General features: G+C 68.9%; 52 protein-coding genes and 1 pseudogene (1 of these 53 running past the window's edge). 36 read left to right on the top strand and 17 right to left on the bottom strand.

What is annotated here, in order from left to right; all coding sequences use genetic code 11:
* Positions 1-2,353 carry the 5' portion of an EAL domain-containing protein gene (locus ASF20_RS19635; RefSeq protein ID WP_056277151.1) on the bottom strand. The gene continues 536 nt to the left of window position 1, outside the view, so only the first 2,353 of its 2,889 coding nucleotides appear in the window; it begins with the start codon at positions 2,351-2,353; the stop codon falls past the left edge of the window.
* A gap of 213 nt (positions 2,354-2,566) precedes the next feature.
* Here ASF20_RS19635 and ASF20_RS19630 point away from each other — a divergent pair, with 213 nt between their 5' ends.
* Complete coding sequence (locus ASF20_RS19630) at positions 2,567-2,914, top strand: cupredoxin domain-containing protein (protein WP_082487528.1); 348 nt, start codon at positions 2,567-2,569, stop codon at positions 2,912-2,914.
* Between the two features lie 77 nt (positions 2,915-2,991).
* Here the strand turns inward: ASF20_RS19630 and ASF20_RS19625 are convergent, their stop codons facing one another.
* On the bottom strand, positions 2,992-3,993 hold the full coding sequence (locus ASF20_RS19625; RefSeq protein WP_056277148.1) for a hypothetical protein: 1,002 nt from the start codon (positions 3,991-3,993) through the stop codon (positions 2,992-2,994).
* Between the two features lie 319 nt (positions 3,994-4,312).
* On the opposite strand from ASF20_RS19625, the gene ASF20_RS24695 reads away from it, so the two are divergent.
* Complete coding sequence (locus tag ASF20_RS24695) at positions 4,313-4,474, top strand: hypothetical protein (RefSeq protein ID WP_200927249.1); 162 nt, start codon at positions 4,313-4,315, stop codon at positions 4,472-4,474.
* Positions 4,475-4,510: 36 nt separating this feature from the next.
* On the opposite strand, the gene ASF20_RS19620 is transcribed toward ASF20_RS24695, so the two are convergent.
* Positions 4,511-5,602, bottom strand: a complete 1,092-nt coding sequence (locus tag ASF20_RS19620; RefSeq protein ID WP_056277147.1) for a cytochrome c peroxidase — start codon at positions 5,600-5,602, stop codon at positions 4,511-4,513.
* 197 nt (positions 5,603-5,799) lie between these two features.
* On the opposite strand from ASF20_RS19620, the gene ASF20_RS19615 reads away from it, so the two are divergent.
* Positions 5,800-6,840 carry a glutamine synthetase beta-grasp domain-containing protein gene (locus tag ASF20_RS19615; RefSeq protein WP_056216051.1) on the top strand — a complete coding sequence of 347 codons (1,041 nt, stop codon included), beginning with the start codon at positions 5,800-5,802 and terminating at the stop codon, positions 6,838-6,840.
* 126 nt (positions 6,841-6,966) lie between these two features.
* Here ASF20_RS19615 and ASF20_RS19610 read toward each other — a convergent pair whose 3' ends face one another.
* Positions 6,967-7,908: a glutaminase gene (locus tag ASF20_RS19610; RefSeq protein WP_200927248.1), complete on the bottom strand. Its 942-nt coding sequence runs from the start codon at positions 7,906-7,908 to the stop codon at positions 6,967-6,969.
* Between the two features lie 368 nt (positions 7,909-8,276).
* Here ASF20_RS19610 and ASF20_RS19605 point away from each other — a divergent pair, with 368 nt between their 5' ends.
* Together ASF20_RS19605 and ASF20_RS19600 are read left to right on the top strand one after the other, a co-directional pair.
* Positions 8,277-8,624, top strand: coding sequence for a NepR family anti-sigma factor (locus tag ASF20_RS19605; protein WP_056216049.1), 348 nt, complete (start codon positions 8,277-8,279; stop codon positions 8,622-8,624).
* A complete protein-coding gene (locus ASF20_RS19600) occupies positions 8,624-9,208 on the top strand; it encodes a sigma-70 family RNA polymerase sigma factor (protein ID WP_056216046.1) in 585 nt (194 codons plus the stop codon). The genes ASF20_RS19605 and ASF20_RS19600 overlap by 1 nt, the downstream gene beginning before the upstream one ends.
* 60 nt (positions 9,209-9,268) lie before the next feature.
* On the opposite strand, the gene ASF20_RS19595 is transcribed toward ASF20_RS19600, so the two are convergent.
* A complete protein-coding gene (locus ASF20_RS19595; RefSeq protein WP_056216044.1) occupies positions 9,269-9,535 on the bottom strand; it encodes a hypothetical protein in 267 nt (88 codons plus the stop codon).
* Positions 9,536-9,967: 432 nt separating this feature from the next.
* Between ASF20_RS19595 and ASF20_RS19590 the strand changes: the two are divergent.
* Together ASF20_RS19590 and ASF20_RS19585 are read left to right on the top strand one after the other, a co-directional pair.
* A pseudogene (locus tag ASF20_RS19590) lies at positions 9,968-10,507 on the top strand (DUF892 family protein).
* 93 nt (positions 10,508-10,600) lie between these two features.
* Positions 10,601-12,745 (top strand): helicase-related protein, encoded by a 2,145-nt coding sequence (locus ASF20_RS19585; RefSeq protein WP_056277144.1) that lies wholly within the window; start codon positions 10,601-10,603, stop codon positions 12,743-12,745.
* Positions 12,746-12,839: 94 nt separating this feature from the next.
* On the opposite strand, the gene ASF20_RS19580 is transcribed toward ASF20_RS19585, so the two are convergent.
* Positions 12,840-13,205, bottom strand: a complete 366-nt coding sequence (locus tag ASF20_RS19580) for an SWIB/MDM2 domain-containing protein (RefSeq protein ID WP_055947098.1) — start codon at positions 13,203-13,205, stop codon at positions 12,840-12,842.
* Between the two features lie 595 nt (positions 13,206-13,800).
* Here ASF20_RS19580 and ASF20_RS25315 point away from each other — a divergent pair.
* From ASF20_RS25315 to ASF20_RS19570, 3 genes are all read left to right on the top strand, one after another.
* Positions 13,801-13,926 carry a hypothetical protein gene (locus tag ASF20_RS25315; RefSeq protein WP_277996211.1) on the top strand — a complete coding sequence of 42 codons (126 nt, stop codon included), beginning with the start codon at positions 13,801-13,803 and terminating at the stop codon, positions 13,924-13,926.
* Between the two features lie 72 nt (positions 13,927-13,998).
* The gene (locus ASF20_RS19575) at positions 13,999-14,502 is read left to right on the top strand and encodes a DUF2721 domain-containing protein (protein ID WP_056277141.1); all 504 of its coding nucleotides are present in this window, start codon (positions 13,999-14,001) and stop codon (positions 14,500-14,502) included.
* Between the two features lie 92 nt (positions 14,503-14,594).
* Positions 14,595-15,032: a PRC-barrel domain-containing protein gene (locus ASF20_RS19570; protein ID WP_056277137.1), complete on the top strand. Its 438-nt coding sequence runs from the start codon at positions 14,595-14,597 to the stop codon at positions 15,030-15,032.
* Between the two features lie 33 nt (positions 15,033-15,065).
* Here the strand turns inward: ASF20_RS19570 and ASF20_RS19565 are convergent, their stop codons facing one another.
* Positions 15,066-15,725: a response regulator transcription factor gene (locus ASF20_RS19565; RefSeq protein WP_082487530.1), complete on the bottom strand. Its 660-nt coding sequence runs from the start codon at positions 15,723-15,725 to the stop codon at positions 15,066-15,068.
* A 143-nt stretch (positions 15,726-15,868) separates the two neighbouring features.
* Here ASF20_RS19565 and ASF20_RS19560 point away from each other — a divergent pair, with 143 nt between their 5' ends.
* The 6 genes from ASF20_RS19560 to ASF20_RS19535 all read left to right on the top strand — a co-directional run bounded on the left by ASF20_RS19560 (position 15,869) and on the right by ASF20_RS19535 (position 23,659).
* On the top strand, positions 15,869-17,056 hold the full coding sequence (locus ASF20_RS19560) for an FIST N-terminal domain-containing protein (RefSeq protein WP_056216030.1): 1,188 nt from the start codon (positions 15,869-15,871) through the stop codon (positions 17,054-17,056).
* Positions 17,053-18,408, top strand: a complete 1,356-nt coding sequence (locus ASF20_RS19555) for an ATP-binding protein (protein ID WP_056216028.1) — start codon at positions 17,053-17,055, stop codon at positions 18,406-18,408. The genes ASF20_RS19560 and ASF20_RS19555 overlap by 4 nt, the downstream gene beginning before the upstream one ends.
* Before the next feature lie 323 nt (positions 18,409-18,731).
* Positions 18,732-20,705, top strand: coding sequence for a CoA-transferase (locus tag ASF20_RS19550; protein ID WP_056216025.1), 1,974 nt, complete (start codon positions 18,732-18,734; stop codon positions 20,703-20,705).
* Positions 20,706-20,802: 97 nt separating this feature from the next.
* Entirely contained in the window at positions 20,803-21,711 is a 909-nt protein-coding gene (locus tag ASF20_RS19545) for a LysR family transcriptional regulator (RefSeq protein WP_056277168.1), read from the top strand.
* A 191-nt stretch (positions 21,712-21,902) separates the two neighbouring features.
* Positions 21,903-22,658: a glucose 1-dehydrogenase gene (locus ASF20_RS19540; RefSeq protein ID WP_056216023.1), complete on the top strand. Its 756-nt coding sequence runs from the start codon at positions 21,903-21,905 to the stop codon at positions 22,656-22,658.
* Between the two features lie 80 nt (positions 22,659-22,738).
* A complete protein-coding gene (locus ASF20_RS19535) occupies positions 22,739-23,659 on the top strand; it encodes a bestrophin family protein (protein WP_056277134.1) in 921 nt (306 codons plus the stop codon).
* Between the two features lie 121 nt (positions 23,660-23,780).
* On the opposite strand, the gene ASF20_RS19530 is transcribed toward ASF20_RS19535, so the two are convergent.
* Positions 23,781-24,662 carry an AraC family transcriptional regulator gene (locus ASF20_RS19530; RefSeq protein ID WP_056277165.1) on the bottom strand — a complete coding sequence of 294 codons (882 nt, stop codon included), beginning with the start codon at positions 24,660-24,662 and terminating at the stop codon, positions 23,781-23,783.
* Positions 24,663-24,849: 187 nt separating this feature from the next.
* On the bottom strand, positions 24,850-25,962 hold the full coding sequence (locus ASF20_RS19525; RefSeq protein WP_156648140.1) for an asparaginase: 1,113 nt from the start codon (positions 25,960-25,962) through the stop codon (positions 24,850-24,852).
* 253 nt (positions 25,963-26,215) lie between these two features.
* On the opposite strand from ASF20_RS19525, the gene ASF20_RS19520 reads away from it, so the two are divergent.
* The 3 genes from ASF20_RS19520 (at position 26,216) to ASF20_RS19510 (ending at position 30,194) form a co-directional block, all read left to right on the top strand.
* Positions 26,216-27,148, top strand: a complete 933-nt coding sequence (locus ASF20_RS19520; protein WP_056277131.1) for a LysR family transcriptional regulator — start codon at positions 26,216-26,218, stop codon at positions 27,146-27,148.
* Between the two features lie 190 nt (positions 27,149-27,338).
* On the top strand, positions 27,339-27,638 hold the full coding sequence (locus ASF20_RS19515) for a hypothetical protein (protein ID WP_056216013.1): 300 nt from the start codon (positions 27,339-27,341) through the stop codon (positions 27,636-27,638).
* A 477-nt stretch (positions 27,639-28,115) separates the two neighbouring features.
* The gene (locus ASF20_RS19510; protein ID WP_200927247.1) at positions 28,116-30,194 is read left to right on the top strand and encodes a TonB-dependent siderophore receptor; all 2,079 of its coding nucleotides are present in this window, start codon (positions 28,116-28,118) and stop codon (positions 30,192-30,194) included.
* 43 nt (positions 30,195-30,237) lie between these two features.
* Here ASF20_RS19510 and panB read toward each other — a convergent pair whose 3' ends face one another.
* The 4 genes from panB to ASF20_RS19490 form a co-directional block, all read right to left on the bottom strand.
* Complete coding sequence (gene panB / locus ASF20_RS19505; protein ID WP_056277125.1) at positions 30,238-31,062, bottom strand: 3-methyl-2-oxobutanoate hydroxymethyltransferase; 825 nt, start codon at positions 31,060-31,062, stop codon at positions 30,238-30,240.
* A 530-nt stretch (positions 31,063-31,592) separates the two neighbouring features.
* Positions 31,593-32,180 (bottom strand): rhodanese-like domain-containing protein, encoded by a 588-nt coding sequence (locus ASF20_RS19500; protein ID WP_056216072.1) that lies wholly within the window; start codon positions 32,178-32,180, stop codon positions 31,593-31,595.
* A gap of 16 nt (positions 32,181-32,196) precedes the next feature.
* On the bottom strand, positions 32,197-33,054 hold the full coding sequence (locus ASF20_RS19495; protein WP_056216007.1) for a quinoprotein dehydrogenase-associated SoxYZ-like carrier: 858 nt from the start codon (positions 33,052-33,054) through the stop codon (positions 32,197-32,199).
* Between the two features lie 138 nt (positions 33,055-33,192).
* The gene (locus ASF20_RS19490; protein ID WP_056277122.1) at positions 33,193-34,146 is read right to left on the bottom strand and encodes a quinoprotein relay system zinc metallohydrolase 2; all 954 of its coding nucleotides are present in this window, start codon (positions 34,144-34,146) and stop codon (positions 33,193-33,195) included.
* Positions 34,147-34,299: 153 nt separating this feature from the next.
* Here ASF20_RS19490 and ASF20_RS19485 point away from each other — a divergent pair, with 153 nt between their 5' ends.
* Together ASF20_RS19485 and ASF20_RS19480 are read left to right on the top strand one after the other, a co-directional pair.
* Positions 34,300-34,902 (top strand): TetR/AcrR family transcriptional regulator, encoded by a 603-nt coding sequence (locus tag ASF20_RS19485; protein WP_056277119.1) that lies wholly within the window; start codon positions 34,300-34,302, stop codon positions 34,900-34,902.
* 53 nt (positions 34,903-34,955) lie between these two features.
* Positions 34,956-35,942, top strand: a complete 987-nt coding sequence (locus tag ASF20_RS19480; RefSeq protein WP_056277115.1) for a GTP-binding protein — start codon at positions 34,956-34,958, stop codon at positions 35,940-35,942.
* A 39-nt stretch (positions 35,943-35,981) separates the two neighbouring features.
* Here the strand turns inward: ASF20_RS19480 and ASF20_RS19475 are convergent, their stop codons facing one another.
* Complete coding sequence (locus ASF20_RS19475) at positions 35,982-37,673, bottom strand: HAMP domain-containing methyl-accepting chemotaxis protein (RefSeq protein WP_056277112.1); 1,692 nt, start codon at positions 37,671-37,673, stop codon at positions 35,982-35,984.
* 528 nt (positions 37,674-38,201) lie between these two features.
* Here ASF20_RS19475 and ASF20_RS19470 point away from each other — a divergent pair.
* The 3 genes from ASF20_RS19470 to murC all read left to right on the top strand — a co-directional run bounded on the left by ASF20_RS19470 (position 38,202) and on the right by murC (position 41,962).
* Positions 38,202-39,368 (top strand): putative peptidoglycan glycosyltransferase FtsW, encoded by a 1,167-nt coding sequence (locus ASF20_RS19470; RefSeq protein WP_056215997.1) that lies wholly within the window; start codon positions 38,202-38,204, stop codon positions 39,366-39,368.
* Positions 39,365-40,474, top strand: coding sequence for an undecaprenyldiphospho-muramoylpentapeptide beta-N-acetylglucosaminyltransferase (murG, locus tag ASF20_RS19465; protein ID WP_056277110.1), 1,110 nt, complete (start codon positions 39,365-39,367; stop codon positions 40,472-40,474). The genes ASF20_RS19470 and murG overlap by 4 nt, the downstream gene beginning before the upstream one ends.
* A 72-nt stretch (positions 40,475-40,546) precedes the next feature.
* Entirely contained in the window at positions 40,547-41,962 is a 1,416-nt protein-coding gene (gene murC / locus ASF20_RS19460) for a UDP-N-acetylmuramate--L-alanine ligase (protein WP_056215994.1), read from the top strand.
* Here murC and ASF20_RS19455 read toward each other — a convergent pair.
* The gene (locus tag ASF20_RS19455; RefSeq protein ID WP_244476503.1) at positions 41,914-42,357 is read right to left on the bottom strand and encodes a helix-turn-helix transcriptional regulator; all 444 of its coding nucleotides are present in this window, start codon (positions 42,355-42,357) and stop codon (positions 41,914-41,916) included. The genes murC and ASF20_RS19455 overlap by 49 nt on opposite strands.
* A 325-nt stretch (positions 42,358-42,682) precedes the next feature.
* Between ASF20_RS19455 and murB the strand changes: the two genes are divergently transcribed.
* From murB to ASF20_RS19395, 11 genes are all read left to right on the top strand, one after another.
* Positions 42,683-43,615 (top strand): UDP-N-acetylmuramate dehydrogenase, encoded by a 933-nt coding sequence (gene murB, locus ASF20_RS19445; protein WP_056277106.1) that lies wholly within the window; start codon positions 42,683-42,685, stop codon positions 43,613-43,615.
* Positions 43,616-43,652: 37 nt separating this feature from the next.
* Positions 43,653-43,886 (top strand): AbrB/MazE/SpoVT family DNA-binding domain-containing protein, encoded by a 234-nt coding sequence (locus ASF20_RS19440; protein ID WP_056277103.1) that lies wholly within the window; start codon positions 43,653-43,655, stop codon positions 43,884-43,886.
* Positions 43,887-43,902: 16 nt separating this feature from the next.
* Positions 43,903-44,247 carry a type II toxin-antitoxin system PemK/MazF family toxin gene (locus ASF20_RS19435; RefSeq protein WP_244476502.1) on the top strand — a complete coding sequence of 115 codons (345 nt, stop codon included), beginning with the start codon at positions 43,903-43,905 and terminating at the stop codon, positions 44,245-44,247.
* Positions 44,248-44,285: 38 nt separating this feature from the next.
* Positions 44,286-45,209 carry a D-alanine--D-alanine ligase gene (locus ASF20_RS19430; RefSeq protein WP_056277096.1) on the top strand — a complete coding sequence of 308 codons (924 nt, stop codon included), beginning with the start codon at positions 44,286-44,288 and terminating at the stop codon, positions 45,207-45,209.
* Between the two features lie 68 nt (positions 45,210-45,277).
* Positions 45,278-46,162 carry a cell division protein FtsQ/DivIB gene (locus ASF20_RS19425; protein ID WP_244472705.1) on the top strand — a complete coding sequence of 295 codons (885 nt, stop codon included), beginning with the start codon at positions 45,278-45,280 and terminating at the stop codon, positions 46,160-46,162.
* 66 nt (positions 46,163-46,228) lie between these two features.
* Positions 46,229-47,551: a cell division protein FtsA gene (gene ftsA / locus ASF20_RS19420; protein ID WP_056215981.1), complete on the top strand. Its 1,323-nt coding sequence runs from the start codon at positions 46,229-46,231 to the stop codon at positions 47,549-47,551.
* Positions 47,552-47,674: 123 nt separating this feature from the next.
* On the top strand, positions 47,675-49,471 hold the full coding sequence (gene ftsZ / locus ASF20_RS19415; protein ID WP_056215978.1) for a cell division protein FtsZ: 1,797 nt from the start codon (positions 47,675-47,677) through the stop codon (positions 49,469-49,471).
* Positions 49,472-49,800: 329 nt separating this feature from the next.
* Positions 49,801-50,748, top strand: a complete 948-nt coding sequence (gene lpxC / locus ASF20_RS19410; RefSeq protein WP_056215976.1) for a UDP-3-O-acyl-N-acetylglucosamine deacetylase — start codon at positions 49,801-49,803, stop codon at positions 50,746-50,748.
* A gap of 221 nt (positions 50,749-50,969) precedes the next feature.
* Complete coding sequence (locus ASF20_RS19405) at positions 50,970-51,848, top strand: outer membrane protein assembly factor BamD (RefSeq protein ID WP_056215974.1); 879 nt, start codon at positions 50,970-50,972, stop codon at positions 51,846-51,848.
* A 142-nt stretch (positions 51,849-51,990) separates the two neighbouring features.
* Entirely contained in the window at positions 51,991-53,664 is a 1,674-nt protein-coding gene (gene recN / locus ASF20_RS19400) for a DNA repair protein RecN (protein ID WP_056277094.1), read from the top strand.
* Positions 53,665-53,778: 114 nt separating this feature from the next.
* Positions 53,779-53,988: a hypothetical protein gene (locus ASF20_RS19395; RefSeq protein WP_156389702.1), complete on the top strand. Its 210-nt coding sequence runs from the start codon at positions 53,779-53,781 to the stop codon at positions 53,986-53,988.
* Positions 53,989-53,995: 7 nt separating this feature from the next.
* Here ASF20_RS19395 and ASF20_RS19390 read toward each other — a convergent pair whose 3' ends face one another.
* The gene (locus ASF20_RS19390) at positions 53,996-54,238 is read right to left on the bottom strand and encodes a hypothetical protein (protein ID WP_056277091.1); all 243 of its coding nucleotides are present in this window, start codon (positions 54,236-54,238) and stop codon (positions 53,996-53,998) included.
* A gap of 89 nt (positions 54,239-54,327) precedes the next feature.
* Positions 54,328-54,849: a GcrA family cell cycle regulator gene (locus ASF20_RS19385; protein WP_056277088.1), complete on the bottom strand. Its 522-nt coding sequence runs from the start codon at positions 54,847-54,849 to the stop codon at positions 54,328-54,330.
* Between the two features lie 310 nt (positions 54,850-55,159).
* Between ASF20_RS19385 and gph the strand changes: the two genes are divergently transcribed.
* Positions 55,160-55,840, top strand: coding sequence for a phosphoglycolate phosphatase (gene gph, locus ASF20_RS19380; protein WP_056215962.1), 681 nt, complete (start codon positions 55,160-55,162; stop codon positions 55,838-55,840).
* Positions 55,841-55,955 lie beyond the last annotated feature (115 nt).

The following is a 55,955-nucleotide window of genomic DNA, read 5'->3' as shown; positions in this document are numbered from 1 at the left end:
CGTCGGGCCAGCGCATCGCCTCGGTGCAGGCGGTGGTGAGGCACCAGGCGCCCAGCGGCACGATGAGGCCGATCTCCTCGGCGACCGAGATGAAATCACCCGGCGGAACGAGGCCGCGCACCGGGTGGCGCCAGCGCACCAGGGCCTCGAAGCCGCCGATGCGCCGGGCGCGGAAGTCGTAGATCGGCTGGTAGTGCAGCTCGAACTCCTCGCGCGCCAGGGCCTCGCGCAGGTCCAGTTCGAGGGCCCGGCGGGCCTGGAGGCTGACATCCATCTCCGCCTCGAAGAAGCGCCAGGTCCCGCGCCCATCCGCCTTGGCGCGGTAGAGCGCGACGTCGGCATTCTTGAGGAGCTTGTCGCAGGTGGTGCCGTCGCCGGGCGCGAAGCAGATGCCGATGCTGACGCCGACGCTCGCACGGTGGCCGTCGAGGTCGTAGGGCGCGCTGACCACCTCGACGATCCGACGGGCGAGCACGGCGGCGTCCCGGGGCTGCTCGGCCTGTGACAGGATGATCGCGAACTCGTCGCCCCCGAGGCGGGCCACGGTGTCGACCTCGCGCACGCAGGCACGCAGGCGGTCGGCGACCGCCCGCAGCAAGGCATCGCCCACCGGGTGGCCAAGCGTGTCGTTGACCTCCTTGAAGCGGTCGAGGTCGAGGCAGAGCACCGCGAACGGGCTGCCGCGTCCGAGGTGGGCGACCGCTTCCTCGATCCGCTCGCCGAACATCGCCCGGTTCGGCAGGCCCGTGAGCACGTCGTGCCGGGCCATGAAGGCGATGCGCGCATCCGCTTCGCGGCGCTCGGTGACGTCCTCGTAGGTCGCCACGAGGCCGCCCCCGCGCACCGCCTTGTGCGAGACCGCGACCACGCGCCCGTCGCCGAGGTGGAGGAAATCGGAATCGACTGCGCCGCCGCTGGCGGTCTCGGCCTGGGCCAGGGCGAAGGCATCGGGCTCGGGCTGCGGGTAGTCCCCGCGCGCGGCGCTGAGCCCCGCGACGTCGCGATAGGGCAGACCGAGGGGAAGCTGCCCGGGCTCGAGGCTGAAGATCTCGCAGTAGCGCCGGTTCACGACGGTGAGGCGGCCGTCGGCGTCGAAGAGGCAGAGGCCCTGGGACATGTTGTCGAGGGCGGTGTCAAGGCGCAGGTTGGTGGCCTGGAGGATGGCTTCCTGCTCCTTCAGGAGCGTGATGTCGCTGCAGACCGCGATGAAGCCGCCCGTGCGCGTGGCGCTCCGGCTGATCCGAAGCCAACGGCCATCGCCGAGGCGCAGCTCGCTGCGCTCGTCGGTCGTGGCAAGGAGCGCCTGGGCGAGGCTGCCCGGACCGGCTTCACCCGCCGCGAGCGCGGCGATCGTGCGGCCCGCGGGCCGGGTCCCGGCGGCGAAGCCGAGGTAGTCCTCCGCCTGGCTGTTGGTGAGGCTGATCCGCCCGGCCTCGTCGACGACCACGATCCCCTCCCGGGAGGTCTCCAGGGCATCGGCGAGGCGGTCCTCGGCGGAAATCCGCTGTGCGACCTCCTTCTCCATCGCACGGCGGATGTTGTCGCGCATGGTGCCCATGGCCGACAGAAGCGTGCCGACCTCATCGGCCCCTCCGGCCGGCATCGTGCCGCTGAGGTCGCCGCCCGCGATGCGGGTGGCGACCTGCGAAGCATCGGCGAGCGGCCCCATGATGCGGCGCGCCAGGCAGAAGGCGACGGTCCCGGAAAGCAGCACGGCGATCAGGGTGCCCAGGAGGTTGAGCCGGGTCTCACGGGCCACGATGGCGCGGGCCTGCTGCCGATAGATGAAGCCGTCGCCGGCCGTATAGTTGATGAACAGGTCGAAGTTTTCCTCCGCCACCGCCGCGTGGCGGTCGAGCTCCGCATAGGCAGCCTCGCTCCGGCCGAAATCGGTGATCCTGGCGCGGGCCTCCGTCCACGCGGACACCGCGCGCTCGGCCGCCTGCGCCGCGCGGGTCGCACGCTCGGATTGGGCGCGCTCCACGGCGATCTCGAGGTCCTCGGCGAGGAGGCGCTGCAGGCTGGCGAAGCGCTCATCGAGGCGGGTGCGGGCCGCCGGATCGGTGACCATCCAGCGCCGGGCCTCGGCCGTGCGCATCCCGGCGAAGTCGGTGGCGGCGGCCCGGGCATAATTGATGGACATCAGAGACCGGTCGAAGGTCTGGCTGACCAGTTCGTCGGCGCGGCGGATGCTCGACGCCGCCGACAACCCGAGCGCCCCCGTGATGGCGCTCATCACGAGGAACGCGATCACGATCCGTCCCCGGATCGTGCCGAGCATCGCGGCGACGGCCTCCGCGAGCCGCCGGCCGGGACGCGCCCGCGATGTCATCGGGTCTGCGGGCGATGTCATCCAGCCTTGTCCCGTCCCATCATCGCAGCAGGATGACCGAAAGACGTTAAGGCGACCTTGAGATCGGGCCGGCAGTTTATCCCCTTAACCGGACTTTCACTCAGGCGTTTTATGGTTGTGGAGGTCGAAAGGCTCTTGAGCATCGAGACTGCTCGTCGTGGTTCGGTCGCGGCTCGTTTCGATGCTGATCGTCGTTGAACGAACGGAAAACCGATGCGGCCCTCGACAATTGCTTGCCTGGCCTTCGGGCTTCTTGGTGCGATGAGTGGCGGGCTTGCGTGGGCCACCGTCGGTGCGCCCAGCCTGCACGTGTCCCAGAAGGGGCGCGCCTTTCAACCCAATGCCCTTACGGTTCCACGCGGTGCCAACGTGGAGATCGTCAACGACGACGGCGACCTGCTTCACCACGTCTACATCGATGCGCCGGACTTCACGTTCGATTCGGGAGACCTGAGGCCCGGGAGCCGGACCCAAGTCGTCTTCAACGTGGCTGGGACCTTCGCCGTCCTGTGCGGGATCCATCCGAAGATGAAGTTGACCGTACGGGTCGACGGCCGCTGACATCCGGGGCGATCGACCGTCTCCGAATCGAGCGCCGCCGGGGCTCCCGTCGCGCCTGCACGGCGCGCGAACGACCCTCAGAGCAGGGTCGACCCCTGCAGCACGGCGTGGGCGCCGTAGTAGAGGCCGAGAAAGGCCGCCAGCGCCGCCCCATAGCCCACGGGCGTGAGGGCAAGGTTACGCAGGCGATAGGGCGATGCGGCGTTGTCGGCCGCGAGGGCCACCATCGCGACGATGATCGGCGCGTGGCCGATGGCGTCGACCTTGCCGAACTCGAAGATCGCCGAGATGAAGGTGGCGGCCAGCAGGATCGCGGCGACCCGGCGGACCAGCGGGGTGCAGACCAGCGCGAAGGCCAGGGCGAATTCCACCGCGCCGGCTGCCTTCATGAAGTATTCGCCCGTGAACCCGAGCGTCATCGCCGGATGCTCGATGAAGAGCGGGAACGACCATTGCGGATAGGCCCACTTCTCGACGGAAGCCCACATCAGGGTGATGGCGGCGGTGTAGCGCACGATGTCGAGGGGACGGAGGCCGCCGGGTAGGGAGCGGCCGAGGCCGGTCAGCGCGCAGTAAGCGGCGACTCCGAGGAAGATCGGGTAGTCCGCGAGGTGGAAGGCGCCGTACTGGACCAGGGCGGTCGTGAACAGGACCACGATGCCGAGGGCCGAGAACGGCATGGTCCGCCGCCACAGGAAGCCGGCCGCGATGGCGAGCTGGAACCATGGGAGCGCGCTGCTGGTCGTCTTCAGCTCGGGCGTCAGAATGACGCCGCCGAGGGTCCAGAGCGCGACGAAGAAGCCGCCCAGAACCGCACGGAACAGGAGCTCGGTGTTCTCGCGTGCCCAGGCCGTGGTCCGGTCGAGGGATCGCGTGAGTGCTGCCCCCAGCACCGTACCTTCGAGAAGACCGCCCACCATTAGGGCGAGCACGGAGAGGCCGACCAGCTTCTCGAACTCCGAGCACAGGACCTCGCCGAGGTCACGAGGCGACCCGACCAGGTCGTAGGCGCAGAACCATTTCACGTGTGCCATCGCGGCGTCGGAGCCTGCGACCGTGAGGACAGCCGCCATCATCATGACTGCGGTGCGCGGCAGCCAACGTCTTCCGGGGTACATGGAGGGAAGCCCTATTCACGACACCGGCGCGGGGGCCTGCCGGCGCGATGAAAACTACGCGCCTTCGCCGGTTTGCGGAAGGAACTTGTTAATAGACCTTTCCAAATGGTTAACCTGTTGCTTGGCGGCATCGGCCGTGATCCGCGTCCGACCGGTCGGATGCACGGGGATCCCGTAACGCTTCGATGACGATGCTGTCGGAAAGCCTGCGCCCGGACATGGTCCGCTAACCCTCGCGGGGCTAAGCCGGGGATCGCCCCCCTCGACCCTGAAGAGCCCGATGATCGCGACCTTGAGCCTGTCGAGCCTGATGGTGGGGACCGGCCTGTCCTACGCGGCGACGCGCGCGCCGAGTCGGGCCGACGCTCTCGAACGCTGGTCCGGGCGCCTCCTCCTCGGCGGGCTCGGCCTCCTCGGGGCCGCTCTCCCGCTCTTCCGCTGACGGGACCCGACAGCGCCCCTGACGAAGGGCGATCCCTCAGTTGAGGCGGGGCGGGACCGCGAGGCTGGCCGTGCCGTCGGCGCTCAGGGTCTTCAGGAACGCGATCAGGTCGCGCTTCTCGGCGTCGGTCAGCCCCAGCGGCTTGATCGCGGGCGATCGGCTGGGCCGGTCGATCCCGCCGCGATCGTAGAGATCGATGACGTCGCGCAGGGAGGCCAGCGAACCGTCGTGCATGTAGGGGCCGCGCTCGGTGACGTCGCGCAAGGTGGGGGTCTTGAACGCGTAGCGGAGCTGAACCGAATCCGGAAAGAACGCGGCCCGTCCCACATCCGCCTCGGCGCCGACGCCGATGTCGTGGAAGGATCCGTCCGTGAAGGTCCAGCCCGAATGGCAGCCGGCGCATTGCGCCTTGCCGTTGAAGAGCGCGAACCCGGCCTTCGCACTCGGGCCGATGGCGCGGACGTCGCCCGCGACCCAGCGATCGAACGGCGCCTCGCCGGAGACGATGGAGCGCTGGAAGGTCGCCAGCGCCAGCTCGACGGTCCGCCGACTGATCGCCTCACGCGAGCCGTCCGCTGCGGCGCGTTCGGGGAACGCCGCCGCGAAGGCGCGGACGTAGCCGGGGTCCGCTCTCAGCCGTGCGAGCAAGGTCGCCTCGGGCAGGTTCATCGCGCTGGCGCTGGTGATCGGCGTGAAGGCGACGTTCTCGAGGTCGCGGAATTTGCCGTCCCAACCGAGGATCGGGATCTGGGCCACGTCGAGCAGGGTCGGCGTGCGCACTTTCATTGCCGCGCCGGTCTCGCCGATGCCGCGCGGGCGGCCGTCGCTCCACGATTGAGTCGGGACGTGGCAGCTGGCGCAGCTCATGGTGCGCTCGCCCGACAGGAGCGTATCGAAGAACAGGCGCTGGCCGAGTGCGGCCTTGGCCGGGCTGTAGGGATTGTCGGCCGGGTCGACCGCCTCGTCGACGCGCCGATAAGCCTCGCGCAGCGCCGACAGCTCGGCCTGCGTCATGCTGACATTCGCCTGTTCCGGCTCGCCGGCACCCGAGGTGCGTAATCCGAGCCCCGATGCCGCGAAGGCAATCAGGGCAACGCCGGCAAGCGCGGCGCTTACCCGTCTGCGCATCGCGATCTCCTGATCCTCTCAGCGCTAGTCCGGATCCGTTAACGAAGTCTCACGCCAAGCCTCACCCGCCCAAATGCCGCAGCACCGAACCGGTGCCGGTTGGCGCAAACATTGCTTAAGCCGCCTCAGTCAGCAATGGCTGCGAATCCCGTCAGGTGTCCTGGGATGTCGCATCGCTTCAGGACGAGAGGCTCGGAATGACGAAATACAAACTCGAGTATATATGGCTCGACGGCTACACTCCGGTGCCGAACCTTCGCGGTAAGACCCAGATCAAGGAATTCGACGCGTTCCCGACCCTTGAGCAGCTTCCGCTCTGGGGCTTCGACGGCAGCTCGACGATGCAGGCCGAAGGCGGCAGCTCCGATTGCATGTTGAAGCCCGTGCGCCACTTCCCGGATTCCACGCGCAAGAACGGCGTACTGGTGATGTGCGAAGTCATGATGCCGGATGGCGTCACCCCGCACGCCTCCAACAAGCGCGCCACCATCCTCGACGACGACGGCGCCTGGTTCGGCTTCGAGCAGGAGTACTTCTTCTACAAGGATGGCCGTCCGCTCGGCTTCCCTGCCTCCGGCTATCCGGCTCCGCAGGGGCCGTATTACTGCGGCGTCGGCTACAAGGAAGTCGGCAGCATCGCCCGCAAGATCGTCGAGCAGCACCTGGATCTCTGCCTCGATGCCGGCATCAACCACGAGGGCATCAACGCCGAGGTGGCCAAGGGCCAGTGGGAGTTCCAGATCTTCGGCAAGGGCTCCAAGAAGGCCGCCGACGAGATGTGGGTCGCCCGCTACCTGCTGCAGCGTCTGTGCGAGACCTACGAGATCGACGTCGAGTACCATTGCAAGCCGCTCGGCGCGACGGACTGGAACGGCTCGGGCATGCACGCCAACTTCTCGACCGAGCACATGCGCACGGTGGGCGGCAAGGCGTATTTCGAAGCCCTGATGGCGGCCTTCAAGGAGAACCTCGACGACCACATCGCCGTCTACGGCCCCGACAACCACATGCGCCTGACGGGCAAGCACGAGACGGCGGCGATCGACCAGTTCAGCTACGGCGTCGCCGACCGGGGCGCCTCGATCCGCGTGCCGCACAGCTTCGTGAACAACGAATACAAGGGCTACCTCGAAGATCGCCGTCCCAACAGCCAGGGGGACCCCTACCAGATCGCCTCGCAGATCCTGAAGACGATCTCCTCGGTTCCGACCGCGACGAGTCAGCAGGCGGCTGCCTAGGTTTTAGGCGTCAATTCGTCAATTTTGCTTCGAGCCTAGGCAGGGTCCGCCGCGTTCTGCGCGGCGGGCCCTTCTTTTTGCCTGTTCGGATGGCAAGTCGGTCGGAGCGAGCCGGTCCTGCCGCCTTCAAGCGCCGAAGATCGACCAGCCCAGCCGCCGGGTGAGCATCTCCAGGGCGATCCGTCCAAGATGGGAATTGCCGGAGGCGTCGAGGCCGGGCGACCAGACGGCGATCGAGGCCTTGCCCGGCGCGATCGCCAGGATGCCGCCGCCGACGCCGCTCTTCCCCGGAAGACCCACCCGATAGGCGAACTCCCCCGAGCCGTCGTAATGTCCGCAGGTGAGCATCACCGCGTTGATGCGCCGTGCCCGCTCGGGCGACACCACGGACAACCCCGTCAGGGGGTTGCGCCCCGAATGGGCGAGGAAGCGGCCCGCCTGGGCGAGCTGCCGGCAGGACATGCTGAGGGCGCAGTGGTGGAAGTAGACGCCGAGGGTGAAGTCGACCGGATTGTCGAGCACCCCGAAGGACTTCATGTAGTGGGCGAGCGCCATGTTGCGGAAGCCCGTCCGCAGCTCGGAGGCGGCCACCGCCTCGTCGATGGCGATGCTGGAATCCTGCGCCAGGAACTGCATGAAACGCAGGATCTCGCCGATGGCCTCACGGGGCTGGTGGCCGGACAGGATCAGGTCCGTGACCGCGATCGCCCCGGCATTGATGAACGGATTGCGCGGGATGCCGCGCTCGCGCTCCAGCTGGACGATGGAGTTGAAGGGGCTGCCCGAGGGTTCCCGCCCGACGCGGCGCCAGAGCCGGTCGCCGGCCATGCCGAGGGCGAGGGTCAGGGTGAAGACCTTGGAGATGCTCTGGATCGAGAAGGGTTCGTCGCTGTCGCCGCCGGCCGCGATCCGTCCCTCGGCATCGATCACCACGAGACCGAAGGCCTTGGCATCGACACCCGCCAGTTCGGGGATGTAGGTCGCCACCTCGCCCCGGTCCGGCCGCTCCCGCATCTCGTCAGCGATCTCGCGAACGACACGGTCGAGGTCGGGCACGTCGAGGCTCATGGGCGATTCCGGGGGAGGGCTGGAACGAGGGTTCGGCGACGGGCGCAAACCCCGGGCCATGCCTGTATCCGGCCCGGCCCGGGATGGCACGATGGGCTTGGACGCCCAGGCTCAACACCGTCACCGTATTGTTCAGCTTGGAGACAGGATTGTGGGACTATAGAACCATAACGGCGACGCTTCGGTAATGTATCGCATTTGTTTCTAACTGTTTCTATTTAATGCTCGTGGTCTTTCGCCTGCATTCGGCGGCTTAAGATCAGATGAATGCTTTTTTCAGAGGTCGTTAAATCGCGCAGCCGTAGCACGGCCGCCGAAATGACGGCGCTCCGGACTCTCCGGCCCCGGCCGTCGAGCGACGAGCAGCAATGAGCATTGATTCGAGCGACCCGAACCGCAGCACAGATCCAGGCGATCTCTCCCTCGTCGCGCCGATGGCGGCGTCCCGCGGGGCCGCGGAAACAACGGCCACGATGGCGGTCGCCCGCTCCGAAGCGGGCGCGCCCGAGGCCGCGCGCGCCGGAACTTCCGGCGTCGCGCCGCCTCCATCACCCTGGGCCCGCCAAGGCGAAGCCGGCATGACGGTGGAGGCTCGCCGGCGCATCGGACGCAACCTGCGCCTCCTCTATGCCGAGGTGCTGAATCAGCCGCTCCCCGACCGCTTCGACGCCCTCCTCGCCGATCTGGCCGCCCGCAGCACCACGCGAGGATCCTGATGACCAACGCGATGCCCCAACGGGTCGGCACGCCGCAGGGCGCCGATGCCGAGATGCGTGAACTCCTGCTCGGTGCGATTCCGGCCCTGCGCGCCTTCGCGTTCTCGCTGACCTACGATCTCGACCGCAGCGACGACCTCGTCCAGGACACCCTGGTGCGGGCCTGGACCAAGGCCGACAGTTTCACCCGGGGCACCAACTTGACGGCGTGGCTGTTCACCATCCTGCGCAACCTGTTCTATTCCGAGCAGCGCAAGCGCAAGCGCGAGGTGGAGGACGCCGACGGTGCCCTGGCGGGGCGTCTGACCAGCCTGCCCGAGCAGGAGATCCGGGTGGAGATGCGCGAGTTCCAGGAGGCCTTGAACGCGTTGCCGTTCAGCCAGCGCGAGGCCCTGGTCCTCGTCGGTGCGCAGAGCTTCACCTACGAGGAGGCGGCGGAGATCTGCGGGGTCGCCGTGGGCACCATGAAGAGCCGTGTCAGCCGCGCCCGCGGCCGGCTCATCGAGAGCCTTGGGATGAACGGCACCGACGAGATCGGCGCCGATGCGTTCACGCGGGCGGCCCTGGGGTCGCCTCCCGGGTAAGGGACATCGCCGGTTGAGGGCATCAGCCCGAGCCGGACGCATTTCGCGTCCGGCTCGGGATCAGATCAAGGCTGTCCGCACCGCGCGGGCGATCTCGGCGGGCGGGGTATCGCTCCGGTCGCCGAGGAGGCGCCGGCCCGAAGCGATCACCTGCAAGGCTTCGCGGCTGCTGCCGTCGCGCAGGGCTACCGCTTCGAGGTCGCGCAGATACTCGATCACGCCCTCTCGGGCCTTGCCGTCCCGGGCCAGCACCGGCTCGACCCGCGACGTGACGTCGTTCGCCACCGAGGCCCAGAATGCGGCCGGTCCGGCGGAATTCTCGTGCATCGTATCGCTTCCCTGACGTGTGTGGACGCGCAGGGTCCGACGACCCGCCGAGCGTGCAAGGCGATCCGCCGCCCAAGCGGCCCTTTCGGGGTCGACCCGCGTCCAGATTAGCAAGAGAGAAGCGGGGCCTTAAATAACCTGCATCAAGAACGAAGCAAAAACAAATGGAGGATTTTGTTACAAAAAGGCCCAGACTGTTGTTCGGTTTCCAGCCCTAAGTTGTAGATCGGGCTGGCGCGAAGCTCTGCCTCGCGAGCACGAAGCACAAGCGACGTGTTTTCGAATCATGCGCGTTTCATCGAGGCACCCCGAGACTAGCCTCTCGATGCACGGGCCCTGGCCCTGGTGGCTCGGGGGTACGCCGACCGGCAGGAGGAGCCGAATTTCCCGTCGGCTCCTCGATTCTGCACGACGACACCAGCGGAGGCATCCCTGGGGGGGCACCCGCGACATCAAACCCGCGAAGACCTCATCGTCCCCACGCTCCACGAGATCTACGACGCGGAGCACCGGATCACGAAAGCGCTGCGCAAGATGAATGCGAGGAGGACGCACCCGGAACTGAAGCAGCGCTTCGCGATCCACCTGCGCCAGACCGAGGGCCCGATCCAGCGACTGGCGAAAGTCTTCCAGATGCACGGCCCCAGCCCCAAGGCGGTAACCTGTCCGGCGATCAGCGGCCTCATTGAGAAGGCCGGCGCGGAGGACGGCGAGATCGTCGACACAAGGCTGTGCGGGACGCTGTCCTCGTGGCCTCGGCCCAGGCCGTGGAGCACGACGAGATCGCCCGCTACGGCACTCCTCCCGTCCCGGGCCAAGCGCCCGGGACGGGAGGAGTGTGTCAGCGCGCTTCAGCAGAACCTCAACGCGAAAAAGGCGACCGACCACCTGCTCGCCGCCAGGGCCGAACGTCAGGTCGGTCCGCGCGCGGCCGGAGTCCGACCGGGCGGTGCACGGAGGGCCTTGCGCTGATCGGAGCCGTTGCTTTTTGGGTTGCGTCCCGCGCACCCTGACGCCGCCCGGTCGTCCGTCCGCGGCGGATCGAGACTCCCCAACGAGAGGCCCATGGCCCGCAAGCGTGCGCGACCGACCAACGAGATCCTGCTGGAGGCGGCGGTCCGCCTCGGCCTGCCGCCCCGGAGCGTCGAGGTGGAGGCCCTCCGGCTGCATCTCGGCCTGCCGGACTATGGCGGTCTCGTCGACGACGCGGTGGTCGCCAAGGCCCTTCGGGAGCTGAAGGCGCGGCGCACCTTCGCGGAGGGCGGAGTTGCGGCCGTGAGGAAGGCGATCCCCAGCCTGCGCGTCGCGGTGATGCGGGACGGCAGCATCGCCTGGACCATCCGGACCTTGATCCCCGTCCTCGATGGCGGGCGCCTCGACCTGCGGATCGACGCGAAGCCGGAGACGGGTGTCGCCGGCATCCTCTCCGGCATGGCCCATCGCAACGATCCGAGCTGGCGCCTCGAGGAACTGCGTGCCGCCGTCGCCGAGGCCGGGCTGCGGACTGCGAAGTCCCTGCGGCGCGCCGTGGAGCGCCTGCGCGAGCAGGTCGCCGAGGACCTGCACGAGGTCGGCGCCGATGCCGCCACCTATATCGACCACCTCGACCGTTCGCTGCGTTCGCGCGCCTTCCTCCTCTCGCCGAACCTGAACCAATCGCTCACCGACACCCTGAAGGACGTGCGCGCCCGCGCCCGCGCCGTGGCACGGGAGGATTCCCGCCTGCGCCGCCTGCGCGACCAGGTCGGCTTCGGCGCCTATATCGAGAAGTTCGTTGCGGCCAGGCGCCTCGGCCGGCGCATCATCTTCCACATGGGGCCGACCAATTCCGGCAAGACCTACGCGGCCCTGGAGATGCTGCGGGCGGCTGAGACCGGCACCTACCTCGCGCCCCTGCGTCTCCTCGCGCTGGAGAACTATGAGGCCCTGGCCGAGCGCGGCCTGCGTGCCGGCATGGTAACGGGCGAGGAGACGCTGGGCGACCTCAACCCGACCCACACCGCCCGCACCATCGAGACCGCCGACCTCACGCGGCCCGTCGACGTCGCAGTGATCGACGAGATCCAGATGATCGCCGATCCCGATCGGGGCTGGGCCTGGACCAACGCCCTGTTCGGGGTCGCCGCCCGCACCGTGGTGGTCTGCGGCTCCGACGATGCGCTGGCCGCCGTGCGCCGCGCCGCGGAGGCCGCCAACGAGTCCCTCGAAGTGATCGCCTTCGTGCGCAAGACGCCGCTGGTGCTGCAGGAGACGCCCGTTCCCCTTGAGAAGGTGATGCCGGGCGACGCGGTGGTGGCCTTCTCGCGCCGGGCCGTCCACGAGAACCGCGAGATCCTGGTGGCGGCCAGGCACCGGGTGGCGACGATCTACGGAGCACTCTCGCCCGAGGTGCGGCGCGCGGAGGCCGCGCGCTTCCGGACCGGCGAGGCCGACGTCCTCGTCACCACCGATGCCATCGGCATGGGCCTCAACCTCGGTCCGCTGAAGCGGATCGTCTTCTCGGCGGTGCGCAAGTGGGACGGGGTCGGCGAGCGGGGATTGACCAATTCGGAGATTCGCCAGATCGCCGGCCGCGCGGGCCGGTTCGGGCATCAGGACGAGGGTTACGTCGCCGCCGTTGACGAAACCGGGCTGGAGCCGATCCGGGCGGCGCTGGCCGGGGCCCCCACGGCGCCGGCCGCCGACACGCGCTTCTACGTGCGCCCCGACCTCATCGCGATCAATTCCGTGGCCGAGGAGATGCACACCGACAGCCTGCGCGAGGTACTGGCGCATTTCGCCCGCGCCACCTTCTACGCGGGCTCGCCGTTCCAGCCTTCCGCCCTGGAGGAGATCCTGGAGATCGCCCGCGTGGTGGACAAGGCGCGGTTGCCCATCGCCGATAAGTTCGCGTTCTCGGTCTGCCCGGTGGACCGGCGCGACCCGGTCTCCCTCGGCTTGCTGGAGCGCTGGACCCAAGCCCGCGCGGCGGGCACGACGGTGCCCGCTCTCCGGGCGAACCTCGCGGGCGAACTGGACTACCAGGAGCGGACGGTGAAGCTCGCCAGCGCCTATCTCTGGCTGTCCCGGCGCTTTCCCGAGACCTTCGACGATGCCGAGGCCATGCGCACGATGCGGGCACGCGCCAACGGGGCGATCGAGCAACATCTTCGGGAGACGGCAACCCGCAAGGTCGAGCGGCGGACGCGCCGGTCGGGCACGCGGGGCTGATCAGGTCGCCCTCGGGCCACGAGAACCGGTCGGCCAGGGGAGGGGGCAGCCCCTCCCCGACGCCGATCCGGGGTGTTGCTTCAAACGGCTGGGCTCAGGCCGACTTGAGGTGCGCGGCCAAGTGCTTGTTCATCTCGAACATGGTGCACTTGTCCTTGCCGAAGACCTTCTTCAGCTTGTCGTCGGCGAGGATCTCGCGCTTGTTCTCGGGATTCTGCAGGTTGTGCTTCTTGATGTATTCCCAGACCTTGCTGACCACCTCGCCACGGGGCAGGGCGGCATCGCCAACGACGGCGGCGAGCTCGGAGGACGGCTTCAGCGGCTGCTGCAGAGCGTTCGGCTTGGCGCCATCACCCTTCGGCGCGGCGACCTTCTTGCCCTTGGCGGCGGGCTTCTCGGCGTCCTTCGGGGCAGCCTTGGGGGCGGCCTTCTCGGCGGTCTTGGTGGTGCTCTTTGCCATGGGGTGTTCCTCCGGATGTCGACGGTGAGCGCCGGTACGCCCACGGCCGGTGGCCTCGCAGCGCATAGCTGCAACAACTAAGCGGTGCCGCGAGCGTTCCAAGGGAAAACCGCCCTCGGCGCGCTCGTCATCCACAGGCGCGGAGGCTCGTCTCCGGTCGAGGCCGCCTCAGGGCGAAGTGAGATGGCCTCGACTTGGACGAGAGCTTCATCGTCATCGACCTGTACTTTGGCATGAAGGTGAAGGGAGCCAACGGCCTGGCGGCTCGTAGAGCTGCGCGGAAAGCTCTGAAGTTACAGTTGGTTAAGGGGTTTTCGGTGGCACGGTGCCAGCCCGTGCTCCGGCACCCACCCCCGGCCCCAGCCCGGCTTAGACGTCGTGCGGGGGAGCGATTCCGGCCCGGGCCCGCGCCTCGGCCCAGAGGTGCGGGCGTGGGCGCAAGAATTTCCGTCCGCCGTGAAGAATTGATCGGACTCCCAGGCGCGACGGGATCCTCGGAATCTGGACCCGATGCGAGCCCGCTGCGCCCGATTTCGGGACGGAGCGGCGGCCGGGGCATCACCGAACCTTAAGGGCGATCGACGAAACCGGGGGCATGATCCTCCTTGCCTTCACGCTTTCGCTGGGTGCCGCCGTCGCACTCATCATCGGACTCGGCACGCTGGTCTCCATTGAGGCCCAGACCGGTCCCGACGGCCGTGCCGATGCCGGTCTGATCTGACTCGGCGGCCCCGAACCGCCCGCGTCCTCGAACGTTGCGCCAGGGTTCCGTCCCGGTCGCGATCACCCCTTCATGTTCGACAACTCCGTCGCCTCGTCCCTCGACAGCACGGCTCACATCATCCAGATCGCCCTTACGCCCGTCTTCCTCCTCTCGGGCATCGCGACGCTCCTCAACGTCTTCGGCACCCGCCTCGCCCGGGTGGCCGATCAGGCGGAGCGCATCTCGCAGGCGATCGACGGCGCCTCCGGCCTCGACCAGGTCCGCCTGGCGCGGCGCATGAACGCGCTCCGCCGGCGCTCCCTCGCCCTCGACGCCGCCGTGATCCTCGGGGCGCTGGGCGGGGTCGCCACCTGCGGGGCGGTCCTAACGCTGTTCGTCGGGGCCCTGCGGGACGCCACCGTCGCCGACATCCTGTTCGTGCTGTTCGGCCTCGCCATCCTCTGCACCCTGAGCGCCCTGATGGTCTTCGGGTTCGAGATGCTGCTGGCGAGCCGCGGGATGCGTCAACGGTTGGCCGTGCGCCAGATCGAGGTAGCCGAGGAGACCGGCGTGCCGGTGGACGAGCGGGCCTGAATCCGGAACCCCCGCGCGGGTGGCGGCTTGTCCGGTCGAGCGCGGCATCCCGTGCCCCCGCCGCCCGAATCCACTCTGCAAGAGGAATGCGCATGCCGACGGACCTCCCGAACGAGCGCAGCATCCGCCCGACCGGCTCGATGGAGCTCGACCCCTCGGCCGAGGGCGTCGCAATCGACGAGACCCGGCGCCTGATCGCGTCGAACAAGGTCGAGGGCACCGCCGCCTACAGCCGTGAGGGCGAGTCGATCGGGACCGTCTACAACTTCATGGTCGACAAGGTCTCGGGCCAGGTCGCCTACGCCGTCATCTCCTTCGGCGGCTTCCTCGGGCTCGGCGAGAGCTACCATCCCGTGCCCTGGCGGGCGCTGACCTACAGCGTCGATCTCGGCGGCTACATCGTGGACATCGACCGCGACACCCTGGCGGGGGCGCCGACCCACGGCCCCGGCGAGGATCCCTTCGCCGACCCGGCCTTCGGCGGGCGCGTCGACGGCCATTACGGCGGCTCCAAGGTTCCCACGGCCTGAAGGGACCCGCCGCTCGAGGGCTCGCCGGGCCGGTCAGCTCTCGGGCGCCGCCAGGATCCGGTCGAAGTCGAGGAGCGCCGTCTCGATCACGATCTGCGTGCGGCTGATGACGTCGAGCTTGCGCAGGATCTCGGAGACATGGGCCTTCACGGTGGAATCCCCGACCTGGAGCTCGTGCGCGATCTGCTTGTTGAGCTTGCCCTGGCGGATCATCGCCAGCACCCGCACCTGCTGCGGCGTGAGGCTCGCGACCCGCTCGGCGATCGGCGCCTTGCGGGCGGACGACGGGGGCAGGGTCGCGTTCGGCAGGCTCGCCGGTACCCAGAGTCCTCCGGCAAGAACGTCGGCGATGGCCCGTGTCAGCGTCGCCTTGTCGACCGCCTTGGGCACGAAGCCGGCGGCGCCGTGATCCAGCGCCTCCCGGATGATCCGCGGATCCTCCAGTCCGGAGACGACCAGGATCGGGACCCGCGGCGCCTGCGCCCGGATCGCCAGCAGGCCTTCGAAGCCGGTCACGCCCTGCATCGACAGGTCCAGGAGAATGATCTCGATGGCGGCCTGCGCCGCCAGTACGGCACAGGCGCTGGCGATGCCGTCAGCCTCGTGCAGCGTCGCGTCCGGGTAGGCGAGCCCCACCGCGCTGGCGAGCGCGTCGCGAAAGAGCGGGTGATCGTCGACGATGAGGAGATGCATGCCCGTTCCGCCCGGTGCGTGCGCCCCTGTTCCCGAGCTGTTCGGTGCCGCATTGCGCGGGAGCCGGCCGCCCGACATACTCGTGTCACCGCGGAGAACCGTGCGTCAAGTCCGGCACGCGACGCGCAGGCGGGGAATGGAACGTGGCACAGGGGACGCAGGTGCGCACGCATCTGTGCGGCATCACGACGGCGTGGACGGACGCCGCCGCGGCCGACGGGGCCATCGCGGAGATCGGCGCGGCCATCGGCCCGCGTCCCGTCGCCCAGATCGTGGCCTTCTTCTCGGCCGATTACGACGTCGAGATCCTGAATCGCGAACTCAGCGCGCGCTTTCCGGGTGCGGGCATCGCGGGCTGCACCATGTCGGGCGGCATCTCGCCGGCGGGCGGCCTTGATCGCGGCCTCGTCGTGATCGCCTTCCCGAAGGCGGGCTTCCGCATCGTTTCCACGCTCTTGGACGCCATCGACCACCTCGACGTGGAGCGGACCGCTTCCAGCGTACGGACCCTGCGCCGAAGCCTCGACGGCGCGGGCGCCGATCCGGCATCCGGCCGCTGCTTCGCCCTCTCGCTGATCGACGGGCTCACCAACGCCGAGGAGACGGTGGTCTCGGCCATCGCCTGGGCCCTGGACGGCATCCCCCTCGTGGGCGGCTCGGCGGGCGACGACCTCACCTTCCGCGAGACGGTGCTGCTCCATGACGGCCGAATCCATCAGCGCGCCGCCGTGCTGCTCCTCGTGGATTCGGATTTCCCGATCCAGATCTTCAAGAGCGACAATTTCGAGCCGACCGCGACCAAGTTCGTCGTCACCGCCTCCGACGACGAGCAGCGTACCGTCCACGAGCTCAATGCGGAACCGGCGGCGCGCGAATACGCCATGGCGGTGGGGCTCGATCCGGAGCGCCTGTCGCCGATGAGCTTTGCCGCCTATCCGCTCGCGGTGAAGGTCGGTGGCGAGTATTTCTGCCGATCAATCCGGCGCATGAACGCGGACGGCTCGCTCAGCTTCTTCTGCGCCATCGACGAAGGCGTGGTGCTCACCCTGGCGCGCCCGCGCGACATCGTGGCGGCCACGGAAGCCGAACTCGCCCGCCTCGACGCGGCGCTGGGCGGCATCGATCTCGTCATCGGCTTCGAGTGCGTGCTGCGCCGCCTCGATGCCGAGAGCCGGCAGGTGCGGCACGGCATCGTCGACCTCTACCGGCGCTACGACATCGTGGGCTTCGACACCTACGGCGAGCAGTACCGGTCAATGCACCTCAACCAGACCTTCACGGGCATCGCCATCGGGCGGGGCGAGCCGGCCCGCGGCGAGGCCGAGCCATGATCCTGCCGCCCGAGGCCGCGTCCCCCGCCCCGGAGGAGGACGCGAACCTGCGGCGCATCGCCAAGCTGGAGCGCATCAACGCGGCCCTGATGGCCCATGTGGAGCGCAGCATGGACCAGCAGGGCGGGGCCTATTCCCTGTTTCAGACCGCCACCATGCTGGAGGGGCGCGTCCGCACCCGCACAGAGGAGCTGACCGGGCTGATGCACCGCCTGGAGCGCTCCAACGCCGCCCTGGTGGCGGCCAAGGAGGAGGCCGAGAACGCCAACCGCTCGAAGACCCGCTTCCTCGCGGCCGCGAGTCACGACCTCCTGCAGCCGCTCAACGCGGCCCGGCTCTCGGCCTCGGCCCTGGCCGACCTCGGCCTCGGTCCGGAGGCCGCGGCGATCTCGGGGCAGATCGAGCGCGGGCTCCAGATCATCGAGGACCTGATCAAGACCCTCCTCGACATCTCGAAGCTCGATGCCGGTGTGGTACGCCCGGCGATCAAGCCGGTGGCCCTCGGCGAGCTTCTCGCCGGCATCGCGGCGAGCTTCCGGCCCTTCGCCGAGCGCAAGGGGCTGCGCCTCACCGTGCGCGGGCCCGACCTCGCTGTGGCGAGCGATCCGATGCTGCTCCAGCGCATCCTGCAGAACCTCGTCTCGAACGCCATCCGCTACACCCGGCAGGGCGGCGTGCTGGTGGCGATCCGCCACCGCGGGGACGCCTGCCGCATCGAGGTGCTCGACACAGGCTGCGGCATCGCGCCGGCGGAGCAGGGCCTGGTCTTCGAGGAATTCTTCCGGGGGGGTGCCGAGGGGGAGGGGGGCGAGCCGGGCCTCGGCCTCGGCCTCTCCATCGTGCGCCGCATGGCGCAGGCCCTCGATCATCCCCTCGATCTCGCCTCCCGGGTCGGGCGCGGCACCCGCATGGCCCTGACCGTCCCGGTGAGCCTGACGCCGCCGGAGCGCGCGGTTCCGTCCGCCCCCGTGACGACCCGGCTCACCGGCGCGCGGGTGCTGGTGGTGGAGAACGATCCGCCCACCGCCGATGCCCTGGAGCGCCTCCTGCGCACCTGGGACGCCGAGGTCTGCGTGCATCGCGACCTGGCCGGGGTGGCGGCGTCGCTGGCGGCCGGGAAAAGCCTGCCGGATCTGCTCATCCTCGACTACCATCTCGACAACGGCGCCTGCGGCCTCGACGTGGCGATCCATCTCCAGGCCCGTGCCGAATCCCGTTTGCCGGTCATCGTCACCACCGCCAACCACTCTCCGGAGATCGAGGCGCAGGTCGCCGAATTCGGGGCGCAACTCGTCCATAAGCCGGTGCGGCCGGCCGAGTTGCGGGCGCTCCTGACCTATCTGCTGACGTAAGGGGGATCCCGAAGGATGCGCATCCCAAGAGTATTTTGAATAATCTTGGCCGTGTCGGAGGCATCGTTCCGTCTTGGTGCATCCCGGCCGCAGGAACGCAAAATCTTTTGCGGCCGCACTGTTAGTTCAATTTGATGCGCGATTGAAAAATTTGCATTGCACCAAGATAAAATTGCGCTGCAACGAGAGTTGTGGTGCCCTTGCGAAGCTTCCTGCGGATCTTTACGCTGTCGCGTCAGAATAAGGCTTCCCCATCTGCGACCCGCTCCAGGCTCTGACCTGCCGCCCGTCGCCGGCCTGGGGTGCGGAGGACGGCCCGGTTCATGAAGAAAAACAAGGTCATCACGGCTGGCGAAGCGATCGCTCTGATCCGGCACAACGACGTGGTCACCACGACGGGCTTCGTCCAGAGCTGCATTCCGGAGGCGCTGCACGCTGCCCTGGAGAAGCGCTTCGTCGACACCGGCGCACCCCGTGACCTGACCCTGATCATGACGGCGGGGGCCGGCGACAGCAAAGGCCTCGGCACCGGGCGCCTGCACCACGAAGGCCTGCTGAAGCGCGTCATCGCCGCCAATTTCGGCCGCATGCCGAAGGTCGCCAAGGCCGCGCAGGAAGACAAGATTCTCGGCTACAACCTGCCCCAGGGCGTGATCTCACAGCTCTACCGGGCCTGCGCCGCCGGCCAGCCGGGACTGTTCTCCAAGGTGGGCCTGCACACCTACGTGGATCCGCGCCACGGCGGCGCCCGGGTCAACACCGTGACCCAGGACGAAATCGTCAAGCTGGTCGAGGTCGATGGCGAGGAGTGGCTGTTCTACACCGCCACCAAGATCGACGTCGCCTTCATCCGCGGCACCTCGGCCGATCCGTCGGGCAACATCTCCTTCGAGAAGGAGGCGCTGACCCTGGACTGCCTCGCTCAGGCCATGGCGGCGCGCAACAACGGCGGCATCGTCATCGCGCAGGTCGAGCGCATCGTCGATGACGGCTTCCTGCTGCCCAAGGACGTCCGCGTGCCCGGCATCCTGGTGGATTGCGTGGTGCTCGCCGAGCCCGAGATGCATCGCATGAACTACGGCGTGCAGCACGATGCGGCGCTGGCCGGCCAGATCCGCGTGCCCGTGAGCGGCATGAAGAAAATGCCCCTCGACGCCCGCAAGGTCATCGCCCGGCGCGCGGCCTTCGAGCTGCCACCCAACGGCGTCGTCAACCTCGGCGTCGGCGCTCCCGAGGGCATCTCGGCGGTGGCCAACGAGGAGAAGGTCACCCCCTACATCACCCTGACCACCGAGGCCGGCGCGGTCGGCGGCGTGCTCGCGTCGGGGTCGAGCTTCGGCGCGGCGACGAACGCCGATTGCGTCATCGACCAGAACCAGATGTTCGACTTCTACGACGGCGGCGGCCTCGACATGACCTGCCTCGGCCTCGCCGAGTGCGACCAGCACGGCAACGTCAACACCAGCATGTTCGGTGGGCGCCTCAACGGCTGCGGCGGCTTCATCAACATCAGCCAGAACGCCCGCTCGGTGGTCTTCGCCGGCACCTTCACGGTGGGCGGCCTGGAGACCGTGATCGAGGACGGCAAGCTCCGGATCGTCACGGAAGGGCGCTCGCAGAAATTCCTGCCGCAGGTCGAGCAGATCACCTTCAGCGGGCACTATGCGCAGATGCGCTCGCAGCCGGTGATCTACGTCACCGAGCGCTGCGTCTTCCAGCTCACCGACGAGGGGCTGGAACTCATCGAGGTGGCCCCCGGCATCGACATCGAGCGGGACATCCTGCCCCATATGGGCTTCCGGCCGATCATCAAGCAGCCGATGCCGATGGATGCCCGCCTGTTCCGCGACGAGCCGATGGAACTGCTCGCCGACCTCTTGAACCTCAACCTGCCGGAGCGGGTGAGCTACGACACCGAGCGCAACATCCTGTTCGTGAACCTGGAGGGCTGGCACGCCCGCGCAAAGAGCGACCTCGACGACCTGCGCATGGTGCTGGTGGGGGCCTGCAAGAAGGCCGGCCAGCGGGTCAACACGGTGGTCAACCACGACGGGTTCCGCATCAACGAGAACCTCTACGACGACTACGCCCACATGATCCAATACCTGCAGGCGAATTACTATCTCACCACCACGCGCTACGCGACTAGCGCCTTCCTGCGCCTGAAGATGGAAGAGGCCCTCAACCGCCGCGGCCTCGCCCCCCACGTCTTCGAGCGCAAGGAGGACGCCCACGCCTTCCTCGAAGGCGCCGGCAAGGTGCGCCGCGCCTCCACGGCGATCGCCTCGGCGGCGTGAATCGAAGGGCGTCGTCGGCCCGGACGCCGGCGTCGCGCCACGTTGAGGCGCGCTCATGGTTCTTGCGTCGGCGCTTCCGCGCCGGCACAACCGGTCCGTGCCACCCCCTCGTCCCAGCCTGCCGGCCCTCGGGGCCTTCCTGGCGATCGCGAAGCATCGCAGTTTCCGGCGTGCGGGCCTCGAACTCGGTGTTAGCGCCTCGGCCCTGAGCCATGCCCTGAAGGGTCTCGAGACGCAGCTCGGGGTCCGCCTCCTCAACCGGACCAACCGGAGCGTTACCCTCACTGCCGCCGGCGAGGATTTTTTCGCGTCGCTCGATGGGCCCTTCCTGGCGATCGGGCAGGCCGTCGAGGCGCTGAACCGCCATCGCGGTGCGCCGGCTGGGCGCGTGCGCCTCAACGTGCTGGAGCACGCGAGCGCGCTCCTCCTCGCCCCGGTCCTTCCGGTCTTCCTCGCCCGCTACCCGGACATCGCGATCGATGTGCGCGTGGCGAATCGCCTGCTCGACGTGGTCGATGCGGGCGCCGATGCCGGGATCCGCTACGGCGACACGGTCCCGGAGGACATGGTCGCGCAGCGCCTCTCCGCCGACATCCGCTGGGTCGTGGTGGGCGCGCCCGCCTATCTGGAGCGCTTCGGGGTGCCGGCGCATCCCCACGACCTTCTCGCCCATCGCGGCCTGCGCGTCCGGCTCGGCGACGACCGCATCTATCATTGGGAGTTCGAGCGGCACGGCGAGGCCATCGCCGTCGATGTGCCGGGGGCGCTGACCCTCGACAGTACCGGCCTCGCGGTGGCCCTCGCCCAGGCCGGAGCGGGCCTCGCCTACCTGCCCGAACCCTGCGTGACGCCGCTGGTCCGGGCGGGCGCGCTCCGGTGCGTGCTCGGCGACTGGTCTGCGTCCGGCGCCGCCTTCCACCTTTACTATTCGGGGCGCCGTCAGCTGCCGACGGGCCTGCGTCTGCTCATTGCCCTCATCCGCGAGATGCGCCCGCTCGGCTTCTAGGTCGCGGCGGATCGGCCGGGAACGATGAACGGGACTCATCGCTCCGATGAGGCGATGCCGGCTCACGCCTCGTTTTCGCCCCGCCTACATCGCGGTGGGCGCTCCGGGTTGAGGGGCCGATGGCGACGCGGTCATCGGGACATCCCGCGAATCCGGGACGTCCCGCTTCCCGAACCCGTGAGGTCCCGCCCATGTCCCGTCCCGATCGATTCACCGGCCGTGTCGCCCTCGTCACCGGAGCCGCGAGCGGCATCGGGCGCGCCACCGCCATCGCCTTCGCCCGGGAAGGGGCCCGCGTCGCCATCCTCGATCGGACCGAGGCCGCGCTGCAGCCGACCGCGGAGGCGATCCGGGAGGTCGGCGGCGAGGGGCTGGTCCTCGCCTGCGACATCGCGTGGCCGGAGCAGGTGGAGGCGGCGATCACTGAGACGGTCGCGACCTTCGGCCGGCTCGACATCGCCTTCAACAATGCCGGCGTCGAGAACGTCGCGGCACCGGTGGCGGAGATCGCCCTCGCGGACTGGGACCGCATCCTCGGCATCAACCTGCGCGGCACCTTCGTCTGCATGAAGCACGAGATCGCGCAGATGCTGCGCCAGGGCGGCGGCGTCATCGTGAACACCGCGTCGGGCGCCGGCATCCGGGGCGTCGCCGGCGGCGCCAGCTACGCCGCCTCGAAGCACGCCGTCATCGGTCTCACCAAGTCGGCCGCCCTCGACTACGCCACCGCCAACATCCGGGTGAACGCCGTCCTACCGGGCAACATCGCGACGCCGATGATGGACCGCTTCACCGGGGGCGACATCCAGAAGGCGATCGACCTGGAGCCGGTCGGCCGCCTGGGCCGGCCCGAGGAGATCGCCGAGGCGGTCCTGTGGATGAGCGCCGAGCTGGGCGCCTTCGTCACCGGCGCCGCGATCTCGGTCGATGGCGGCTGGTCGCTCTGATCCTCCCGTCCGCGGTTCGGCTCGCCCCCGTCGAGGCGGCCGCGGTTGCGGGACGCGCCGCGGCCTGAGAAGACGGAGGGATGATCGTCCGTTCGCGCCCGAGCCTCCTCGACATCCTGTTCACCCTGCGCGGCTCGATCCTGCCGAAGGTCGCCCTCAAGGTCGGGGGTATTACCCTGGTGGCGGTGGTCGTGGTGGCGGTGGAGCGGCGCTGGCCCGAGGCGTTCCCGATCACCGCCGGCGTCGGGCCCTTCACCCTGATCGGGATCGCCCTGTCGATCTTCCTGAGCTTCCGAAACAGCGCCTGCTACGACCGTTGGTGGGAGGGCCGCCGCGCCTGGGGCAGCCTCGTGGTCGAGACCCGGGGGCTCGCCCGGCTCGTGACCGCCCTCCTGCCGGGGGAGCCCGTCGAGCCCCTGCGCGGACGTACCCTGCGGCGGCTCTCTGCCTTCGCCCACGCCCTGCACGCGCAGCTCCGCGGCGGCGATCCTCAGACGGCGGCCGCGCCCTGGCTTCCGGAGGCGGAGGTCGCGCCGCTGGCTCGGCATCCGAGCGCGGCGGATTCGGTGCTGGCCGGGCTCACCGCCGATCTGGCCGGGGCCTATCGTCAGGGTGTCCTCACCGACGTGCTGTTGGCGGCCCTGGAGCACAAGATCGCCGCCCTGGCACAGGTCCAGGTGGTGTGCGAGCGCATCCAGAACACCCCGCTGCCCTTCGCCTACACCCTGCTCCTCTACCGCACGGCGTGGATCTACTGCCTACTGCTGCCCTTCGGCCTCGCGGCCTCCCTCGGCTGGGCGACGCCGGTGGCGACGGCCCTGGTAGCCTACACCTTCTTCGGCCTCGATGCCCTGGGCGACGAGTTGGAGGAGCCCTTCGGCCTCGCGCCGAACGACCTGCCCCTCGACGCGCTGCTGCACACCGTCGATGGCATCGTCCTCGACGCTCTCGGCGAGACCGCGCCGCCGCCCCTGGTGCCGAAGCGCTACCTGCTGACGTGAGGGGGCCGCCCCACGTGCATCCGATGGTGCCGGCCCGGCGCCTCGGCTGAGGTCTGGGAGGGGTGGAGCGTGGCCTGTCGGCTTCAGGCGGGGAAGCGAGACACGTCGCCTTTGCGCAGGGTTATTTCAGCGGCAGGAACACCTCCGCGACCGCCTCGTGCTCCGGCATCTCCGGGAAGAACGAGAGGCGCTGGCAGTAAAGCGAGAAATCCCGCGCCTCCTCGCCGCTGGCCGGGAGCCACCCGCGATAGAGATAGAGTGCGGGAGGTTCCAGATTGTCGGTGTTGCCAACGACCCGCAGCACCGCGCAGCGTCCGCCGGGGATTTCGCCGACCTTGATTTGCTTCCCGTTCGCCGCGATCGGCTGGTCGGTTCCGACACAGAGGTCAACGCCATAGTCGGCGGGCGACAGGGGACGCCGGTCGGACCGCCAGACGGTGAAGGTCGGGTTCGTGCTGGGGCGCAAGCCAGCGGCCTTCCGCCATTCGATGAACCGCCGAATGGTAGCCCCGAGCGTCGCCGGATCACCGCGGTGCTCCATGATCGCCACCCGCGTCGATGGCACATCGCGGATCGTCACGTCGTCGGGCGTGAATGTTCTCAGCATGAGCGTGTTCCTCGCGTTGTCGAGAGGCCCGAAGGCCGCGAGCCACGATCCCCAGTCGGGAGCCTTGCTGAAAGACGACGGCGACTGCCCAAACCGTTGCCGAAAGGCACGGGCGAAGGCATCTGGTGCGTCGTAGCCGGCATCCATCGCCACTTCCGTGACGCTTTGGGCATCCCTGTAGGCCAACCGGTATGAAGCGCGCTTCATGCGAGCAAGCTGAACGTAGCGGTGCACGGACATCCCGAAGGTCGCCGTGAACTGCCGATGGAAATGGAACTTCGAGAAAGCCGCGATGGCGCTGACCGTCTCCAGATCCAGATCGTCGTCCAGGTGCCGATCGATGTGATCCAGCACCCTCCGCATCCGGGCGTGGTAGTTTCGGAGCGCCGCACTCATCATCCCGACCTTCGTGGCGCGACCAGCTAGGCGCAGACGGGCATGACTTGCTCGACCGATCTTGCGGTTCGGCGCGGGCTGTATGCTGCTCCGAAGTCTGTTCGCGGGCGAGCCGTATCCTCGCGTGAAGGGCAGATTTGGGTCGACGGCGGATACGTCCCGAAGCGTCCGCCATCGATCCGAGGTGTCAGTATTCCCAGAAGATCCGCTGCAGCTCCTTCGAGTCCTGCATCTTCGTCAGGGCGACGGCGGCGAGGATCTTGGCCTTCTGCGGGTTGAGGTCGTGGGCGACCACCCAATCGTACTTGTCGTCGGGCTGCTCGGCGTTGCGCAGGACGAAGCCGTCGCCGACGCGCGAGGAGCGGATGACCTGCACGCCCTTGGAACGGATGTCCTTCAGGGTGTCGACGAGGTAGCCCGCCACCGAGCCGTTGCCGGTGCCCGCATGGATGATCGCCTTGGCGCCGCCCGCCACCGCGCTGGTGTAGGCTTCGGGGTGCATGTTGCCCGAGCCGTACACGATGGCGACCTCGGGGAGGCTGTCGATGCCGTCGATATTGAATTCGGAGGTGGTGCCGTGGCGCTTCACCGGCGCGCGGAACCAGTAGGTCTTGCCCTCCACCACCATGCCGAGCGGACCCCACTGGCTGAAGAAGGCCGAGGGCTTGATGTTCACGCGCTTGGTGGTGTCGCGGCCGGCCTGGATTTCGTCGTTCATGGTCAGCAGCACGCCCTTGGCGCGGGCATCCTTGGCGCCGGCCACGGTGACGGCGTCGAGGAGGTTGAGGGCGCCATCCGCCGAGATCGCGGTCGAGGGCCGCATCGAGGCCACCATCACGATGGGCTTGTCGGTCTTCACCACGAGGTCGAGGAAGTAGGCCGTCTCCTCCACGGTGTCGGTGCCGTGGGTGACGACGACGCCGTCGACGTCGTCGCGCTTGACCAGGGCCGAGACCTTCTTGGCGAGCTCGATGAGCTGCGCGTTGGTGAAGCTCTCCGAGGCGATCTGGAACGCCTGCTCGCCGCGCACGTCCGCCACCCCGGCGATGGCCGGCACGGCGGCGATGAGCTTGTCCACCGGCACCTTGGCGGCCTGGTAGGTGGCGCTGTTGGCCGCATCTGCGCCGGCGCCCGCGATGGTGCCGCCCGTGGCGACGATGACGACGCGGGGCTTGGCCGCAGCGGCGGGGGCGGAGGCCGTCTCGCCGGGCTTGGCCGGAATCGGGCCCTCCAGCGCGATCGCGGGGAGGGCGGTTCCGGCCATCAGGGCCATCAGGGCGATCGGCAGGGTACGGCGCATGGGAACACTCGGGTCGTTTCGGGAGCGGCATTGTGGCGCCGCGCACCGGCGAGGCCCAGCCGAAAAACGCGCCCGTGACGGGTCAATCCCGAGGCATCCGGAAAACCGTCATCGGGGAGGTTGGATCGCGCGAGCCACCGGGCTGTCTCGGGGGCCGTCCTGACCGGAAGATCCGGCGGGGGCCTTGCACACCCGCCCGTCCGGGGCGAGGAGGCTGTGCGGTACTGCGGGGATCGAGCGGAACGAACCGATCATGACCATCGATCACATCGATCTGTCCCGGGTCGACCTCAATCTGCTGGTCGCCCTCGACGCGCTCCTGGCCGAGCGCAGCGTGACCCGGGCGGCCGCCCGCATCGGCATCGGCCAGTCGGCGATGAGCAGCAGCCTGGCGCGCCTGCGCACCCTGTTCTCCGACGAGCTCCTGACGCGCGCGCCCGAGGGCATGCGTCCGACGCCCCGGGCCCTGGCGCTGGCCGAACCGGTGCGGACCCTGCTGCGGCAGGTCCAAGCGCTGGTGCGTCGCGATGCCGAGTTCGATCCGCGTACGGTCACCCGCACCTTCACCATCGGCCTGCCCGACAGCGCCGAGGTGCTGATCGGCCCCCGCCTCCTCGCCAACCTGCGGCGGGAGGCGCCGGGCATCAGCCTGCTGCTGCGGTCCATCGACCGCATCCGCATCCTGCAGGAGCTCGATGCGGACCGGGTCGACCTCGGCATCGGCTTCTTCTCGGAGGGGCAGACCCACCACAAGCAGCGCCTGCTCTACCGCGACAGCTATCTCTGCATGTTCAATGCCGACCTCGTCGGCCTGACGCCGCCGATCTCGCTCGACGACTACCTGCGCTTTCCCCACGTGCTCACCAGCCTGAAGGAGACCGCCCACGGGGTCGTGGACGATGCCTTGGCGCGGCTCGGGCGCCGGCGCACCCTGGCGGTGACGACGCCGCGCTTCCTCGCGGTGCCGTTCCTGGTGCGCAGTGCGCCCGTCCTGACCACGATGCACGCCCGGCTCGCGACCTTCTTCGCCGGGGCGCTGGGCCTCACCGTGAGCCCTGCCCCGGTCGCCCTGGAGGATGTCGCGATCTCCATGCTCTGGCACGCCTCCTACGACGACGATCCTGCCCATCGCTGGCTGCGCCGGACCCTCCTCGCCCTGGTGGAGCAGCCGACCGGAACGATCTGACCGTCGGGGGGCGGGGCGCAGCCACGGAAGCGGCACAATCCTGCGCGATTTCCGCGGCGCGTGAGGATTCGCACGGATGTGATTCACGGGAGGGCGGGGTTCGTTACCGTTCATCAACCGTTCGGTGATTCCCTCCCACAGTGACGCTTCTGGATTTGCACAGGCTCTTCGGGATCAAAGGAACGGAGCTATGAAGAACTCGCTGGTCGCGGCCCTCGTGGCTGCCTCGTTCGCCGTCGCCGCAACCCCGAGCGCCCAGGCGCGCGATGGCATCGGAGCCGGTGGGGCCGCCGCCCTCGGCGTGCTCGGCGGCCTCGCCATCGGCGGTGCGATCGCCTCGTCCCAGAACGATGGCTACTATCCCGGCCGCCCGGTCTACCGCGCCCCGCGCCCGGTCTACGTCGAGGAAGAGGTCTGCCACATGGAGCGCCGCGGGTACGTCGACGCCTACGGCTACGAGCACATCCGCCGCGTCCGCGTCTGCGAATAAGGCAGACCGAGGGGCGAGCGGCCAGTCCACGATCCGTTTCGATGTCAGGCCAGACGGCCCCGCCTCCACGGCGGGGCCGTTCTCGTTCCGGCGGCCCTCAGGCTGCGCCGCCATGCCGGAACCGTTCACCAGGGTCGTCTCCGTTTCGCCGCTTCCTCGGGAGCAACGCGCCAGCGTCCAGCCCGCAAGCATATAATTGTATTAGTTCTAAAATGTTGCTCCGCGATCACGTCGCGAAGTTGTTTAGATCTGCGCCCTAACCGGCTCGTTGACCATCTGAAATTTTTGTTTCAATTGGCCACAATACATTTGGTCGTAGGTCGAACCGTGCCGTTTTTCTTTGTGATCCCCTCCGCACAACCGAAGCGCGGTATCTTCAGCTTGAGGATGGCCCTGGCCAGTTCAGTGGCTGCCATGGTTGCGAGTGCGGCGACTCCGGCGAAGGCCCAGCAATCCAGCCCGCCGAGCGCGTCGGCCGTGACCCTGGATACCCTTGAGGTCGTCGGCGATCGTCGGGGCGGCGCCGCGATCGGCGCGGCCGAGGATCCGCGCGGACCCGTTGCCGGATACGTCGCGACCCGCTCCGTTTCCAGCACCAAGACCGACACCGCGATCATCCGGACGCCCCAGGCGATCTCCGTGGTGGGGCGCCAGCAGATCGACGACCAGAAGCCGGCCTCGCTCGCCGAGGCGACCCGCTACGCGCCGGGCGTCCGCGGCGAGACCTTCGGTGCCGACCCGCGCAACGACTGGTTCCTGATCCGCGGCTTCACCGCCCAGGAATCCGGCTACTTTCTCGACGGGCTGCAGCTGTTCACCTCGGCCTTCGCCACCTGGAAGTTGGAACCCTTCGGCCTGGAGCGGCTCGAGATCCTGCGCGGGCCGAATTCCGGCCTGTACGGCGGCGCCAGCCCCGGCGGCATCATCAATGCGGTGAGCAAACGACCCCCCATCGTGCCGATCCGCTACGTCGAGACCGGCGTCGACAACTACGGCAACGCCTATGCGGGCTTCGACATCGGCGGTCCGGTGGATGCGCCGGGCACCGAGGGCAAGCTGTTCTACCGGCTCGTCGGCCTCGGCCGGGCGGGCGGAACGCAGGTCGACTACGTCAACAACGACCGCTTCTTCTTCGCGCCCTCGATCACTTGGAAGCCGGACGCTGACACCTCGCTCACCGTCCTCGCCCAGGTGCAGCGCGACCGCGCCGGCACCCAGAACTTCCTGCCCTACGAGGGCACGGTCACGCCCGCGCCCTTCGGCTTCATCAAGACGAGCCGTTTCACCGGCGATCCGGCGACCGACCGCCTGACCCGGTCCCAGGACATGATCGGCTACGAGTTCGAGCACCGTTTCGACAACGACATCAAGTTCCGGCAGAACGCGCGCCACGGCACCGTCACCGTCAATCTCTTCAACCGGTACGGCGGCGGCTACGCCACCACGCCGGCCGCGGGCGACCTCAGCCGGTTCGACTTTTTCACCCGCGGCGCCGCAGTGCAGAGCGACATCGACAACCAGTTGGTCATTCCGTTCCGCACGGGAGATTTCGGGCATACGGTGCTGGCTGGCTTCGAGTACCGCCGCTACCAGATCGACGATTACCAGGCCTTCGGCTTCGGTCCGTCGCTGAACCTGATCCGGCCAATCTACCCCAACACACCGCTCAACCTGGGCGCGCCCTACCAGAACGCACTGATCACCCAGAACCAGTTCGCGGCCTACCTGCAGGACGAGATCACGTTCGGGAATTTCTCGATGGTGCTCAGCGGTCGCCACGACTGGGTCGCGACCGACAACGACAATCGCATCGGCGCCAGCGCCAGCCGCGATACCAGCGCCTTCAGCGGCCGCGTCGCCTTGATCTACAACGACGAGTCCGGGCTTGCCCCCTACGTGTCCTATGCGCAGGGCTTCAACCCGACCGTCGGCCTCAACGGCGTGACCGGCCAGCTCCTGCTGCCTGAGAGAAGCGAGCAGACCGAGGTCGGCCTGAAGTACAAGCCCCCGGGCTTCGACGGCTATTTCGCCGCCGCCCTGTTCGACCTGACCCGCTCGAACGTCGTGACCACCAATCCGCTCAACATTCAGCAGGTGGTGCAGACCGGCGCGGTGAACTCGCGCGGTGCCGAGATCGAGATGGTGGCCAACCTCGCGCCCGGCCTGCGGGCCGTCGCGTCCTACACCGCCTACGATCTCTCGGTGACCCGCGACCTGAACACGGCCCTCCTCGGCCGGACGCCGACCAACACCCCGGAGCAGTACGGCTCGCTGTTCCTGGACTACACGTTCCAGAGCGGCGTCTTGCGCGGCTTCGGTCTCGGCGGCGGCGTGCGTGGCGTCGGACGCTCCTTCGCGGACCAGGCCAACGAATTCCGCGTGCCGGGCTACGTCGTCGGCGACCTCGTGGCCCACTACGATTGGGAAGGCTGGCGCTTCGCCCTCAACGTATCGAACGTCTCGGACGAGCGGATCGTCAACAGCTGCAGCACCGTCACGGCCTGCTACTACGGCGAGCGCCGCCGGGTGCTCGGCAGTATCGGCTACCGCTGGTAGCCACCCGGGGTCGGTCTCGGCGGGATGACCCTGCCGAGACCGGTCACAGCGGCTGGTAGGTGTGCTCCTCGGCCGGGAAGGTGCCGGAGCGGACCTCCTCGGCATAGTCCTTCACGGCGGCCTCGATCTGGCCCCGCAGGGTGCCGAAGCGCTTCACGAATTTCGGCACCCGGTCGCTCAGGCCGAGCATGTCCTCAAGGACGAGGATCTGACCGTCGCAGGCCATGGTGGCGCCGATGCCGATGGTGGGCGTGGTGATGTCGGGGGAGGTGGCGATGGCCCGGGCCACCGGCTCGACGATGCCCTCCATCACGATGGCGAAGGCGCCGGCGTCGTTGATGGCGCGGGCATCGGCCATCAGGCGGCGCTCGCCGTCGGCCTCGCGACCCTGCACCTTGAAGCCGCCCATGGTGTTCACCGACTGGGGGGTCAGGCCGATATGGCCCATCACCGGCACGCCGCGCTCCACCAGGAAGGCCACCGTCTCGGCAAAGCGCGCGCCGCCCTCCATCTTGATCGCCCCGGCGCCCGTCTCCTTGAGCACGCGGGCAGCATTGAGGAAGGCCTGTTGGGGGCTCGCCTCGTAGGAGCCGAAGGGCATGTCCACGACCACCAGGGCCCGCGAGGTCCCCCGGATTACGGCCTGCGCCTGGACGATCATCATCTCCAGGGTCACCGGCAGGGTCGATTCCATGCCGTGCATCAGCATGCCGAGGGAGTCGCCCACGAGGATGAAGTCGCAATACGGGTCGAGGATGCCGGCGGTATGGGCGTGGTAGGCAGTCAGCGCGATGATCTTGCGCCCCTCGGCCTTGCGCTTCGCCAGGTCGATCGCGCGGATGCGGCGGGACTGAACGGCTTGCGACATGGGACTCCACCCGGCTGGTGCGGATCGCCGGAATGCCGGCGGACCGTCTGCTGGTGGCGTCTCTATACACGGCCTCGCCCGCGCGCGCGCGGGTCGAAGTAACGGTCCCCCGGCATTGTCGCCGGATCTCCGATCCGTAAACTCTTATTTTGTCGGTGGCATACCAAATATCGCCCCCGCTGGCGACAGGTCATCTCAGCGAGGATCTGATCGTCGTAAGTCCTGCCCGGGGGCGTCGGTAGCAGCGATGGCGTCGCTGCTCCGTGCTCTCTCCGGGCGTTTCCTCCCTAGACTTGCGGGCGCCTGCGGGTGCCTTTATTCTGCCACAACGGAACCGCTGTCAACTGCGCATGCGTCGGTGTGTCCGCAGATATCTGCAGATCATTTCAGCGTTGTCGCAGCATGGGAAACATCGTGCCCGATCAAGGAGTTCGTATTGCGATGTCCGGGTTTGACTGATCGTCTGCCCCGGTAGCTTTTCGGGCGCGGCTGGGCTTGCGGACCAAGAGGCCCTTGGCCGGGTTCCTGACCTAGCGCTGCGCTGCGCCTCCGGCTCGGGCGCTCCACGCGGGGTCCTCGGGGATCACCGTGGTGGGGTGGCGCTCCTGCCAGCCCTCGATGCCCTCGGGGAACCAGTGCACGCGGGTATAGCCCTGCAGCACCAGCCGCTTGGCCGCATTCCAGCTGCCCCAGCATTCGGGATGGCAGAAGGCGACGATGGCCCGGCCCCTGTCGCCCCCGGTCAACTCCCCGACGCGCTGGAGGAAGAGCGTCTCGCGAGCCGGATCGAGGGGCGCGGCACCGGCATTGGCCATCCAGACCGCGCCGGGGATCGAGCGGTGAGCGGGCAGCCAGGGCCGGTCGTCCGGAAAGCCCGCCGGGCGCCGGTCGGCCAGGGACACGTCGAGAAGGATCGGCTTGTCGCGGGCGATCAGGGCATCAAGGGCGTCGATGTCGATGACCGTGGCGCCCGACAAGGTGGCTGGGGTGTAGCCCCGTTGCGGCCCTGTCCAGATCCCGTCCGGTTCCGGCACGTTCAGAGGGGAATCCGCTGGGCCGGCCGCCGCCAGAACGAGCATGGCGGTTCCCGCGACCGCGAGCCGGACGAGCCGCCGCATCATGGTGCGGACCCGCTCAGTTCGTGGCGCTCGGCGCCGTGAAGCTGTGCTCCCAGCGGCCGTTCTGGTTGTCGGTGGCCACGACCTTGATCGGCCCCTGGCCCTCCGGCTGCAGGCCGAAGTTGATCACCGGGTTCGACGCGATCGAGATGTCGCCGTCGAGGGTCAGGACGGCCTGATCGCCGCGGGTGATCGCGACTTTGTTGATGTAACGGGCCGGCGTGTAGTCGCGGGTGATCTGGTTCATCTGCATGCCGCTGAAGTTCGGGTGACGGATCATCAGCGTCGCCTCCACGGGGCGCCCGGGCTGGGCCTCCGCGAATTTCAGCTTCATGTCGCCCATCCCCTTCATCGCCTCCTCGTCGCTCATCCCCATGGGCGCCGAGCAGCCGCCGGAAGCCTTCACGAACTTGGTGGTCTCGAAGAGCCGGCCGTCCTTGGTCTCCACCACGGCGTGGATGTTGGTGTAGTTGTTCACCCGCACCCGGAGCTTGATCTCGCCGGCATCCGCCCCCGGGCCGAAGGCGATGTGGGCGGCGTAGGGCGACGGGTTGTCGTCGATGACGAGGTGGATGCCCGCGATCTTGTCCTTCTCCGGCATGGTCAGGGTGATCGGGACCAACGAGGCATCGAGCGCCCGCACCGGCGCGTCGATCTTCACGAGGCTGTCGGTCGGTGCGATCGTCTTGTCACCGAAGATCGACGTCCGGATCTCCTTCCAGCGGGCGAGGCGTTCCGACTCGTCGTCCGAAGCCCCGGCGGCAAGGCTCGGGCTGGTCCGCAGCGCGGTGCCAGCGCCGACCAGCGGCAGGGCGAGCGACAGGGCTGCCAGGACGGAGCGGACGAGAACAGGTTTAGCAATGGAGCGAGTCATGGCGTTTCTCCTGCTGGATGATCGTTCTTCTTGCGACATCTCTTACATCACGTGGCACCGAGCGGGATCGGCCTCAAGCCACGCTCGCAAATTGAGGTCTCGGGTCATGATCTCGAGTGATGGTCTCCTGCCACGCCCTCATTCCCATTCCAGCTCCTTGAAGGCCTGGGTGACGTTGCGGCCGTTATAGGTGTCGAACAGGACCCACCGGTCGCGCTCGGACTGGGCGACGGTCCGCACCGCCTTCTCGATCGGCACGTCCGCCACGATGGCCTTCCGCGTCTCGTCCCGGAGGATCGTGAGATAGCGGGTGAGGTCGTCGAGGGCGGGCGCGACATCGACCAGCCGCGGTCCGTGCCCCGGAACGGCCTTGGTCGCCCCCATCGCGCGCAGGCGATCCGCCTCCTTGAGCCAGCCCACGAGGCTGCCGTCGAGGGAGGGGATGCGGGTGACGAACAGGAGGTCGGCGGGAAACAGGATGCCGCTCGCCGAATCGCGCATCGAGAGGTCGCAGTTCGTGTGCGCCGCGCCGTGCGCGGCGAAGCGCACGGCGCGGCCGCCGAGATCCACCTCGGCGCCGTCCGTCACCTCCAAGGTGGGATAGACCACGCTGCCGGCCCGGTCCGCGCCCAGAATCTCGACGAGGCGCCCGCGATAGTATTCGCCCCGGGCATCCAGGGCGGCGCGCAGGGCATGGTGGCCCACGTAGACCGGCTTGTCCTCGGCGAAGGCCGCCGCCCCGAAGCAATGGTCCGGGTGGACGTGGGTCAGCACCACGTGGCTGATCGGCTTGTCCGTGCGCTTGCGGATCTCCGCGCGCAGCCAGGCGCCATCGGCGAGGCTGCCGCCGGATTCGGTGACGAGCACGGACCGGTCGCCAAGGATGAAGCCGATATTGGCGATGGCGTCGTCGTTCTCGGGGGTCGCCTCGGCGTCGGGGCCGCGCCGGATGAAGATGCCGGGGCCGACCTCCTGCAGGTCGAAGCCCTCGGCCGACCGTCCGAGGGTCGGCAGGCAGCACAGGCACAGGCCGCCGAACAGGGCGCTCCGGCGCGTGGTGCTCCAGCGTGATCGGCCGGCGTCCGCCCGCATGAACTTCCTCCGTCTTCTTGTTCTACCAATTAGTAGGTAGATTTTTTCCCGCGTCAACGGCATAAGCCGGAAGGCCGGCGGCCGGGCGATCACGGACTCGCGCGCGGGCGCCGAGGGACGAGGGCCGTCGTCCGTCAAGGAGACCACGGGACGATGAGGGACACCCGCGCCGCGCTGCTGCTGCAGGCCGAGACCCTGGTGCGGCGCCGGGGCTATGCCGGCTTCAGCTATGCCGACCTCGCCGAGACGGTCGGGATCCGCAAGGCGAGCATCCATCATCACTTCGCCACCAAGTCCGACCTCGCCCATGCCCTGGTGGCCGCCTACGACGCGCGCTACGACGCCGCCCTGGCCGAGATTCGAACCGATGAGCCGGACGCGATCCGTCGGATCGCCGCCTACGGGACGCTCTATCTCGGGGGCGTCGAGGCCGGGCTGGGCTGCCTCTGCGCCGCTCTGGCGATCGAGGGTGAGGCTTTGCCGGATTCCCTGCGCGTCGACATCGCCCGCTTCTTCGACAAGCACATCGCCTGGTTGGAGGGTGTGCTCGCCGAGGGGATCGCGGCCGGGAGCGTCCGGGGCTCCGTCGCGCCCGGGGCAACCGCCCGCATGGTGATCGCCGCCCTCGAAGGCGCTCTGCTCATGGAGCGCCTGCTGGCGGGGCCGGCGGGATTCCGCGGCACACTCACGGCGCTCTGCGACGGGCTGCGGGCCGGCGGGGTTTCATCCGATCGGGGTTTCATCCCGCCGGACTGATACAATATAACAGGCTGCAGCGACGCCTCCCGCGCCATCGACGAAGAGTCTCCATGTCCGACAGCCCGAACACCGCCTCCGCGAAGATTCCCGTCACCGTGCTCACCGGTTACCTGGGCGCGGGCAAGACCACCCTCCTCAACCGCATCCTCACCGAGAACCACGGCAAGCGCTACGCCGTGATCGTCAACGAGTTCGGAGAGATCGGCATCGACAACGACCTCATCATCGGCGCCGACGAGGAGGTGTTCGAGATGAACAACGGCTGCGTCTGTTGCACCGTGCGCGGCGACCTCATCCGCATCATGGACGGCCTGGTGAAGCGACGCGGCAAGTTCGACGCGATCATCGTCGAGACCACCGGCCTCGCCGATCCCGCCCCCGTGGCCCAGACCTTCTTCATCGACGAGGATGTCGGCGCGGCCGCCCGCCTCGACGCGGTGGTGACGGTGGCCGATGCCAAGTGGCTCTCGGACCGCCTCAAGGACGCGCCGGAAGCCAAGAACCAGATCGCCTTCGCCGACGTGATCCTGCTCAACAAGGCCGATCTCGTGGCGGAGGCGGACCTCGCCCGGGTCGAGGCCCAGATCCGCGCGATCAACCCCTACGCCAAGGTCCACCGCACCGAGCGCTGCGCGGTGCCGCTGGAGGCGGTGCTGGAGCGCAACGCCTTCGATCTCGGCCGCATCCTCGACATCGAGCCCGACTTCCTCGAGGAGGGCCATCATCATCACCACGACGACGACATGCAGTCGGTCTCGGCGAAGATCGACGGACCGGTCGACCCCGAGAAGTTCATGCCCTGGATCTCGACCCTGACCCAGGTCCAGGGCCCCGACATCCTGCGCTGCAAGGGCATCGTCGCCTTCCCGGACGAGCCGCAGCGCTTCGTCTTCCAGGGCGTCCACCAGATCCTCGACGGCGACCTTCAGGGGCCGTGGAAGGACGACGAGCTGCGCGTCTCCCGCGTGGTCTTCATCGGCCGCAAGCTCGATCCGGAGGCGATCCGCGCCGGCTTCGAGGATTGCAAGGCCGGGTGACGAGCGATCGTCGCGGGACGGCGCTCGTCCCCCGGGCCGTCATGCGGCCTTCACGCCGGCCAGGAACTGCGACACCTCCTGGCCGAGGTTTTCGGAGTAGCGCGACAGCTCCCGGGCGGCACTCAGGACCTGGCTGGCGGCGGCGCCCGTCGATCCGGCGCCGGCGCGGACATGCTCGATGTTGGTCGTCACCTCCTGGGTGCCCTGCGCGGCCTCCTGGACGTTCCGGGCGATCTCCCGGGTGGCGGCGCCCTGCTGCTCCATCGCGGCGGCGATGCCGTTCGCGTAGGTCGACATGTCGGCGATGGTTCGGCCGATCCGCGTGATGTCGGATACGACCTCGCCGGTGGCACCCTGGATCTCGCCGATCTTGGTGCGGATCTCCTCGGTGGCGCGCGCGGTCTGCCCGGCCAGTTCCTTCACCTCGGAGGCGACGACGGCGAAGCCGCGGCCGGCCTCGCCGGCCCGCGCCGCCTCGATGGTGGCGTTGAGCGCCAGCAGGTTGGTCTGGCCCGCGATGTTCGTGATCATGGCGACGACGTCGGTGATGCTGGACGCAACCTCGGTCAGCCGCTTCACGGTCGCCTCGGTGCGGTGCGTGTCCTCCACGGCCTGGTTGGCCATGCCGGAGGATTGGCTGACCTGGGTCACGATTTCCTGGATCGAGGCGGACATCTCCTCGCTGGCGGCCGCGACCGTGTGGACGTTGGCCGAGGTCTCTTCCGCCGCGCTCGCCACCGTCGTCGCCTGCCGGATCGACTGATCCGCCGTGGAGGCCATCGACTGGGCGGTGGCCTCCATCTCGGTGGCCGCCCCCGCCAGACCCTGCGTGAGGTGCGAGACGTTGGCCTCGAAGCGCTTCGTCAGCCCGTCGAGCACTTCGGCCCGGCGGATCTTCGCCTGGTTCTCGGCGTCCTGCTCGGCCGCCAGCTGACGCGCGTCGATCGCGTTGCGCTTGAAGACTTCCAGGGAGCGCGCCAGCAGGCCGATCTCATCCTTGCGCGCCATGCCCTCGACGGTGACGGTCAGGTCGCCGCTCGCGAGACGGCCCATCGCGGCGCCCATGGCGGTGGCCGGACGGGTGATCGCGAAGATCACGATCAGGCCGGCGCTGCCCAGGGCGGCCAGCAGCCCGACGACGGCCGACGCCACCAGCGTGGTCGTGGTGCTTCTGACGATCTCGTCGGCGTTGACGGCGCTTGCCTTCAACTCCGCGTCGATGAGGGCGATCCGCTGATTCGTCTCCTCGCGCAGCTTGGCCCGCAGCGGTGTCGCTTCTGTCTGGGCGATCCTGTTTCCGGTCGCGGGATCGTTGTTCAGGGCGGCCTCGGAGGAGCGGTTCAGAACGGCGAAGTAGACCTCCAACCCCCGTCGAAGCTCGGCGTTCGCTGCGACGCGATCGGACGTATCCGCCAGGGCGGCAAGGCTGGCCTGTGCCGCGTAGGTCGCCTTGATGGCGATGGCCTGCCGGGACTTGAAGTCGTGGCTTCTCGGACCGGTCGGATCGATCAGGATGTTGCGATTCTGGAGTGCGGCTTCCGTCAAGGTGATCTGCAGGCCGAGAGCGTAGCTCTGCCGTGCCATCTGCACCTGGACGATCTCCCGTGTCTGGTCCGCAATCCGGGACAGCGCATGACGGGCGTAGATCACAAGACCTACGGCGACCAGTGCCGTCATGGCGAACGGAATGATGATCTTTACCAGGAGGCTTAGATTATTGAACGTCCTCATCACGCATCCCGCCTCTGCAAATGGAGGATCATATTTGTTTCTTTACGGATCTCATTTGACGGTTAAATAACAGTTAATATTCGCAATTTGTCTGTTTCAATTAGGTCTGATTGTTCAAAGATCGATAATAGTGTTATCATGGTACAAATCCTAGAAGGATGAGCTTAGCAAGATTATTATTCACTGCAGGATAAGTTCAGATGTTCTGATTTGGAGATAGGGTCATGGAACGGAAGAGTTCCCGTACGCTGCCTTCTGCGAGATCTCGGGTTCGGTGGGTGTTCCTGGCTCGGCAAGAAGGACATTGCTGAAGCGGGTTTTTTGAATGCGCTGGAGCCGTCGTCAGATCATCTCGAACGGCCGGGTATCCTAACGACGTGACCCTCGGGACACGCGAGGCTTCGACGGCGCATCGCAACACTTGGTTTACCATTCCGGCACAGGATCGGTCCCGTGCCGGCCTGCCGCCGCCGGCCGCGATCGGCTGCCCTGCCCGGGCGCCGTGAGGCCCCGGAGAGCGCTGATCCCATGATGTCCCGCGCCGAACGCACGCCCCTGACGGACTGGTGGTGGACCGTCGACCGCGGCCTGCTGGCCGGCCTCGGCGCGCTCATGGTGGCGGGCCTGGTCTTCCTCATGGGCGGCGGGCCGCCCGTGGCCGAGAAGATCGGCCTGCCGACCTTCCACTTCCTCAACCGGCAGGCGCTCTACCTCGCGCCCACGATCCTCATCATCGTCGGCGTCTCGTTCCTGTCCCTGCGCCACATCCGCCGCGTCGCGCTCTTCACCTGGATGATGGGCGTCGCGCTCTGCATCCTGGCGAGCAAGTTCGGGCCGGAGATCAAGGGCGCGCACCGCTGGATCCAGTTCGGCGCCATCGGCATCCAACCCTCGGAATTCGTCAAGCCCGCCTTCGTGGTGGTGGCGGCCTGGGCCTTCTCGGAGGGCGCGCAGCGCCGCGACATGCCGGGCGGCCTGCTGGCGATCCTGCTCCTGCCGGTCACCATCGTGCCCCTCGTGCTGCAGCCCGATTTCGGCCAGACCATGCTCATCACCATCGTGTGGTGCGCGCTGTTCTTCGTGGCCGGCCTGCACTGGTTCTGGGTGGCGGGCCTCGGCGCCGGCGGCCTCATCGGCGTGGCCGCCGCCTACCGCTTCCTGCACCACGTGCGCGAGCGCATCGATCGCTTCCTCGACAGCGATTCCGGTGACAACTTCCAGGGCTTCTGGGCCCGGCAATCGTTCAATTCGGGTGGCTGGTTCGGCACCGGTCCGGGGGAGGGCGTCGCCAAGCGCCACCTGCCCGACGCCCACACCGACTTCATCTTCTCGGTGACGGGCGAGGAGTTCGGCACCGTTGTGTGCCTCGGCCTCGTCCTCCTGTTCGCCTACATCGTCATGCGCGGCCTGAAGCTGGCCCGGCGCACCGACGACACCTTTTCGCGGCTGGCGATCACGGGCCTCACCACCCTGTTCGGCCTCCAGGCCTGCATCAACATGGCGGTGAACGTCCGGCTGATGCCCGCCAAGGGCATGACGCTGCCCTTCGTCTCCTACGGCGGCTCGTCGCTGATCTCGCTCGCCCTCGGCATGGGCTTCCTCGTGGCCTTGACCCGCAAGCGCCCCCGGACCACCACCCTGAGCCAGAAGCCGCCGGGCACCGCCCCGGCGACGATCGCCGGAGTGATGCGTTGACCGTTGCCACCGCCACGATCCTGCTCTGTGCCGGGGGCACGGGCGGGCACCTGTTTCCCGCCGAGAGCCTGGCCTACGCCCTGCGCGCCCGAGGCGTGCGGGTCGTGCTCGCCACCGATGCCCGGGTGGACTCCATCGCCACCGGCTTCCCGGCCTCCGAGATCGTCACCATCGCGTCCGCGACGCCCTCGGGACGCTCCCCGATCAGGCGCGCCGGCGCGCTCCTCACCCTCGGCCGGGGCTTCGGTGTCGCCGCGCGAGAGATCCGGCGCATCGATCCGGCCGCCATCGTGGGTTTCGGCGGCTATCCCACGGTGCCGCCGATGCTGGCGGGGCAGATCCTGCGCGTCCCCACCATCCTGCACGAGCAGAACGCCGTGATGGGTCGGGCCAACGCCTTCCTGGCACGGGGCGCCCGCGCCATCGCCACGGGCTTCCGCGAGGTCCGGGGCGTGCCGGCCAAGGCGCTGGCACCCCGGACCCACACCGGCAACCCGCTGCGCCCGGCGGTGCTCGCGGCCGCGAAGGTCGCCTATCCGCCGGCCGGTGCCGGCGATCCCCTTCACCTCCTCGTCTTCGGCGGCAGCCAGGGCGCCCGGGTGATGGGCGAAGTCGTTCCGGCCGCCATCGCCAACCTGCCCTCCGATCTGCGCGCCCGGCTCCACCTCGTGCAGCAGGTGCGGGCCGAGGACCTGACGCAGGTCCAGAATCTCTATCTCGGCCTCGGGCTCGCGGGCTTCGAGGCCGCGCCCTTCTTCAAGGACCTGCCGGCCCGCATGGCGGCGGCGCACCTCGTCATCGGCCGGTCCGGCGCGTCCACGGTCTCGGAACTCGCCGCCATCGGACGGCCCGCCATCCTGGTGCCGCTCCCCGGCGCCCTCGACCAGGATCAGGCGGCCAACGCCGCGACGCTGGCCGCCATCAGCGCCGCGCAGGCGATTCCGCAATCCGCCTTCACGCCGGACCGGCTCACGGCGGAGCTGGTCGACCTCTTCACCAATCCCGGAAAATTGACCGCGGCGGCCTCAGCCGCCAAAAGCGCTGGAATTCACGACGCGGCCGAGCGGCTCGCCGACATCGTCCTCGCGACGGCGGCCCGCACCTGACGGCGGCCGCCGATTGATCCCCTTCGGGCCGGTTCGTCCGGACCCCCGACGCCCCTGAGACTGGTCCTTCCCATGAAGCTGCCCGACAAGCTCGGCCCCATCCACTTCATCGGCATCGGCGGCATCGGCATGTCCGGCATCGCCGAGGTGATGCACAACCTCGGCTACACCGTGCAGGGGTCGGACGCCAACGACAACGCCAATGTCCGGCGCCTCTCCGAGAAGGGCATGCGCACCTTCATCGGCCACGAGGCCGGCAACGTCGAGGAGGCCGCCCTGGTGGTGGTCTCCACCGCGATCCGCCGCGACAACCCCGAGCTCGTCGCCGCCCGCGAGCGCCGCCTGCCGGTGGTGCGCCGGGCCGAGATGCTGGCCGAGTTGATGCGCTTCAAGTCCTGCGTCGCCATCGCGGGCACCCACGGCAAGACGACGACGACCTCCCTCGTCGCCACCCTGCTGGATGCCGGCAACCTTGACCCCACCGTGATCAACGGCGGCATCATCAATGCCTACGGCACCAACGCCCGAATGGGCGAGGGCGAGTGGATGGTGGTGGAGGCCGACGAATCCGACGGGACCTTCCTGAAGCTCCCGGCCGATGTCGCCATCGTCACCAACATCGACCCCGAACACCTCGACCATTTCGGCTCGTTCGAGGCGGTCAAGGACGCCTTCCGGCGCTTCATCGACAACATCCCGTTCTATGGCTTCGCGGTGATGTGCATCGACCACCCGATCGTGCAGGACCTCGTCGGGCACATCGAAGACCGCCGCATCATCACCTACGGCGAGAACCCGCAGGCCGATGTCCGGCTCATCGATGTGGACCTGCGCGGCGGCCAGAGCCGCTTCCGCGTGATGATCCGCGACCGCCGCCCCGGCTTCCGTCTCGAGATGGAGGATCTCGTCCTGCCGATGCCGGGCAAGCACAACGCCCTGAACGCCACCGCGGCGCTCGCCGTGGCGCACGAGCTCGGGGTCGAGCCGGAGGCGATCCGCAAGGCGCTGGCCGGCTTCGGCGGGGTGAAGCGCCGCTTCACCCGGACCGGCGTGTGGAACGGCGCCCTGATCTTCGACGATTACGGACACCATCCGGTGGAGATCAAGGCGGTGCTCAAGGCCGCCCGCGCCTCCACCGAGGGCAACGTCATCGCCATCGTGCAGCCGCACCGCTACACGCGCCTCGCCTCGCTGTTCGACGATTTCTGCACCTGCTTCAACGATGCCGACACGGTCATCGTCGCCCCCGTCTACGCGGCGGGCGAGGCGCCGATCGAGGGCATGGACCGCGACGGGCTGGTCTCGGGTCTGAAGTCGCGCGGCCACCGCGACGCCATCGCGCTGCAGCGCTCCGAGGACCTCGCCGGCATCGTCGCCGGCCGCGCCAAGCCCGGCGACTACGTCGTCTGCCTCGGCGCCGGCAACATCACGCAATGGGCCTACGCCCTGCCGGGCGAACTCGCGGCCCTGGACGGCGTGACGGCGTGAAACCGGCCTACGGGTCGGCACCGTCCGGGATCAGATCCTCCGGGTCGACGTCCAGCGCGCGCGAGGGTGCGATAAACAATGAGGTCGGCCGTGCGCTCACCCCGTTCCATCGCCGACAGGAGGGACTCGGTGATCCCGCCGAGGCTGGCCAGGGCGGCCATCGTCATGTCCGGGCGCTTTCGCCAGAAGGGGAGGGGGCGCGGAGCCCGGCGCACGGCATCGAGGTCAGACTCACTCGGGATCTCGTCCGCCCCGCTCGCCAGTCGCGCCTGGGAGGCCTGCAGCGTCCGCGCGCTCGTCGCATCTTCGGCCAGAGCGACGAGCCGCTCGAAATCGGCCTCCGGCAGGATCACGATGGCTTCGCCCGAGGGCGTCTTGGTGCGCACGATGGTCATGCCGATCTTCCTAGCCGTAGATTGAGCCGCGCGGGCCGATGTCGGGCACCATGATCCGACCGGCGCGATCGTGAAGATCACCCGCCAATCGCCGATCCGAAGGTGATATCCCTGCGTACCCCTCAGAGCCTTGATGTTGTTGGCGAGCGCATCCGGTCTCTCAGCGAGGAGGCGCAGCTTCCCGCGGATGAGCGCCTCCGTCCTGGGCGGCATCCGGATCAGAGCGCGCGCCGCCGGGCGTGTGGAACCGATCGTCCGGCCTAGCGCACGCTCCCGCTCGTCGTCCTGCAACCGATAGTCGTTTCAACTGAAAAGCACCCGCCCAATGACCGCCTTCCCGGACATCACGCCCGACATCCGCGCCCGGGCGCCGGCCCTGCGCGGGCGGCTCATCGCCAACCAGCCGCTCTCGGACCTGACCTGGTTCCGGGTCGGCGGCCCGGCGCAGGTGCTGTTCACCCCGGCTGACGCGGATGACCTCGGCCTTCTGCTCTCGGCCCTCGATCCGGAAATACCCGTGACGGTGATCGGCCTCGGCTCGAACCTCATCGTCCGTGACGGCGGCGTGCCCGGCGTCGTGGTGCGCCTCGGCGGCCGGGCTTTCGGCATGGTGGCGATCGACGGCGACACCCTGCGGGTCGGCACCGCCGTGCCGGACATGCGCCTCGCCAAGGCGGCGGCGGAGGCCGGGCTCGACGGGCTGGCGTTCTTCCGCGGCATTCCCGGTTCGGTCGGCGGCGCCCTGCGCATGAATGCCGGTGCCCACGGGGGCGAGACCACCGACGTGCTGGTGGAGGCCCACGGCATCGACCGCCGGGGCGAGGCGCGTCGCTTCACCCATGCGGAGATGGGCTTCACCTACCGGCACAGCGGCGCCCCCGACGACGTGATCTTCACGCATGCGGTGTTCCGCGGGTGCCCCGGCGAGCGGGCGGCCATCGAGGCCGAGATGGAGCGGGTGACGGCGGCGCGCGAGGCGGCCCAGCCGATCCGCGAGCGCACCGGCGGCTCCACCTTCAAGAACCCGCCCGGGGGCAAGGCTTGGCAACTCGTCGACGCGGCCGGCTGCCGCGGCCTGACGGTCGGCGGCGCACAGGTCTCGGAGATGCACTGCAATTTCTTGATCAATCGCGACAACGCCACGGCGGCCGACATCGAGGGGCTCGGCGAGGAGGTACGCCGGCGCGTGCGCGAGACCTCCGGCGTCGAACTCCACTGGGAGATCAAGCGCATCGGATTATCGACACGGACGGCGTAAGACGGTAAGACGTAAGCTGGGCGACAGGAAGGATTCGATGACCGGACGGGACGTTCTGACGGCCTATTCGAAGGTCTCCGTGAAGAGCCAGACCGTACTCCCGGCCGAAGTCCGCGAACGCCTCGGCATCGGCCCGGGCGATCGCCTTCGCTACGTGATCACCCGGGACGGCATTCGTATCGAGAAGGCGCGGCCCGAGGGTGAAGATCCCTTCGTGACATTCACGGAATGGGCCAGTGCCGCCGACGAAGAAGCCTATGGCAATCTCTAGGGACCCAGGCGGACGCATGTTCCCCGCAGGGACCGTGGTGGTCGTACCGTTTCCCTATTCAAACCGTTTGGCTGAGAAGCGTCGCCCGGCCGTCGTGGTCTCGGGGGAGGCCGTTGCCGAGGCGGGATTCGTCTGGATCGCTATGATCACCAGCGCGAACAACCCTGCCATGGGGGGCGATCAAGCGATCGACGATCTTGCTGCTGCCGGGCTTGATGCTCCTTCGGTCATCAGACCCATCAAGCTGGCCTGCATCGAACCGGCTCGCATCCTCAAGCGGATCGGGACATTGCCACCGGTCGCGGCCGGCGCGGTTTTCGATGCGATCAACGACCGGATCGGCCCACGAAGGCCGGCGTGACGACGCAACCCATGTCCGCGCAATTCCCAGGAGTCCCCATGTCCAAGCACGTCGCCGTCCTCATGGGCGGGTGGTCCTCCGAGCGGCCGGTCTCGCTGAATTCGGGCCATGCCTGCGCCGATGCCCTGGAGGGGCAGGGCTTCCGCGTCACGCGGGTCGACGTCCAGCCGGACATCGCGACGGTGCTCACCGACCTGCGGCCCGACGTGGCGTTCAATGCGCTGCACGGGCCCGCGGGTGAGGACGGCACGATCCAGGGCCTGCTGGAGCTGCTGCGCATCCCCTACACCCATTCCGGCGTGCTGGCCTCGGCTCTGGCGATGCACAAGGAGCGTGCCAAAGTGGTCATGCGGGCGGCCGGCGTCAGCGTCCCGGAGGGCCGCGTCGTTAACCGTCATGAGGCCGCAAAGTCACACGTGCTGACGCCGCCCTACGTGCTCAAGCCGGTGGCCGAGGGCTCCTCCATGGGGGTCATCATCGTGCGCGACGGACGCTCCCATCCTCCCCAGGAAGTGGGCCGGGCGGATTGGGGCTATGGCGATGAAATCCTTGCGGAAACCTACGTCGCCGGGCGCGAGCTGACCTGCGCCGTGATGGGCGACGGGGCCCTCGGGGTGATCGAGATCAAGCCCGCTTCGGGGGAGTGGTACGACTTCGACGCGAAGTACGCCGAGGGGGGGTCGATCCACGTCCTCCCGGCAGAAATTAAACCAAATCTTTACCAGCGTGTCCAAGAGTTGTCGTTAACGGCGCATCAAGCACTCGGGTGCCGGGGCATCAGCCGTGCGGACCTTCGCTACGACGACACACCGGGGGGAACCGGTGCCCTCGTCGTGCTGGAGGTCAACACGCAACCCGGCATGACGAAGACGAGCTTGGTCCCGGAGATGGCAGCCCATGCGGGCTATAGTTTCGGTGAGCTCGTTCAATGGATGGTGGAGGACGCAACGTTGGGCCGCTAGGGGCCGAAGGCCCGCTCGGCGGCCACGGCCTCCCCGGGTCGGGTCTGCCGGGTCCGGCCGCCGGCACCGTGCGTTCGGTCCGGTCTGCGCTGGCGGCGCGCCTGCGCCGCTTCACGCCGCCCGGCCGGCGCTCCCGCCTCGCGGTTCCGATCGAGCGCCGCGTCCCGCGCCACCTCGGGACGGCGGCCTTCTCGGTCTCCTTCGCCGCCCTCGCCCTCGCCGGCTTCATCGGAAGCGGCGCCTATGACCGCTTCGTGGCCGAGCACGGCCGCCCCCTCGACATCGCGGCGCGGATCGCCGGCTTCGGCGTCGAGCGCGTCACCATCTCGGGCATCGCCCGGCTCTACGAACGCGAGGTGTTGCAGGCCGCCGGCATCGACGGCCACTCCTCGGTGGTCTTCCTCGACGTGGCGGAGGCCCGCGAGCGCCTGCTGGCGGTGCCGCTGATCGCGAGTGCCTCCGTGCGCAAGGTCTATCCGAACGAGATCGTCATCACCCAGGTCGAGCGCGAGCCCGCCGCCCTCTGGCAGCGCAACGGCGAGATCGCCGTGATCGCCGCCGACGGCACGGTGATCGACCAGATGCGCGACGACCGCTACGCCGCGCTTCCCCTCGTGGTCGGTGACGACGCCAACCTCAAGCTCAAGGACTACCTCGCCCTGATCGAGGCGGCCGGCGCCCTGGCCGAGCGGGTCAAGGCCGGCACCTACGTGTCCGGACGGCGCTGGACGCTCAAGCTCGACGGCGTCGACATCCGCCTGCCCGAGACGGGCGCCACCGAGGCCCTGGCTCGATTGGTCAAGCTCGAGCGCGACAACCGCATCCTCGAGAAGGACATCATCGCGGTGGACCTGCGCATGCCCGACCGGGTGGTGGTGCGGCTCACCGAGGAGGCGGCCGCGGCCCGCGCCGAATCCCAGAAGAAGTCCAAGCCCAAGGGGACCAGCACATGAGCCGCACGATCCGTCCGGCGCATCCCGCGTCCCGTCCCCGTTTCACCTCCTCCGCCCGGTAGCCCGATGCACGACCCGCACGGCCTCACCCCACGCTTGAAGCCTCTCTCCGCCCGGCGCAGCACCACCCTCTCGGTGCTCGACATCGGAACGAGCAAGGTCGTCTGCCTCATCGCCGAGCTTCAGCCGGCCGAGGCCCTCACCACCCTGCGCGGGCGCACCCACTTCGCCCGCGTCATCGGCATCGGCCACCAGCGTTCGCAGGGTCTCAAGGGCGGCGTCATCGTCGACCTCGAGGCCGCCGAGGGCGCGATCCGCCAGGCGGTCCACGCCGCCGAGCGGATGGCGAAGGTCGAGGTGCAGTCGGTCATCGTCAACATGTCCGGCGGCCGGATCGGCTCGCAGCACTTCGAGGCGCGCGTCGGCACCCGCACCGGCACCGTCACGGGCTCCGACGTGGAGCGCGTGCTGGAGACCGCCTCCGCGCACGGCGTCAGCCCCGGCCGGGCGGTGCTCCACGCTCTGCCCACCGGCTACGCCATCGACGGCCAGGGCACGGTCATCGATCCGTCGGGCATGATGGGCGACGCCCTCGGGGTCGACCTCCACGTGGTCACCGGCGAGGCGGCCGCCGCCCGCAACCTCATGCTCGCCGTCGAGCATTGCCACCTCGGCGTCGAGGCGGTGATCGCCACCCCCTACGCCGCCGGGCTCTCGGCCCTGGTTGACGACGAGGCCGAGATGGGCGTCGCCGTGGTCGACATGGGCGGCGGCACCACCAGCGTCGGCGTCTTCTCCGGCGGCCACCTCGTCCACGTGGACGCCGTGGCGGTCGGCGGCCACCACGTCACCATGGATATCGCCCGCGGCCTCTCCACCCGGGTCGCCGCGGCCGAGCGCCTCAAGACCCTCTACGGCTCGGCCATCGCCACCGCCTCCGACGAGCGCGACATGATCGCGGTCCACGGGGTGGGCGAGGACGAGGGCGATGCCCCCAACCACGTGCCGCGCTCGCAGCTCGTGCGGATCATCCGCCCCCGCGTCGAGGAGGTGGTGGAACTGGTGCGCGACCGCCTCCGGGCCGCCGGCTTCTCGGCCCAGGCCGGGCGGCGAGTGGTGCTGACGGGGGGCGCGAGCCAGCTCGTCGGTCTGCCGGAGGTCGCCCGCCGGGTGATGGAGGGCCAGGTCCGCATCGGCCGGCCGCTCGGCATCCGCGGCCTGCCGGAGGCCGCCAAGGGACCCGCCTTCTCCGCGGCGGTGGGCCTCCTGGTCTACCCGCAGGTGGCGCATGCGGAGCATTTCGAGCCGCGGGGCCACGGAGCCTTCGCCGGCACGGGAACGGACGGCTACCTCTCGCGCGTCGGACGCTGGATCCGCGAGAGTTTCTGAGACGACCGCCGTCGCGCCCCAAACCCCACACATCGGGGTGGGTGCGAACGGCCAGACGAGAATCGGCGCCTTCCTCAACCGAGGCGTCAAACGAAACGTGAAAGGCACGAGAGGCTCGACACCATGGCCATCAGTCTGCAGGCGCCGGATATCCGGGAACTCAAGCCCCGCATCACCGTCTTCGGTGTCGGCGGAGCCGGCGGCAACGCCGTCAACAACATGATCGAATCCGGCCTGCTGGGCTGCGAATTCGTGGTCGCCAATACCGACGCCCAGGCGCTGACCTCCTCGAAGGCCGAGCGCGTGATCCAGATGGGCCTCGGCGTGACGCAGGGCCTCGGCGCCGGCTCGCACCCCGAGGTCGGCTCGGCCGCCGCCGACGAGGTCATCGACGAGATCCGTGACCAGCTCTCCGGCGCCCACATGTGCTTCATCACCGCCGGCATGGGCGGCGGCACCGGCACCGGCGCGGCCCCCGTCATCGCCCGTGCGGCCCGTGACATGGGCATCCTCACCGTCGGCGTCGTGACGAAGCCGTTCCAGTTCGAGGGCGTGCGCCGCATGCGCACCGCCGAGGCCGGCATCCAGGAGCTCCAGGCCGCCGTCGACACCCTGATCGTCATCCCGAACCAGAACCTGTTCCGGGTCGCCAACGAGAAGACCACCTTCGCCGACGCCTTCGCGATGGCCGACCAGGTGCTGTACTCGGGCGTCGCCTGCATCACCGACCTGATGGTCAAGGAAGGCCTGATCAACCTCGACTTCGCCGACGTCCGGGCCATCATGCGCGGCATGGGCAAGGCCATGATGGGCACCGGCGAGGCCTCGGGCGAGAACCGCGCCAACCGGGCCGCCGAGGCCGCCATCGCCAACCCGCTCCTCGACGACGTCTCGATGAAGGGCGCGCGCGGCCTGCTGATCTCGATCACCGGCGGCAACGACCTCACCCTCTACGAGCTCGACGAGGCCGCCACCCGCATCCGCGAGGAGGTCGATTCGGACGCCAACATCATCCTGGGCGCCACCTTCGACGAGAGCCTCGACGGCATCATCCGGGTGTCCGTGGTCGCCACCGGCATCGAGCCGGCGCTGATCGCCGCCAACTCGCAGAACAACCCCGACATCGTCCAGACCGAGCAGCGCATCGCCGAGGTCGCCGAGCGTCTGCGTGCGGAAGCGAGGGCGCGGGCCGCACAGCCCGCGTCGACCTTTCGCCCCGTCGGACAGGACGGAGCCGTAGCGGCCCCGGCCGCGCAGCCCGCCGCTCCGGCGTCGCTGCAGGCCGCCCCGATCCAGGCCGCTCCGGTCCAGGCTCCGGTGCAGCAGGCCCTGCGCGCCCCCGAGCCGATGGCCCTCGCCCCCGAGCCGATGCGGGTCGAGCTGCCCCAGGCCCCGGTGATGCGCGACGAGGTGATGCTGACGCAGACCCAGCCGCGCGCCGCCATGTCCTACGAGCCCGCACCGATGCCGGCTCCCGAGCCCGCGCCCCAGCATGCCGCCGGCCCGTTCGTGCCGCCCCGGCCGGCCGTGGCCGTGGCCCGCGCCCCGCGCATGCCGCAGATCCAGGACCTGCCGCTTCCCGCCCAGGCCCAGCTCCGGGCCCGCGAGGAGCAGCCGGCCGAGCCGGCCGGCGATTCCAAGCGCATGACGCTGCTGCGCCGTCTCGCGACGGTGGGCTTCGGCGGACGCCGTGAGGAGGTCGAGGCCGCGCCGCTTCCGCAGATGCGGGCGCCCGCCGCCCCGGTCCCGCAGGCCGCCCCGCCCGCGGACTACGCCAAGCGCGCTCCCGTGCAGGCTCCCCCGGCCTACCGCCCGGCCCAGGGCAACCTCGATCCTCAGGGTCGCGTCGCTCCCCAGGCCCGCATGATGGACGACGACCAGCTCGAGATCCCGGCCTTCCTGCGCCGCCAGGCGAACTGAAACCGGGGTCCGGCGGACGCGTCAACGCCAAGGCTGAGATATTTCAGCCACAGGCCCGGAGCCTCGCGGCTCCGGGCTATGCCTATTGTTAAACCGTTGTTCCAAAACGAGATTCGGATTCGCTGGTGGAAACCGCGGCTGTAACACAGCGTAAGAATCCGTGATTTGGCCTGCCCTGGAGGCGCGGCTATACGAATTTTGGAACGACAAGGCGCGGTGGTTTCGGCCATCAGACGCCGGCAGGGGCTTCAAGCAGCGGACGGATCGCAAGGGGCGCAGGGCCCATCCCGACGGGATGGGCGCGCCCGATCACGGCCGAGGGCTATGGAATGCGAACGAACCAACAGACGACACTCAAAGCCCCCGCGACCCTGAGCGGCATCGGCGTCCATTCCGGGAACCCGGTCGAGATCACGCTGCATCCGGCGCCCGCCAACCACGGCATCGCCTTCCTTCGCACCGGAATGCCCACCGGCAACGACCGGCTCATCAAGGCCCATCACGCCTGCGTCTCCGCCACCGAACTCTGCACCGTTATCGGTGACGTCGAGAGCGGCGCGGTCGCCACCATCGAGCACCTGATGTCGGCGCTCTACGGTCTCGGGATCGACAACGTCCTCGTCGAGATCGACGGCCCAGAGATGCCCATCCTCGACGGCAGCGCGCTCCCCTACGTACAGGCCATCGACGCCGTCGGCACCGCGACCTGCGGCGCCGCCAAGCGCTGGATCAAGGTCCTCCGCTCCGTTCGCATCGAGGTCGGCCGGGCCTTCGCCGAGCTCCGCCCCATCGACCGGGGCTTCCGCCTCGACGTCGAGATCGATTTCGAGAACCCGGTGATCGGCCGGAGCCGCAAGGCGATGGACCTCACCCCCTCCGCCTACCGTCGCGAGATCGCCGGAGCCCGCACCTTCGGCATGATGCGGGATGTCGAGCGCTACTGGAAGGCGGGCTTCGCCCTCGGCGCCTCCCTCGAGAACACGGTCGCGGTCGGCGAGACCGCCGTCGTGAACCCCGAGGGCCTGCGCTACGCCGACGAGTTCGTCCGGCACAAGTTCCTCGACGCCGTGGGCGATCTCGCCCTCGCGGGTCTCCCGCTCCAGGGCGGCTACCGCTCCTATTGCGGCGGTCACCGCATGAATGTCGGCGTCCTCACCGCCCTGTTCTCCGATCGCGCCAACTACGCCATCGTCGAGGCTCCCGGCGCCCGCCGCGAGACCAGCCTGACCGAGTTCGGCGCCAGCCTCGGCATCGCCGCCTTCGTGGGCGATCTGTAGCGCCACCGACACACAGCCGTCGTTTCTGTCCAGGGCGTGGCCCGCCCGCCGCTTTCGCGCCCAAATCGCGCTCCACGGTGAATCGAGCGTGAAACGGAACGTCCGTCCGGTGTGCAGCGCACCCGGATCGTGGCATGAGGCCGTCAGCCACGCGACCGACCTTTGTGATGGCTTGACGACGCGAGTCCGAGAACGGACCGGTCTGTTGGGGGAACACCGGAATGCGCCTTACTCATCCCAACCGCGGTGCGATGGCGGCCGTGCTGGTGTCCGTCCTCGGCCTCGGCCTCGGCGGATGCGACGCCCTCGACTCGATCAATCCCTTCGCCGAGAAGTACAAGCCGGAAGTGGTTCCGGATGTTCCCGCCGACAAGCTCTACAGCGAGGGCTTGGCGCGGATGGAAGACAAGGACTACGAGGGCGCCTCGAAGAAGTTCGGCGAACTCGACAAGGCCTACAGCTATTCCGACTGGTCGCGCAAAGCGCTGCTGATGACGGCCTACGCGAATTACGAGGGCGCGAAGTACGACGACGCGATCAACGCCTCGAAGCGCTACCTGCAGCGCCATCCGGCGAGCAAGGACGCGGCCTACGCCCAGTACCTGATGGCGATGTCGCACTACAAGCAGATCCCCGACGTGACCCGCGACCAGGACCGCTCCGAGAAGGCGCTCGCCGGCCTGCAGGAGCTCGTCCAGAAGTACCCGACCTCCGAATACGCGGCCGACGCCAAGGCCAAGATCCAGATCACGCGAGACCAGCTCGCCGGCAAGGAGATGGAGGTCGGGCGCTTCTACCTCGAGCGCCGCAACTTCCCGGCCGCGATCAACCGGTTCCGCGACGTGGTCAGCAAGTACCAGACGACCCGTCACGCCGAAGAGGCCCTGGAGCGCCTGACCGAGGCCTACATGGCCCTCGGCCTGACTCAGGAGGCCCAGACCTCCGCCGCCGTGCTCGGCCACAACTTCCCCGACAGCCCCTGGTACAAGGATGCCCACGCGCTCCTGCAGAACGGGGGTCTCGAGCCGCGCGAGGAGAAGACCTCGTGGATCAGCAAGGTCTATCGCGGCGTCATCGGGCGCACCGCCGAGGCCCAGTAATCCCGGCGCCGCTCCGGCGCCCGTTCGGCGATCCGAGCGCCGCTTGGCCGCTCCCGGTGGGGGCGGCATCTTTTTGCGTGAAGCCGGCGGCACTTCGCCGTAAGGACAGCGCCAGGCTTCACAACGGGACCTCAGGCGCGGCATGCTGAGCCAGCTCGCGATCCGCGACATCGTTCTCATCGACAAGCTCGTCCTGAACTTCCGCGAGGGCCTCAGCGTCCTCACCGGCGAGACGGGCGCAGGCAAGTCGATCCTGCTCGACGCCTTCGCGCTGGCCCTCGGCGGCCGCGGCGACGGCCGCCTCGTGCGTCACGGGGAGGGGCAGGGCGCCGTCACGGCCGTGTTCGACGTGCCCCTCGATCATCCGGCCCGGGCGCTCGCCGCCGAGGCGGAAATCGACACCGAGGGCGATCTCATCCTGCGTCGCGTGCAGATGGCGGACGGGCGCACGCGCGCCTTCGTCAACGACCAGGCCGTCGGCGTCCAGGTCCTACGGGCCATCGGCGCGGCCCTCGTGGAGATCCACGGGCAGCACGACGACCGGGCCCTGGCCGATCCCACCACCCACCGCGCCATCCTGGACGCCTTCGGGGGCCTGCAGGGCCCACTGGTTCAGGTCGCCGAGGCGGCCAAGCGCGTGAAGGGCGCCCGCTCCGCCCTGTCCGAGCACCGGGCCCGGGTCGAAGCCGCTGCCAAGGAATCCGATTTCCTGCGTCATGCCGTGGCGGAGCTCGAAACCCTCGCGCCGGAGCCGGGCGAGGAGACCACCCTGGCCGAGCGCCGCACGGTGATGCAGCAGAGCGAGAAGGTCGCGCGCGAGCTGAACGAGGCGATCGAGGCTTCGGGCGGTCCCATCGTTTCCCATCTCTCCTCCGCCCTGCGCAAGCTGGAGCGCCGGGCGGCGCAGCTGCCGGCCCTGGTCGAGCCCTGCGTCGCCGCCCTCGACACCGCCCTGACCGCCCTCGACGAGGCCCACATCATCCTCGACGTGGCCCTGCGCGAGGCGGAGTTCGATCCGCGCGAGCTGGAGCGGGTGGAGGAGCGGCTGTTCGCGCTTCGGGCCGCCTCGCGGAAATACCAGGTGCCGGTGGACGACCTCGCGGCCCTGCGCGCGCGCTACGCCGCGGACGTCGCGGCGATCGACGCCGGCGAGGAAGCCCTCGGCGGCCTGGAGGCGACGCTCGCCGCGGCCGAGGCCGCCTACGCGAAGGCCGCGGCCAAGCTCACGGAGGGCCGCAAGCGCGCGGCCAAGGCCCTCGACGCGGCGGTGAAGGCCGAGCTGCCTCCGCTCAAGCTGGAGCGCGCCCGCTTCATCACCGAGATCGCCACCGATCCGGACTCCCGCGATCCGTCCGGCTACGACCGCGTGGAGTTCTGGGCCCAGACCAATCCCGGCACGCGCCCGGGGCCGATGATGAAGGTCGCCTCGGGCGGCGAACTCTCGCGCTTCATGCTCGCCCTGAAGGTGGTGCTCGCCGACAAGGGGTCCGCGCCGACCTTGATCTTCGACGAGATCGACACCGGCGTCGGCGGGGCGGTGGCGGATGCGATCGGCGCGCGGCTTGGGCGCCTCTCTACACGGGTCCAGGTGGTGGCTGTGACTCACGCGCCGCAGGTGGCGGCGCGAGCAGAGACGCACTTCCTGATCGCCAAGGATCCCGTAAAGGGCAGCGACCGGGTCGCCACCCGGGTCGCCTCCCTCGAAGCCCCCGCGCGTCGCGAGGAGATCGCCCGGATGCTGGCCGGCGCGACGGTGACCGACGAGGCCCGGGCCGCGGCTGCGCGCCTGCTTCAGGCGGCCGACGTCTCACCGTAGCGGCGCGGCGCGGCCTTTAACGGTTCCTTAACCATGTTGGGCGACACTCGTTGAACGGCGAGTGTGCTCCATTTCGGCGCCGGCGTTGGATCGCTCGAACGAGGGACTGAGACGTTGGACCAGAGAGTTTGCGACGGCGAGATGCGGGAGGACACGACGCATGCGTGTCAGCCCAACCTGCCCGACGACACGCGGTACCGTCTCGGAACCGCGCTGCGATCGATCTACGAAGAAACCTGCGACACCCTGCCGATCCCGGACAGCCAGATCGATCTCCTCCTGCGCCTGCGGCACAAGGAGCGGGACCTGCGGCGGCTCGACTAGGGGTCCACTACCAGCGCCGCGCATTGGGCTGCCGCTTGTACTCGGCGGCGCGGATCTGGGTAAGGACGCGGTCGAGGCTGAGGAGCAACACCTTCTCGTCGTCGGCGGCCTGGTCCACGGCCACTTGGCCCGGGCCGAACTGCCGGCGCAACTGCACCAACGACAATTGGCGTTCCAGATCCTCGCGCTGCGCATGCAGGTCGAGGAAGGCGGCCTCGTCGGCATCGATGGCAGTCGTCGGCTCCGTCACGGCTCGTCACCTTCTCTCGCCAGTCGGGGACCGGCGACGAAGATCAACGCGCGAAGTCCCGAAACCGTGCCGCGCTCGCGCGCAACGGATCAGCGAAAGCCGCCGACACGCCGGTCTCGCTTGCGCTCAGCGGCCGGCTGGTAGGCGATCTGTGCGTGGGCGGTGCAGTAGGGCAGGCCCGTGATCGAGCGGTCGCCGCAGTAGTGGAAGTCGGGCGAGGTCGGATCGCCGATGGGCCACCGGCACATCGATTCCCGCAGGTCCATGATCGTCACGCGACGGGAGATCGTCAGGGCCACGGGCGGCACTACGGCCGGTACGGCCGCGGGAGCCGCGAAGGCAACGGGAGCATCGTCGAGGTCCGGGGCTACGATCGCGGGCGCCACGACCTCCAGCTCCGGCTCGCGCACGACCTTGCGGGGCGATACGCCGGGCGTCTCGGCCGCCTTGACGCGGCCCGACAGGCCGAGCCGGTGGACCTTGCCGATCACTGCGTTGCGGGTCACGCCGCCGAGCTGCGTCGCGATCTGGCTGGCGCTCAGGCCATCCTCCCACAGCCGGCGCAGGAGATCGACCCGCTCGTCCGACCAACCCGGGACCGTTTCCGTCATAGCCCCCTCCGAAATCGCCCGCTTCCGTCCGTTCGGCTCACGTGACGCCCCTGCACCGGGCCTGCGGCGCCGAGATCAAGACCGTCATCGCAGGAAGGACAGCGGCCCCCCGGCCGTCGATGTGCGAACCGTACAGGACGCCGAGACGCCGAGGCAAGTGCGGGCAGGATCAGGCCCGGCACCCCGCGCACCTGTCCACCGGCAAAGGCCGGGCGGCCGCGCGCCGGCCGGCCTCGCCCGTGCGGCCCGGATAAGCTAGAGCGGCGGCTCCGTGCCCTCCCGTCCGCCCCCTGACCCCCTGCGAGTGTTCATGACCGCCCTGCCGCCCATCGCCGTCTTCGACCTCGACGGAACCCTGGCCGAGACCGCCGGCGACCTGATCGGCACCCTGAACGTGATCCTGCGCCGCGAGGGGCTCCAGGCCCTGCCCCTCGAACAGGCCCGGGACATGATCGGGGCAGGCGCCAAGGCCCTGATCCAGCGTGGTTTCACCACGGCCGGCGAGCCGCTGTCGACCGAGCGGCTGGAGGCGCTGTTCTCGGACTTCATCGCCCATTACGGCGACCATCTCTGCGAGCAGTCGCACCTGTTCCCCGGCGTGGTCGAGGCTCTGGACGCCCTGCGCGCCCGCGGCTTCCTCCTCGCCGTCTGCACCAACAAGTACGAGGGCCAGGCCGTGCGCCTCCTCGAACTCCTCGGGGTGGCCGACCGCTTCGCGACCATCTGCGGCCGCGAGACCTTCCCGTACTTCAAGCCGGATCCGCGCCACATCACCCTGACCGTCGAGCGTGCCGGCGGCGATCCGGCCCGGGCCGTGATGGTGGGGGATTCCCGCGCCGACATCGATGCCGCCAAGGCTGCCGGGATCCCGGTGGTGGCGGTGCCCTTCGGCTACACCGACCTGCCCGTGACGGAGCTCGGCCCGGACCGGGTTATCGCCCATTTCGACGATCTCGGCGCCGCCGTGGAGGCCCTTCTCCCCGCCGCCTGATGCGGGCAACGGTTGCGGACCACGAAAAAGGATGGGTCATTGGGCTCCCGCCGTGTCCGACGCAGCGGGTGTGACGGTGACCGGAGTGGGACTTACGGTTCTCCGATCTAGCCCA

It is taken from the genome of Methylobacterium sp. Leaf88 (genome assembly GCF_001422795.1).
GTDB lineage: Bacteria > Pseudomonadota > Alphaproteobacteria > Rhizobiales > Beijerinckiaceae > Methylobacterium.
This window is presented reverse-complemented; position numbering and strand designations above follow the sequence as displayed.

Excerpts from the sequence above, each read along its gene's own strand:
- ASF20_RS19630 (WP_082487528.1), top strand. The coding sequence starts at position 2,567 with ATGCGGCCCTCGACAATTGCTTGCCTGGCCTTCGGGCTTCTTGGTGCG.
- ASF20_RS19625 (WP_056277148.1), bottom strand. The coding sequence starts at position 3,993 with ATGATGATGGCGGCTGTCCTCACGGTCGCAGGCTCCGACGCCGCGATG.
- ASF20_RS24695 (WP_200927249.1), top strand. The coding sequence starts at position 4,313 with ATGATCGCGACCTTGAGCCTGTCGAGCCTGATGGTGGGGACCGGCCTG.
- ASF20_RS19620 (WP_056277147.1), bottom strand. The coding sequence starts at position 5,602 with ATGCGCAGACGGGTAAGCGCCGCGCTTGCCGGCGTTGCCCTGATTGCC.
- ASF20_RS19615 (WP_056216051.1), top strand. The coding sequence starts at position 5,800 with ATGACGAAATACAAACTCGAGTATATATGGCTCGACGGCTACACTCCG.
- ASF20_RS19610 (WP_200927248.1), bottom strand. The coding sequence starts at position 7,908 with ATGAGCCTCGACGTGCCCGACCTCGACCGTGTCGTTCGCGAGATCGCT.
- ASF20_RS19605 (WP_056216049.1), top strand. The coding sequence starts at position 8,277 with ATGAGCATTGATTCGAGCGACCCGAACCGCAGCACAGATCCAGGCGAT.
- ASF20_RS19600 (WP_056216046.1), top strand. The coding sequence starts at position 8,624 with ATGACCAACGCGATGCCCCAACGGGTCGGCACGCCGCAGGGCGCCGAT.
- ASF20_RS19595 (WP_056216044.1), bottom strand. The coding sequence starts at position 9,535 with ATGCACGAGAATTCCGCCGGACCGGCCGCATTCTGGGCCTCGGTGGCG.
- ASF20_RS19585 (WP_056277144.1), top strand. The coding sequence starts at position 10,601 with ATGGCCCGCAAGCGTGCGCGACCGACCAACGAGATCCTGCTGGAGGCG.
- ASF20_RS19580 (WP_055947098.1), bottom strand. The coding sequence starts at position 13,205 with ATGGCAAAGAGCACCACCAAGACCGCCGAGAAGGCCGCCCCCAAGGCT.
- ASF20_RS25315 (WP_277996211.1), top strand. The coding sequence starts at position 13,801 with ATGATCCTCCTTGCCTTCACGCTTTCGCTGGGTGCCGCCGTCGCACTC.
- ASF20_RS19575 (WP_056277141.1), top strand. The coding sequence starts at position 13,999 with ATGTTCGACAACTCCGTCGCCTCGTCCCTCGACAGCACGGCTCACATC.
- ASF20_RS19570 (WP_056277137.1), top strand. The coding sequence starts at position 14,595 with ATGCCGACGGACCTCCCGAACGAGCGCAGCATCCGCCCGACCGGCTCG.
- ASF20_RS19565 (WP_082487530.1), bottom strand. The coding sequence starts at position 15,725 with ATGCATCTCCTCATCGTCGACGATCACCCGCTCTTTCGCGACGCGCTC.
- ASF20_RS19555 (WP_056216028.1), top strand. The coding sequence starts at position 17,053 with ATGATCCTGCCGCCCGAGGCCGCGTCCCCCGCCCCGGAGGAGGACGCG.
- ASF20_RS19550 (WP_056216025.1), top strand. The coding sequence starts at position 18,732 with ATGAAGAAAAACAAGGTCATCACGGCTGGCGAAGCGATCGCTCTGATC.
- ASF20_RS19540 (WP_056216023.1), top strand. The coding sequence starts at position 21,903 with ATGTCCCGTCCCGATCGATTCACCGGCCGTGTCGCCCTCGTCACCGGA.
- ASF20_RS19535 (WP_056277134.1), top strand. The coding sequence starts at position 22,739 with ATGATCGTCCGTTCGCGCCCGAGCCTCCTCGACATCCTGTTCACCCTG.
- ASF20_RS19530 (WP_056277165.1), bottom strand. The coding sequence starts at position 24,662 with ATGAGTGCGGCGCTCCGAAACTACCACGCCCGGATGCGGAGGGTGCTG.
- ASF20_RS19525 (WP_156648140.1), bottom strand. The coding sequence starts at position 25,962 with ATGCGCCGTACCCTGCCGATCGCCCTGATGGCCCTGATGGCCGGAACC.
- ASF20_RS19520 (WP_056277131.1), top strand. The coding sequence starts at position 26,216 with ATGACCATCGATCACATCGATCTGTCCCGGGTCGACCTCAATCTGCTG.
- ASF20_RS19515 (WP_056216013.1), top strand. The coding sequence starts at position 27,339 with ATGAAGAACTCGCTGGTCGCGGCCCTCGTGGCTGCCTCGTTCGCCGTC.
- panB (WP_056277125.1), bottom strand. The coding sequence starts at position 31,062 with ATGTCGCAAGCCGTTCAGTCCCGCCGCATCCGCGCGATCGACCTGGCG.
- ASF20_RS19500 (WP_056216072.1), bottom strand. The coding sequence starts at position 32,180 with ATGCGGCGGCTCGTCCGGCTCGCGGTCGCGGGAACCGCCATGCTCGTT.
- ASF20_RS19495 (WP_056216007.1), bottom strand. The coding sequence starts at position 33,054 with ATGACTCGCTCCATTGCTAAACCTGTTCTCGTCCGCTCCGTCCTGGCA.
- ASF20_RS19490 (WP_056277122.1), bottom strand. The coding sequence starts at position 34,146 with ATGCGGGCGGACGCCGGCCGATCACGCTGGAGCACCACGCGCCGGAGC.
- ASF20_RS19485 (WP_056277119.1), top strand. The coding sequence starts at position 34,300 with ATGAGGGACACCCGCGCCGCGCTGCTGCTGCAGGCCGAGACCCTGGTG.
- ASF20_RS19480 (WP_056277115.1), top strand. The coding sequence starts at position 34,956 with ATGTCCGACAGCCCGAACACCGCCTCCGCGAAGATTCCCGTCACCGTG.
- ASF20_RS19475 (WP_056277112.1), bottom strand. The coding sequence starts at position 37,673 with ATGAGGACGTTCAATAATCTAAGCCTCCTGGTAAAGATCATCATTCCG.
- ASF20_RS19470 (WP_056215997.1), top strand. The coding sequence starts at position 38,202 with ATGATGTCCCGCGCCGAACGCACGCCCCTGACGGACTGGTGGTGGACC.
- murC (WP_056215994.1), top strand. The coding sequence starts at position 40,547 with ATGAAGCTGCCCGACAAGCTCGGCCCCATCCACTTCATCGGCATCGGC.
- ASF20_RS19455 (WP_244476503.1), bottom strand. The coding sequence starts at position 42,357 with ATGACCATCGTGCGCACCAAGACGCCCTCGGGCGAAGCCATCGTGATC.
- murB (WP_056277106.1), top strand. The coding sequence starts at position 42,683 with ATGACCGCCTTCCCGGACATCACGCCCGACATCCGCGCCCGGGCGCCG.
- ASF20_RS19440 (WP_056277103.1), top strand. The coding sequence starts at position 43,653 with ATGACCGGACGGGACGTTCTGACGGCCTATTCGAAGGTCTCCGTGAAG.
- ASF20_RS19435 (WP_244476502.1), top strand. The coding sequence starts at position 43,903 with ATGTTCCCCGCAGGGACCGTGGTGGTCGTACCGTTTCCCTATTCAAAC.
- ASF20_RS19430 (WP_056277096.1), top strand. The coding sequence starts at position 44,286 with ATGTCCAAGCACGTCGCCGTCCTCATGGGCGGGTGGTCCTCCGAGCGG.
- ftsA (WP_056215981.1), top strand. The coding sequence starts at position 46,229 with ATGCACGACCCGCACGGCCTCACCCCACGCTTGAAGCCTCTCTCCGCC.
- ftsZ (WP_056215978.1), top strand. The coding sequence starts at position 47,675 with ATGGCCATCAGTCTGCAGGCGCCGGATATCCGGGAACTCAAGCCCCGC.
- lpxC (WP_056215976.1), top strand. The coding sequence starts at position 49,801 with ATGCGAACGAACCAACAGACGACACTCAAAGCCCCCGCGACCCTGAGC.
- ASF20_RS19405 (WP_056215974.1), top strand. The coding sequence starts at position 50,970 with ATGCGCCTTACTCATCCCAACCGCGGTGCGATGGCGGCCGTGCTGGTG.
- recN (WP_056277094.1), top strand. The coding sequence starts at position 51,991 with ATGCTGAGCCAGCTCGCGATCCGCGACATCGTTCTCATCGACAAGCTC.
- ASF20_RS19385 (WP_056277088.1), bottom strand. The coding sequence starts at position 54,849 with ATGACGGAAACGGTCCCGGGTTGGTCGGACGAGCGGGTCGATCTCCTG.
- gph (WP_056215962.1), top strand. The coding sequence starts at position 55,160 with ATGACCGCCCTGCCGCCCATCGCCGTCTTCGACCTCGACGGAACCCTG.